Source organism: Synechococcus sp. 'PEA 65AY6A-5F PE A', assembly GCF_047462575.1.
In the GTDB taxonomy this organism is placed as follows: Bacteria; Cyanobacteriota; Cyanobacteriia; order Thermostichales; family Thermostichaceae; genus Thermostichus.
On sequence record NZ_JAOALE010000009.1, the window covers coordinates 1 to 56254 of the forward strand.

A 56254-nucleotide genomic window follows, 5' to 3' on the forward strand; every position below is an offset into this window, starting at 1 on the left:
TAAAGCTCAGTAAATTCAGCAAAGTTCAGGGTTTTGGGGGTTAGAGGCATGCTCCCTTTCCTAATTGTGAACGGCTTTTTGGCACCGGTGAACCCGGCCAATCCCCAGGTGAGCGGGATCCCAGGGGTAACGACGGGCAACTTGCGCTTTTTGGAGCTGGCGGTGCCCAACTACAACGTTATTGAAGTGTCCGGCAGCCGCTGCACCATTCAAATCAAAGGACCTACCGGCAGTGTTTTGACGGATCCCTTAGGGCGAAGGGGGGAACTGAATTTGCCGCAATGAGAAGTCGGCCAGACCGATGCGGGAGCTTCGCCGGATTTCTGGTCAGAATTGAGGGATCCCTGCTCTACTCGGGATCCCTTTTTTTGTAACTCTTTTTCGCGATTTTCAGCATGAGATTCTTAAGATCCTTAACGTGATCTGAATCATTCGGGAGAAACGGATCTGGGTGCTAGAGTGTGGGTGTTGAGGTGGATCCCTGTAGCCAAATCCATTCTTTCTCCGTTCTTCAGTAAGGAGGGCATTCCTATGGCTTCGGTGCGGGGCTGGTTGATGGCAAGCCTGATAGGGGCAGCCGCGGTTGTCGGGGGTGCTGCCGCCTGGGCTCAGAGCCGTAGTTTATGGCTTCTTAATGGACAATCGACCGTAGTTACAGGCTACTTCTACCAAGGTGAAAACATCTGGGCGCAGTGCGATCGGGATTGCTTCGATGTGGATCTGGTGCTTTACGATACCAGCGGTCGGGTGGTGGCTGCAGATGAACTGTTGGACGATTTCCCCATCGTGCAGGCGCCCTACGAGGGCAACTTTTCCGTCAAGGTGATTATGGCTAGCTGTCTCAACCCGCGTGGTTGCGCTGTGATTGTAGATTCGGACTACAGCTTCTAAAGGGGCGCCGGCTGTCCTTAACTTCGCCCCCACGGCTTGGAAAGCCAAGTCAGCAGCCTAGCCTGCTTTCTGGGTGGCTTCTTGCACTTTGGCGTGGGTAAACTTGCTTATGCCGTGGATGGTTTTTTCCCAGTAGAAGGGCTTGGTAAAAAGCTGCCACAGGGCCATATAGGCTGCGATGGAGTGGAGCTGCCAGTAGATGGGGTTGAGCAGGGCATAGAAGGCCAGATCGTAGTAGCCGCGTCGGAAGACAGCCACCAAGTTCAAGTAGATCCCGATGGCATTTCCTACCAGGAGATTGAACAAGCCTAGGTAGATCAGCCAACTCGGGAAAATGTTTTGCAGCCAATGAGCACGGGTGAGCAGCCAATAGAAAAAGAGCAGCCACATAATGGGGCTGGTGAGGAAGGTGAAGAAGCTGCCCCCGATGAAAAATTGGTAGGCCAGCCAGTTTTTGAGGCCCAGCTTGCGCAAGGAGCGCAGGGGGTTGCGGTTGTGGACCAGCCAAGTTTGCATGTAGCCTTTGATCCAGCGGGAGCGCTGCCGGATCCAGTTTTTAACGGCACAGTTGGCCTCTTCGTAGGTGGTGGAGTTGATCACGCCCACGGTATAGCCGTGCTGGCTGGCGCGGATGCCCAAGTCGGCGTCTTCAGTGACGTTGAACGGATCCCATCCCTGCAGCTCCCGCAGGCGGTCGGTGCGAAAGTGGTTGCTAGTGCCTCCCAGGGGGATCGGCATTCTGAGAGTTTCCAAACCCGGCAGCAGATAGTCGAACCAATAGGAATACTCCAGGGTGAACATGCGGGTGAGGAAGTTCTCGTTGCGGTTGAAGTAGTTAAGGGCAGCCTGGACGCAAACCAAGCTGGGATCCCCTTTTCGGAAGGCAATGACTGCTTTTTTGAGTTGGTCTGGATCTGGAATGTCTTCAGCGTCGTAGATGGTGAGGTATTCGCCACGGGCAAAAGCCAGGCCGTAGTTGCAAGCTTTGGGCTTGGTCTTGGGCTTGCTATCTGGCACGATGAGCAGGCGCACGTAGCGGGGGGGCTTGGCAGCTCGAGCTGCCTCAATGGTGTCTCGGTCGTTTTCCTCCAACAGAATAAGCACATCCAACCGCTCGTGGGGGTAATCCAGCTTGGAGAGAGACTTGATCAAAATCGGCATTACTTCCGGCTCTTTGTAGACCGGCACCAGAATGGTATAGATAGGCAAGTCGTGATCATCCAAAGCGGCTACTTCCTCATCGGTAATCTGGTGGAAGCGATCGGCGGATCCCACTAGGCTGAGCAGCAGTTTGAACAGGATCGAAGCGACGTAAAAAAGATTGATCAGCAGCACCAAAATGGTCAGAGTCGTCCAGGGAGCAGTGGCCAACCCCCAGAGCAACAGCAGCAGCAGGCCGTAGCCCACTGCAATCTGAGAGGGGGTAAACACCCGCGAGGCCGATTCCTCCGGCAGGCGGGCCATGAGCTTGTACACAGCTTCTTGGCTCAGCTTAGGTCCTTGATCCTGGCTGAGCAGTTGCGTGATATCCTGCTCGCTGCCCAGCACCTTTTCAATTCGCAAGCCTGGCCGCCAAGCGTAGAGGATCTCATCCACCGCCCAGTCCAGGGGGTCATTCACCATCACCATCAGAGCATTTTCATCTGCCCAGGCTAGGGGGTAGAACAGGTGGCGCATCATCAGCTCAGGATCAAACTGTTGGCTCAGATTCTCCTCCCGATGAAGCAGCCCCGTTCCCATCAGTTGCGAGACCGTTGGGTAGCCCAGCAAATGGGCTAGGATGCTGAGATACTCGGGGGTGGAGAGGTAGCTCAGCCGGGTCAGCACCTGCCCCAGGCTGGAGCCGGTGCGGCGGCAGATCTCCAAAGCCTGCTGCCACTGCTCTAAGGTAAGACGGCTGCCCAGCAGATCGGCGGCCAGCTTGCGCTCAAGGATGACCGTCAGGATCTGCTTTTCAGTGGCTGGGATCTCCCAGAGTTTTTCTGCTTCCGGGCACAGGCGTTTCACAGCCTGCCAAACGCCGGGGTAGCCCGGCTCTTCAGTGGCCACGACAACGGTTTGCGGGTCGAGCCAGCCACAGGGCAAAAAGCGCACCGGCACCAGATCGATAGGCTCGATCAGCCAAGGCAGCTCTAGGTCGAGGGGATGCTCGAGCAGCCAGTCTCTTAGCTTGGGCCGATCCAAGATCTGGCAGCAGAGATGAGCAAACTTGGAGGGGTGCATGGCCCGCAAGCTCCAAAGAGCCCTGGCCAAAGAGCAGCCCACTGCTTCGCGGTACTCCTCGGCTTCCGCCAGTTGCTGCCGGGTGAGGTAGCCTGTCTGCACCAGCCAGGACTTAATCGACTGCAGCATGGCCTCGAAGTTTGGGTTTGGCTTCAGTCTGGCTCAAGCAGAAGTCGATGACTAGCCTCCCTAGGAGAGGGTCGGGGATTCGGGGCGGCGGGCCAAGCGTTGGTAGGTATTCCAGGCCCCTACTGCCAGCAGGAGAGCCAGCACTAGCACCAGCCAGTAGCGGTACTGCCACAACAGGAGCTGCCAACTGAAGCGGCCTGGGTAGCGCACTCGATAGCCTTGAGGAGTGAGATCCCAGCTCTGTACTTGGGTGAGATCGGGGGCAGCGGCATAGGCGGTGAGCACGTTTCCCTGTAGCTGGTTGGCCAGGCGGGTGCGCGGATCGGCAAGGCCGCGGCTGAGGCGCTCTGCCAAAGCCGGGTCAGATCCCCACCAGGAAAGCCAAAGGGTGGGCTTGCCTTGGAGGAGAAAGTATTGCAAAAGGCCGAGATTCTCCTGGGGCTGAGCTGCCAGGGCAACCTGCTGGTTGAGGGGATTGATGATTTCAAACTGGGATCCCAGCCGGATGGGGCTATTCAGCTCCACCTGATCTGGCCCAGCCACGATTATCTGCCAGGCAAAGTTCTCTGCTTGGAGTTGGGATTTCCCCTCCGGCAAAAACTGGAGGGTGGGCAACAAGGGCTGTGCCGACAGACGACCAAGGGCACCCAAGAGATAAGCAGTAGCTGGCAGCAACTGGGGATCCCCCAGCCCAACCCGTCCGGATCCCTGCAGCACCGCCGGGATCTCCTGCAGCTCGCCAGTGGGGGCTTGGTAGCCGCTCCAGATAAAGCCAGAGCTATCCGAGCGCACTTGCAAAGTCAGCGGAGTCAGGGATCCCTGGCAATTACCGGGGCTGGCGCCATAGTCAAAGCGGAGCTCCAGTTGATTAAAGCGGCGCAGCAGGCGGGTGGGCAGGGTCACAGTTTCGTTGAGCTGGGTGCGGCCTGTCAGGTTGTAGGTGCGCAACAGAACGCCATTCAAGAACACGTAGCCGGTGAGGCGATCCCCCACTCGGCCATCCACCGGGTTCATAATGACGTCTAGTTGCGCCGCCAGATCCCGCGGCCGCCCCCCCAATTGGGACAGGCTGAAGTTGAAGACCAAAGACTGGCTGCCAAACCCCCGCAACATGGGATCCACGATCCCCAGCTCTCGCAGGCTGAGGCGGTTGGCCCTGAGCGCTCTCTCCAGATCCGCCACCCTTGTCACCTGGATGCCGCGGCTGACCAGCCCCGCCCGCTTCCATTCTTCATAGAGAGCAAGAATAGCTTCCCGGCGGGCGGCCACTCGCAGTCGGGATCCCTCTGGGGTAATTTGATGCTGCAAGTGGGGGGTGAAGTCCGCCGGCTCCAAGATCACCTGTGGCCCTTGCGCCGGACGATTGCTCCACAGGATAGGCGTTTGCGGAAACAGGTGAGAAAGGAGGCTGTACAGCCACAGAGCTGCTTCCGCCGTCTCAGAGGAAGGATTGGCCGGCACTACTAAAGTAACCTGAGGGTACAGCCGGCCCAGAAAACCGGCCACCGTGGCATCAGGAACGAGGGGCGCCAGCTCAAAGAAACTATCCCGCCCTACCGTCAGCAGTAAATTGCCGGTATTCAAGTCGGCGCAAATATCGTCGCTGATGCTCAGGAAAGGCTGCACCGACAAGGTGATAAAGCGCTCGCCAGCGGCCAAGCTGGGGATGGGCACCCGCACCACCGGCTCCTGCCGCAGGTCCCGCACCAGAAAAAGGCCCATTAGCTCCTCGTTGATCAGCACCCGCACCGTGGACGTGGGCTTGAGCACCGGCGAGGGAGTCAGGCGCAACTGCACAAAGCTGGCCTCAGGGTCAACACCGTTCAGGGGGGCAGGGATCCCGATATCTAGACGCGGGTTAGCTCCTTGCAGCAGCACCGAGCGGTCGTAGCCCAGCCTTTGCAGAGAAATGACTTCCGCTGCGTGGACAGCCGTCGGCCCGCAACACCAAAGCAAACCGGCAACCCACAAAGCCCACTGCCTTGCCTTCTGCGTCACCTTGACCCCCTCTTGCTTATCCCTCACTTGTCTAGTGCAGGCAAGCCCCTTGGCCCACCTGACCCAAGTTTGTCCGACATGCAGAAATCTGTAAGCTTTCGGGGTCTGTACGCACAAATCGTGGATTCGGATGCCCAGGGGATCCCTTTACTGGCGGGCGTAGTCGTCCTCAAAGCGCACGATGTCGTCTTCCCCAAGGTACTCCCCGTTCTGCACCTCGATCAACACCAAGGGAAGGGTGCCGGGGTTTTCCAGGCGGTGCTTGGTGCAGGGGGGAATGTAGGTGGACTCGTTGGAGCTCAGCAGCATCACCTCTTCTCCACGGGTCACTTTCGCTGTGCCCCTGACCACGATCCAGTGCTCGCTGCGGTGGTAGTGCATCTGCAGGCTGAGCCGATGGCCAGGCTTCACCTCGATGCGCTTGATCTTGTACATCGGGCCTTCATCCAAAACCCAGAAGGATCCCCAAGGACGGGTTTCTGCTTGAGAGGGTACCAGCTCAAGCGCTGGAACTGCTGCATCATTCACGTCCCGCACAGCCCGTAACATAAGATCATGTCCTCGCAAATCACCCTCATTCTTTCTCAGCGTCCGAGACCTCCTCATCGACAATATGGCTGAATTGGCCTACGCCAAAACTCGTAGATAAAGTCTCTCAGGCCAGGGAATGCTAATCTAGCCCTGTGTCCAGTTCCCAGACACGTCAGCCCATCCCCATACTTTTTCTGAAACTTGTTCTCATCAGACAACTCTTAAGGCTTGATTCGCTGTTGAATGAGTTGCCTTCTAACTTCTTGAAGTTGTTAAAGCAACCCATGTTTCTCACCAAGCTCAGGGCTTTCTTGCGGCTCTTCGGGTCTACCGGGATCCCGTTTCTGCTGCTGGCCATTCTTCTTTGGGGTCTGAAGGAGGGCTGGGGCTGGGTGAGCTTGGAGATGCAGTTTCTTGGCTATAAGGGATCCGTGGCGGCCTTGGGGCCGGATCCGCGCCTGCCCATTGTGGGCACCACTTTTCCCCCTTCGCTGGTGCTGGCCACGGCCATTCTGGGACGATCCCCACTGGTGTTGCAGACTGTCCTGGGCTGTCTGGTGCTGGGCTGGGTGTGGCGGCAGTTGCGCCGTTTGCCGGTGGAGGTGGGGTGGCGCTGGCTGTGGGGCTTGTTGATGATGGTGCAGCCGACTTTGATCTTGATGTTGCTGCGCAGCCCCGTTTGGACGGCTACGGCGGGGTTGGTGGGGGTGAACATGGCCCTGCTGCTTCCTTTAAGTAGAGTAAGTAGAGAGGAGCGGGCCAGGTCAGAGACTGCGGCGGATCCTGGCGAGCTGCCCGTTGCGCTACGGCTACTGCTCATTGGGCTGGCGCTGGGGCCCCTGATGGTGCTGCGTTGGGAAAGTGGGTGGCTGCTGCCCTGGGTGGCAGGGATGCTGCTGTTGGCTTTTCGCAAACAGTCCTGGGGTTTTCGGCTGGTTTCGCTGCTGGTGGCAGGGTTTATCAGCCTGGCCCTGATGTTGAGCTGGCTGTACGTGAACTGGCTGTCGGCAGGGGATCCCTGGGCTTTCACCTACCAGGTGGGCAGCGGTCTGCGGCTGCCGCAATTGCGGGAAGACTTGCAGCAGGCGGGTGGCTGGCGGGGGGTGCTGGAGGCTGGGAAATGGCTGGCGGTGCTGGCCCCTGCCTATCTGCTGTTGGGGCTGGGATCCCTGCTGGGCCGAGGCCCGGGTCGCTGGGTATGGGTTCTGGTCTGGGGGATGCCGCTGGTCATCCTGCTGGCTTCTCTAGGGCAGGGGCTGTTTTTGCCGGAGCTGAGCCGCTTTGGCCTTTTCTGGGTGCCGCTGCCTTTGCTGATGGGCGCCTACTTGTGTCGCGGAGCCGGCCCCGGCTGGGCTAAGCGCCTGTTGATCACTGCCCTCTTGGGGTTGAACTGCCTCACTGCCGGTTATGGGGTGAGCCAAGAGCCGGGTTTCCTCATGCCCCTGGTGGCCGAGGAGCGGGATCTCTGGGAGCGGCTGGTGGCAGGGGTAGTGCCCCTTAGTGGCGAGTTGGAAGCTGCCCAAAACCTGTATGAAGTAACCTCTGCTGGGCAAGCCCTAGAAGACTGGCGGAGGCTGCGGCAGGAAAAGCGCCAGGTTGGGCAGTATCTCTATCGCCACCTGTTGCCCGGACAAAAAGTGCTGGTGGACGACGACATCCACTTTGAGGCTATCTTTTGGGCAAGGGATCCCCGCTCTTTCCTTACTCCTCACCAGTACGAGTTTGCCCTGGCCCTTCAGCATCCCCAGGAAAGGGTGGACTACCTCTTGGTAGCGGGGCTGGCGGATCCCTTGCGGAGCGCCGATCGCATCCTGCAATTTTGGCCTGAGCTCAATTTTGAGGGGCTGCCGGGCTTCAGGGAGGTTTATAGCTCCCCCCAAGTGCGGCTGTGGGCTCGCCAACACCAAGAGGAACCGCAGGAGGAGAGGAGATGAAAAGGAGACGATCCTGGCAGCGGCGACAGGTGCTGCAGATGGGCGGAGCGCTGCTGGCTGCCTATGGGGTTGCCGGCTGTGGCCAGGAGTTTTTGAGTCAGCAGGGGAGTCGCAGCCCGGAAAATGCCGAGACGGGAAGCATGAACTTGTCAGAGCTGCTGGCCCGCTGGCAGGTGGGCATTGGCGAGGATCCCGGTCGCTTCCTCTGGGAAATCGAGTCGGATCCGCAGGTGGCGGCAGTGGCGCAGGGGTGGGATCCCCATTTCCTGAGCGGCTGGCTGAACAGCTTTGACCACCGCCAGGGGGATCTCTCCTTCTGGCGCAACTGGCACCAGGCCGGGCTTTTGCGGCAGTGGTTTGAGCGGGGCTATACCCTCCACATCATCACCTGGGAAGACGACACCCACCGCCCCTGCGGCGACTACCACATCTCCCAGCAGTTTATCCAAGACGTAGCCGAGCTGGCGGGGTATATTGCCCAAGCCAACCCCCAAGGCCGCCCTACCTATTGGAGCCTGGCCACGGAGTTTTCCTATTGGCGGATCCCTGCCGATACCTACAACGCCGACACTGCCCCCTACTACCAGGCTCTCATGCGCAGCGTCCTAGGAGCTCGCCAGGCCATCAAGGAGCGTTTGCCAGAGGCCGAAGTGGCCCTCTGTTGGGGCGGGTGGATTGCCACCTTCGACGATCCCCAGCGCGGGTCGGGGCGCAGCATGGTGGAGCCCTTTGCCGAGACGATGAGCCAGATGGACGGGATTGCCTTCCAGTCCATGCGCCAGCGGCGGCCAGGGGAGTTTAACCCAGAGCTGAACGGGCCGGATCCGGGCAACCCTGAGCAGATCCGCCTCTGTTGCCATCTCTTTGCCCCCATCCACTCCAACCTGATGTTGGCCCACTACGAGCCATCGATTAAGGACAAGCACCCCAACGGCGGTCGGGCCGACACGGTCCAGGTGGACTTTGCCATCATGAGCCGGCGGGAGTGGCTGCAGGAGGTGTCGCAACTGGGGCTGCGGCGCATGTCTCTCATGCACTACGGCCTCTACAAGGGGGATCCCTATGGAGCGCTGACGGCAGCGCGGCAATTTCGGGCCCGCGTGGGTTTGCCGGCTGTTGCCAGGAGGGTGTAGCCGTGGAGACGAGGACCCAAAACGGCCTTTGGCAGATACAATCCCCCTTGCCGGCGCTGTTGTTGGGGATCCCCAGATGAAGCCTTTTGCCATAGCAAGAAGCTGGCTGCTGGGCCTAAGCCTTGTCTTGGGTCTGGAGCTGCCAGCCTGGGCAGGCTGTGGCTTTCCTCGCGGAGAAGGGAAAACGTTTTTCTCGCTGCAGCCTGAGGTGTACCAACCCCGCACCCGCTTTGATCAGGGGGGACGCCTGCAGCCGGCCCTTTCGGAGTACGGAGAAACCCGCCTCAACCTTTTCGCCGAGACTGGCCTTAGCGATCAGCTCACTCTCAACCTCAACACCAGCTACGTTTTCATCGAAAATCGCTTTGCCAGCGGGGCTGACACCGTTACCCAGCGCAACCAGGGCCTGCGGGATCTGGAACTGGGCCTGCGCCATACTTGGGGGAACGGGGATCCCTTCCTTTCGGCCCAATTGACGGCCTTGATCCCGCCGGGATACGCCACCCGAGACATCCCCCTGCCCTTGGGGTACGGTGTTTTCGGCTACGATCTCAAAGTTGGGGTGGCGGCCAATACCCAGTTGGGATCCCTGCCTGCCTTTTTCGACTCCTGCCTCACCTTGCGGGATTACCTAGGCTATCCGGGCGACCGCCTCAAAGCCAACTTGACCTTTGGAGCGGATCTCAGCCCTGAGGTGCAGGCCATTGTGGCCCTGGATGGCGACTTTACCCTCGGCAACGGCGCCCCTTTGCTCTTTGGAGATGTGACAGTGCAGGATCCCGACTACGATAGCCTCAAGCTTTCCGGCCAGCTCAACTGGCGCCTAGAGGGGGGGCTGACCCTGGGGTTGGGCGGGTTTCAGTTTTTGACGGGCCGCAACACCAATGCCGGCGGCGGCTTCACCGGCTATGTGTGGCTAAGTTACTAAAACCCAACAAAATGTTGCGGGATATCCACCTCGGCAACAGGGATCCCCAGAGCCAGATCTAGGATGAGTCTTGGCAAACCTTGGCCTGGAGAACGGATCCCATGCCTCGCTTTGAGAACATCATTGCCGCCATCGACGGCAGCGGCCCCACCGAGCAGATGGTGCATACTCTCCTGTCCTTGCCGGCCTTTGCCCAGTGCCACGTGACGCTGCTGCATGCGGTGCCTTCCCAGACTTCTGCCGAGGAGATGCGGGCTGCCTGGCAAAAGGGGCAGGAACTGCTGGCCCAAACCCTGCAGACTTTCCCCCCCCGCCCAGGGCTAAAGATCGGCACGCAACTGGTGGAAGGGGATCCCAAGGTGGTGGTGCTGCAGGTGGCCGAGTCCCTGCCCAATCCGCTGATTGTGATGGGATCCCGGGGGCGCAACCGCATCATGGCCATTTTGCAGAACTCGGTCAGCCAATACGTGTTCCAGCTCGCCTCCTGCCCCATGCTGCTGGTCAAAGACGACGCCTACGTCAAATACCCCAGCCACGTCATGGTGGCCCTCAACAACTCCCCCGCTGCCCAGGCCGCCTTTGCCACGGCCCTGGATCTAGTGGCCGGCATCCCGGGAGCCCAGATTTTCCTAGCCTCTGTGCAACTGGATGCCGATGCCCAAGGCCGGGACGAGGCTTTGGATAAGGCCATTGCCACCCTCAAAAGCCGCCAAATCCCCCACCGGGTGTTTACGGCGGTCGGCGATCCCGGCGCCGAGATCGTGCGCCTGGCGGAAGAGAGCAAGGCCGACCTGCTGGTGATGGGATCCCCAGATCGCCGGCCCAGCATTGCCCGCAGCATCCCCGATTTGGATCGCCTGCTGGGGCGCTCCATCTCCGACTATGTGCGGGTGCACATCGGCTGCCCCGTGCTGATGGTGCGGTCTGCTCAAGACTAGAGACTGGTCACTCCCTAAGGCAGGATAGAACGGCGCTCCGTCACGCGGTCGCTTTGCTGCTGGCGATCCGGGCTGACGGCCCAAGCCTCGAAGATGAGCTCAGGGACGCCAGGGGGGATGGTCATGCGGGTGAGGGCTTGCCACCGCCCCTGCTCGTCGCGGGAGAAGTCCAACAACCACCGGGGGCCATCCACCAAAGAGCGGGTGTGACCGTGCTTGACCCAAAACTTAATCCACAAAGGAGGCTGAGCGGTGGAGCTACTGGCAGAATTGACGGAAGCCGGCAAACGCAGCACTACATCGAAGTTGTCACCTGCCCGCAGTTGCTCAGGCACCACCAGTTGCGGCGCCGGGCAAGCTCCCGGCACCTGCGGGGAAAGAGGCGAGGTTCCCGGACTGGCGGCGGCGAGCGGTGGCGGCGGAACCGCCTCCTCGCGAGGTGGCTCAGGTTGGGGTGGTGGAGAAGAGGATGAGATGGGCACTGGCCCAACCTCAGGTTGGGCGGCAGGTTCGGGCGCGGTGTCTGCTAGGGAGGCTGGGAGCTCTTCTGGCTGAAGCGGGCCCAAAACTTCTCCAGCCTCCTCTTTTTCCGCAGGGGCGCTGCGCTGCGAGATGCGCAACAACTTCTGCAGGGTGCGTTCGGGGGACAGCAAGGGTGAGGGCGGGGAAGAACTGCCGGCTGCGGCTGGCGTTTCTTCTTGCCGCTGCTGACCGGCAGGGATCCCTGGGGAGGGTGGGAGGACTTCCCCCTGGCCGCGACAGCGAACGGAAAAGGAGATCCGCAGCGGCTCTGGATCCGACCAGGAAGAGGGAGTGAGGCGCAGTTCCCCCCGCAGCGGACGGCTCCAGGTATGGCTCGGCAGGGTGATGGGAATGCTGAACACTGCCGTCCGGGCTTCAGTCGGAAATTGAATCAGCCGTTGCCCCTCGAAAACCGGGCTCTGCTCCCCTTCATCTTCTTGCCAAACTCGTACCCGCAGCTCGCCACTACAGCCAATCCGCCCCGTCACCACCAGCACTTCCCCCGGAGATCCCTCCAATTCGCTGTGCATCAGGGAAAACAGCTCTGGCGGGATGGCAACCTCTTTTTTCTGAGCCAGCTCAGGAGGTTCAGACGCGACTTCTTGGGCCGCCGGGGATAGTGCCTGTTTCCGCTGCACCGGGGCGGGCACAACCTGGAAGCGCAGGCAATTGTTCAGCTCCGCCTCGCCAAATAACTCGGCGATCAAATCGGCATCTCGGCAGTGCAACTCCCAAAAACCAGGGGCGAGGTGGGTGGCCGGCAGGATGACGCCGATCCCCTCCTCGTTGGTGCGAACAGAACGGGTTTGCATGAGCGAGGCGGCTGTCTTGGGGTTGGCTACCGCTGGGGATCCGCTATTTTCGGTCGGCAGAGGGCGCTGGCGGACTTCCACTGTGATGGTGAAGTGGGGCTGGGGAGAACGGGCAACGATGGTGTAGGTGTCCTCTTCCAGAATGGCTCCCTCGGCTGGTACCGGCTGCCAGTCTTCTCGGCCGTTGCGCCGCACCCAAAAACTCAACATCGCTCCCTCACCTCTGGGACACCAAATACTTCACCAGGTCAGCTTGCAAGAGGGTTTGCTGCTGCCCCGTGGGCAAGTGCTTGAGCTGCACCTCCCCGGCCGCAGCTTCCGCATCCCCCAGCGCGACAGCCCAGGTCGCACCGCTGCGGCTGGCCCGCTTGAACTGCTTGCTGAAAGCGCTGCCGCTCAGATCCAGCTCGGTGCAGAAGCCGGCTTGGCGCAGAGCTTGGGCAATCTGAAGGGATTGGGCCTCCGCTTTGGCGCCGCGGGAGATCACGTAAACCTCGACCGATGTTGGCGGAATCTCCTGTTGTTTCTTCTGCAGCAGCAAAACCAGCCGCTCCAGGCCGATGGCCCAGCCCACCGCCGGGGTGGGAGGCCCGCCCAGCTCCTCCACCAGACCGTCGTAGCGGCCACCCCCACAGACGGTGCTCTGGGATCCCAGCTCCGGCGAGACGATCTCAAAGGCGGTGTGGGTGTAGTAGTCCAGGCCGCGCACCAGGTAGGGATCCAGCTCATAGGGAATGTCTAGGGCTTGGAGATGGGCCTGCACTTGCTCGAAGAAGGCCCGCGAGTCAGCACTGAGGTAATCGGGCAGCTTGGGCCCTTGTTCAGCAATGGTGCGGGTATGGGGATCCTTGCTGTCGAGGATGCGCAACGGGTTGCGGACAAGGCGCTCCTGGGAGTCCGGATCCAGCTCTTCCTTCAAAGGGGTAAGGTAGTCCACCAGGGCTTGGCGATAGGCCCGCCGATCCTGCGGATCCCCGAGGGAGTTGAGCCGCAAGGTGAGGTTTTCCGCCCCCACTGCCCGCAGCAGATCCCAGGCCAAGGCGATGACCTCGGCATCGGCGCGGGGATCGCGGCTGCCCAGCAGCTCCACCCCCAACTGGTGGAATTGGCGCTGCCGCCCCGCCTGGGGACGCTCATAGCGAAACATCGGCCCACAGTACCAGAGGCGCTGCACATCGCCGGCCACCTGCAACCCATGCTGGATGTAGGCCCGCACCACGCCGGCGGTGTTCTCGGGGCGCAGGCTCACCTCCTGCTCGCCGCGGGTGCTAAAGGAGTACATCTCCTTGCCCACCACGTCGGTGGCGCTGCCAATGCTGCGGGCAAAGAGTTCTGTCAGCTCCAGAATCGGGGTGCGGATCTCCTGGTAGTTGGCTCGCCCCAAGATCTCGCGGGCGCTGGCCTCCACCTGCTGCCAAAGCCGTACCTCCTGCGGCAGGATATCTCGGGTGCCGCGCACCGCCTGGATCATCTCCATGCCTGTTCTCCCCCGCCCAGAACCACGGCTTGCTGCGCCAATGGTCGGCGTCAGTTTTTTCCTATCAACTCAATTATCGATTATCGGCTATCGGCAGCCGCGTTCCCCATTGCCGACGGGGCAAGCTGAGCCTGAGCTAAACCCCAACAGGAGTAGGTGGCGGCCACTTGGCTGCTGGCAGCCACAGCGGCGGTGGTGGAGCGCAAAATGGTGGTGCCCAGGGAAACCGGCACTCCGCCATGGGCTTCCGCCTGACGGCGCTCGGCCTCCGTCCAGCCGCCTTCTGGGCCGATGGCCACCGCCAAGACGGGATCCCTCTCCGAGAGCCTCAGCTTCGGCAGGGCTTGCAGCAGGAGGGGAGCGTTCTCCCGCGCCACAGCAATGCCCCACCAATCGGCTTTGAGCTCGGCCAGCCAACTTGTCCAAGGGGTAGGGGGATCAACCTGGGGCCAGCGCAGCCGCTCACATTGTTCGGCGGCCTCCTGCACAATTTTCTGCCAGCGTTCCCGCCGGCCCCATCCCGGCTCCACCACGGTGCGCTCCGTCAGCAGAGGGGTAATGCGCGCCGCTCCCAGCTCGGTGACCTGGCGAAACACCTCGTCAAACCCCGGCCCCTTGACCACTGCCAAGCCCAGATGCAAATAAACGGGCAGCTCCCGCGGCAGCGCCTCCACCTCGCCCATAACCTGGGATCCCTGCGGCTGCCAATGGGCCAGCCACAGCTTGCCGGAGCCATCCAAAACCAAGAACGGATCCCCCGGCTTGAGGCGGCGCACCCGCTGCAAGTAGTGCTCTTGCGGGCCGGTTAAACGGAGAACACCGCCGGCATCCCGTTGAGCCGGGTCGATGGCCAGGCGGGGCAGAGAACTCAGGTCATGCGTGCGTTCAGACAGCACCATTCTCCCCGTCGCCAGAGGGCTGCCACCGCCCATTCGTTGGCCTCCAACATCTCCGCCACCAACTTGGCCTGCTCGAGGAGGATACCGCTGAGGATCAGCCACCCCCCCTTTTTCACCACCAGGCCAAACTCTGGGATCATATCCAGGATCACGTCCGTCAGAATGTTGCACACCAGCCCGTCCACCATCTCGGGAATGTGCTCCAGGCTCCCCTGGGCCACCACAATGCGATCGGTGAGGCCGTTGAGGTCGCGGTTGTGGAGCGTGGCCTGCACCGCCAGCGGGTCGATGTCCACCGCAAACACCCGCTTTGCCCCCAAAAGAGCCGCCGCCACCGACAAAATGCCCGATCCACAGCCCACATCGGCCACTGTTACCCCCTCTGTGCCCGCCCCCAGGCGCATCTCCAAAGCCTCCAGGCAGAGCTGGGTGGTGGGGTGCGTGCCCGTGCCAAAGGCCATGCCCGGATCCAGCCGCAACAGGAGACGACCGGGATGGGGGGGGGGATCCAGCCAGGCCGGACAGATGAGCAGCTTGTCCCCAACTGGCTCGGGCTGCCAGTGCTGCTTCCAACTGTTGCTCCAATCCTCCGCTTCTATGCGTTCCCAGCGCAGTTTGGGGATGGGCTGGCCAGCCACAAGGGCGTCTTGCCGCAGGCGCAGCGCCAGAGCGGCCAAATCCAAAAGGGTGGCGCGGAACCAGGGCAAATAGGCGTGAATGCTGATTCGATCTTCGCCATGAGCCTGGCTGGCCATGCCCTGACAGCCAAAGCTCTCCAGCCGCCAAAAGATCTGATCCTCCTGGGCAGGGGAAGCGATGATGTTGAGAGCCCACCAGGCCCCACCGGGATCCGGCGCTTGGGCAGGCGAGAGCAGGCTGGGGTCGGCAACGGTTGTGCTCACGGGGATCCCTTCAACAAACCTAAGGAAAACCGAAGTTTTGGCTAACAGAATAGCGCTCCAAGTTGCCAGCAGGCTAGCACTTAATCCAGCACTCTATATCAAAAATTGCAGTTCTCCCCTCAATTCATAGTTTAGGCTTTAAGAGCCTGCCCCACTGTTCCTGGTTGGTCTGGGATTTGAAGGCGCACACCCGTCGGCTTGGCAGCGACGCAGGGATGGACTTCCCCCCAATTGGGGGATGGCCCTCAGCGGTTCCTTGGATGCCCAGCTCGGCCTTGTGAGATAGATTAAATCCAAAAGCATTGAACAAGAATTGGGTACAGCGTTGACGTGCTTTCCAGCCTCAGTGATTTTACTGATAGATGAGGTTTGGCCGGGGCATGCTGAGTAACGATGGAGAGGAAGCAATGCAGGCGGCAAAGTCGATGTCAACCGAGCAGTCAGCGCAGCAGCCGAAGGTGGCTCCTCTTGCCAGAGGGGAAAGGGCTGGCCACGAGGATCCCCAGCCGCTCGCAGTCAGCACTCGCAAGCACTCCGTCCCGCTGGCGCGAACGGCTCTCATGCAGCGCTTTAACCGCAGCTTTCCGCCTTTTTATAGCCAGTTCGTCAGCAGCGAGGTGCAGGCTCAAAATCTGCGCTTGGCCTATGCCCTCTACCAAACCCGCAAGGCCGTGGTACAGATGCGGGACGAGCGCAGCAAGACGGTGGTTTGTCTGGCCTATCGCAACCGCCCTTCTCTGCTCAGCGACCTGTTTGGGGTGCTCACCGCTTTCAATCTCTCGGTGCACGGCATCCACCTTTACGGGCAGATCTACTCACCGCACTTGGTGTTTATCCGCGTCACCGTCTCGCGCGATGGCCACAGCCTTTCTGCCCAGACCAAGCTCAACCTAGAACGGGCTATTCACGAGTGCTTGGCGGGGGTGTTTCCCGTTCACGAAACCTTGGCGCTGGAGTTTGATCTCAAGGCCGGCTTGAAAGACACCCAGGTTTCTTTTTATTTTGACCCGGTGTTTCATCTGCCCACGCTGTTGGTGGATGTGGACAACCAGCCGGGCGTGTTTTACCGGGTGATGACCGCTCTGGCGCAGGAGGAGTTGACCGTTGTTCACCTCAATCTGATGCTCCGCCGCAAGCAGACGCGCTTCATTTTCTACTTGCTGGGGCCGGATGCAACTCCAACCCTGCCGGAGTTCCTAGGGCAAAAATTGGCGTTGAGCATCCAGCAGCGGCTGCAAGGGGATCCCGTCTAATCGGCACTAGATCTGCATAGGACTGGGGGGCAAATCGAAAAGGACGGTGCTCAGGTAGCGCTCGGCCCAGGCGGGGCCAAAAGCTTTTTCCAAAACGCGGCGGGTGCGGTCGTTTTGCTGTTGTTGGCTGCAGTAGCGCTGCTGCCCTTGGTAGTGGGCCAGGATCTGGACAGGATCTGTCTGCGGGGGGATCTGTTGCGCCAGCCGGCAGTGGATTTCCAGGTAACGGCAGGCAAAATACAAAAAGCGGTCGGCTTCCGCCTCATCGCCGGGCCGGATGAACAGGCAGTAGGGAGAAAAAATCGTCCCCCACGGCGGCAACTGGCGCCGGTTTTGGAAAGGGGCGAGATGAGCTCCCAAGGCTTCCAGCTCTTGAATGTAGGGATCCGGCAAAGTGGGGGTGACCGGCGAGAGATCGACGATGGCGGCGCTCACCTGGCCGCGGCCGGCCACAATGTCACAGCCAAACAGCGGCAGCGGGTACTGCGGCTGCGGAAACATGACGCAGTGGAGGATATCCAGGCTTTGCCCGGCCTGGGCCAGCTCCAGGTGCAGCTTGCGAAAGGGATCCCCTTGGTAGCAGCGGTTTTCGATCTGCAGTTTCTCGCCTTCCAGGCGGCCCTCCACATAGCCCAGCTCCGCCGGCAGGGCATAGGGAGCCAGGCTGAGGTGGGATCCCCAAATGCTCAGAATCGCCTCCGAAAGGCGCTGGATGAGGGGATGCAGTTGCGCTTGCAGAGCAGGGGCGGTGAACATGGGAGCCAAGAAGACCGGTTAAGCGACAAGTCCTCGAAAGCCCTGCCGGGCCAATCCGCAAAGGTGCCCTCCTGAGATCCAGGTTTCAGGAAGCTGAGGTGGGACTTAATAAAGCGAGGGATCCCAGCCAGTCCAGGGCTGCCGGGGGCTTTGGCGGAGGTGGAGAGGGCCGGATGCTGACCCTAGCGGGCGTTGGCAGCGTTGAGCGCCATTGGATTGATCGAGGACGGAAGGGGTGGGATTCGAACCCACGGTGACCTTGCGGCCACAACGCTTTTCGAGAGCGTCACAATCAACCACTCTGTCACCCTTCCAGTCTGCATAGGGCTTTACCATCTTAGCGGCAAACGGGCTATCCTGCCCGGATCCCCTCTCGTGGAATGGGGCAGATGCAAGCTGGCCAAGCACCCCAGGGCCAAAGCCCTTGGGGGGTACGGCCCGACCAGCCGGAAATGGCGGGGCAAATGAGATCATAGAGGTATGGCTGCCCTTTCCATTCACCACTTTCGCCAGGCCAAACAGGCGGGTCAACCGTTGGTGGCCCTCACGGCTGCTGACTACGCCACAGCGCAGATCTTGGATCGGGCCGGGATCGACTTGATCTTAGTAGGCGACAGCCTGGCCATGACCAGCTTGGGGCACAGCAGCACCTTGCCCCTGACTCTGGAACAGATGATCCACCACGCCCAGGCAGTGCGCCGCGGCGTAGAACGAGCCTTTTTGGTGGCCGACTTGCCTTTCTTGAGCTACCAAGTCTGCAAAGAGCAGGCCCTCCTCTCGGCAGGACGTCTGATGAAGGAGGCAGGGGTGAATGGGGTGAAGCTGGAGGGGGGCTACCCAGACATGGTGGAAACAGTGGCCTTTCTGGTCCAGCGAGGGATCCCGGTCTTGGGCCACATCGGCCTCACCCCACAGGCCAAACATCAACTGGGGGGGTATCGCCAGCAGGGGAAAACCCCCTCGGAGGCGGAGCGGCTGCGCCAGGAAGCCCTGAGCCTAGAGCGAGCAGGAGCCTTTGCCCTGGTTTTGGAACACATGCCGGCGGAATTGGCTGCCCAGATCACCCAGCAAGTCGGGATCCCGACTCTGGGGATTGGGGCTGGCCCGGCCTGCGACGGCCAAATTCTCGTCACCCACGACCTGCTCGGCCTCAGCGAGCGGATCCCGCCCTTCGCCAAAGCCTACGCCAACCTGCGAGAGGTGATCCGAGAAGCGGTGGAAGCCTTTGTCGGCGATGTTCATCAGAGACTGTTTCCCCCCACTTAGGGGATCCCCTGGGAAACTCGCAAGTATCACCTTCTGGCAGCTCAGTTGTTGGTTACTGCGCTCCCCTGGCGAGGATCTCCAGAAATTGGAAGCCAGTCGGGGCAGCCGATTGCCGCCTCTGTCAGAGCTTGCTGAGGATGGACAGCGCACTTGAGGTGGGGATCGCCGCTGTAAAACCTGCACTTGTGGCAGGGGATGCGGTGCATCTGTTGAGCTTGATGCAAGAAGTCCGCGACTGCTCTGGCCACCGTCCACAACGGCAAGAGTAGCAATAGCCACGCGATGGCCCCGCTCAGAGGAGGCGGAAGAGAGCTCATACAGGACACCAGCAATACAGAAGGATAGCTTGCTAGCCCCGTACTTTAGTGCGGAGCGGAAAAGCCCGTAAGCAGCTTTAGTTGCTTGCCAATAGTGTAGACGAGGCGTACCGTTCCCAGGCGAGCCTCTAATCACGGTGAAAAACCCGACCGGTGGCAAGCGTCTGCGAGATGCCAACCTCTCGGCCAACCTGCAAGGACTCCGTCCCGCTGACGCGATCAGACAAGTAAGCAGAACCTTGGGGCTTTGACTGAAAGAACTGTCTAGAGGCGGTTTGGCAACGCCTTTACAAGTTCGTTTTTGAACTGCGTAAGAATCCCCCTCCTTAGTCGGGGAAGTGTCAAGACGGGGTCAGGCTCGGCTGTATAACGTCCCCCAGAGAGGGAAAAGTTGGCAGTGAGAGATCCCACGCTGAAACTCCAATCTAATGGATTTTGGAAGGGGAGCGCAGGGTGTGCCAGGGTGGAGATACAGGCGATAATAGCTTCAGCAACGTGCCCTAGTGGGATCCTCTGCGATGGAAGCCTTCTTCGAGTTCCTTTGGTCTGCCTCGGCCGTTTTGCTGGTGATACTGGTGTTGTTGCATAGCCCCAAAGGGGATGGGCTGGCGGGCATTGGCGGCCAGGCCCAATTGTTCTCCAGCTCCAAAAGTGCCGAGCAGAACCTCAACCGCATCACCTGGACGGTGGCCACCCTCTTCCTCTCCATCAGCGTGGTGTTGGGGGCAGGCTGGCTCTCGGCAGCCACAGGCCCCTAGGGATCCCTGTCATCGTGGCGGTCATCTACTTGCACGGATTCGGCTCTGGGCCTCAATCGGCTAAGGCTACTTTTTTCCGGCAGCGGCTGCAGCAGCTTGGGATCCCTCTGCAGGTGCCCGATCTCAACCAGGGCAACTTTGCCCAGCTTACCTTGACCCGCCAGATCCGGCAGGTTTCTGAGCAGTTGGCGCAAATGGGCCATCCTCCCGTTACCCTTATTGGTTCGAGCTTGGGGGGACTGGTGGCCGCCTGGGTGGCCGAGCAGCAACCCTGCGTGCAGCGTCTGGTGCTCTTGGCACCGGCCTTTGGCTTTCTGGGCCATTGGCTGCCGCGGCTGGGGGCAGAGGCGGTGGAGACTTGGCAGCGAACCGGACAACTCATGGTGTTTCACTACGGAGAAGGCCGCCCTCTCCCTTTGGAGTACGGCTTTGTTGCCGATGCCCAGCGCTACCCGGATGGGGCGTTGCGACGGCCTGTGCCCACCCTGATTGTGCATGGGATCCGGGACGAGATCATTCCCATCCAGTCCAGCCGTGACTACGTGGCCCGTCGCCCCTGGGCGCAACTGGTATCTGTAGAGAGCGACCACGCCCTCACCGACGTGTTGGATCCCATCTGGCAGGTTGCCAGCCGCTTTTGTGGCTGGGGGATGGAGACGGGGCAGTATGGTTGTTAAGAGGATCCCTGTCCCGTGCTTGCCCATTCGCGAAAGCGTCGCGTAGCGATAATGTCTATGCAATCCAAAGTGCTGTGCCTACAACAGGGGAAGGCTGACGTGACTGCCGGCTTGCTCTTCGATATGGACGGGGTGATTGTGGATTCGGAACCAATCCATGCCCGCGCCGGAGCCATTGCCCTGCAACGCTGCCACCTATCCCTGGATTTGGCCCCCATCTCCCTGCAGTTCAAAGGGCGCACCGACCGCGATATGTTCGAGTACCTCGTCCAACACCAGACAGACACCCCGCCTGCGGAACAGCCCCTGCTGGTGCAGCGCTTGATCGAGGAAAAGGCCAAGGCTTTTGGCGAGCTGCTGGCAGAGGTACCCCTGGTGCCGGGGGTGCTGGAGTTTTTGGCGGCCAGCCGCCAGCGCTTTTCTGCCCTGGCCGTCACCACTTCGGCCATCCGCCGGGATCAAGCGCAGATTTTCCAGCGCTTCGACCTGCACCGCTGGTTTGACGCGGTGATTACCGCCGAAGACATTCAGCGGGCCAAGCCCGACCCAGAGCCTTACCTGAAAACGGCTGCCGCTGTGGGGTTGGATCCGGCGTTGTGTTGGGTGATTGAAGATTCTACCCATGGGATCCGCGCCGCTAAGGGGGCTGGCTGTTTTGCGGTGGGCCTCACCACGGCTTTCACCGCCGAGGAACTGCGCCACGCCGGGGCAGATGTGGTGGTGGACAGCTTTGCGGAGTTGGCCGCACTCCTGTTCGCGAGAGCGTCGCGTAGCGATAACCTGCCTGTGTAGGGAGCCCAGCCCATTCGCGAGAGCGTCGCGTAGCGATATGCCAGCACCCACTCCAGCACCCACTTTTTTGCGGCAGGCCCTGGATCGCTATCCGTTTGCTTCGCGGCGACGGGTGGTGATGGGCAGACAGGGATCCGTGGCCACCAGCCAACCTTTGGCGGCAATGGCGGGCATGGAGATGTTCTGGGCGGGCGGCAATGCTGTGGATGCAGCCGTGGCAATGGCGGTGGCTTTGACGGTGGTGGAGCCAACCTCCAATGGCATTGGCGGCGATGCCTTTGCTCTGGTGTGGGAGGGGGGGGAGGAGGGTCAGCTGTACGGGTTGAATGCTTCCGGTCGCAGCCCAGCCGCCCTGACGCCGGAGCGGTACCGGGACCATGGGCGGATTCCCCCCTACGATTGGTTAGCGGTGACGGTGCCGGGGGCAGTTTCCGCTTGGCAGACCTTGCACCGGCGCTGGGGAAAGCTGCCGTTCGAGCGTCTGTTTGTGCCTGCCCTTCGTCTGGCGCAAGAGGGATTTCCGGTCTCTCCCCGGGTGGCCCAACTGTGGCAGGCGGCGGAGTCCATCTATTTGCCCCTGCCAGATCCCCGCCACGAGGCCTTCAAGGCCGTTTTCTTTCCCCAAGGGCGTGCCCCACGGGCTGGAGAGCGCTGGAGCAGCCCCCTACATGCTCAAACCCTAGAAGAGATTGCCCGTAGCGGTGGGGAGAGTTTTTACCGAGGGGAGCTGGCGGAGAAGTTGCTGGCTTTCTCGGAGGCCACGGGCGGCTTCCTGTCCCCCGCTGACTTGGCCCAGCACCAGGCCGATTGGGTGGAACCCATCCATACAGATTACCGCGGCTACACCGTCTGGGAGATCCCCCCCAACGGGCAGGGCATTGCCGCTTTGATGGCGCTCAACCTTTTGGAGGGTTTTGAGCTGGGTCGGATCTCCTACGATGCCGGCGAGCGCTATCACCTGCAGATTGAGGCAATGAAGCTGGCCTTTGCCGATGTGAGCCGACAGGTGGCGGATCCGGAGTATGTGCGGGTCAGTCCTGCCCAGATGCTGGATAAGGCTTATGCACAGCGGCGGCGGCAGTTGATCGGGAGGGAGGCGATCCCCCTGGCCCAGCCAGGGCTGCCGGAGGGGGGAACGGTTTACCTGGCTGCAGCTGATGGTGAGTTGATGGTGTCTTTGATTCAGTCGAATTTCGATGGCTTCGGCAGTGGTCTGCTGGTTCCGGGCACGGGCATTGCTCTCCACAACCGCGGCACGGGTTTCACCCTGGAGCCCGGCCATCCCAACCAGGTGGGCCCCCGCAAGCGCCCCTACCACACGATCATCCCCGCTTTTCTATCCAGAGAAGGGATCCCCCTCGGCCCTTTTGGTGTCATGGGGGGGGCAATGCAGCCCCAAGGCCATGTGCAGGTGGTGGTGAATTTGGTGGATTACGGCCTGAACCCCCAGGCGGCTCTGGATGCGCCCCGCTGGCGAGTGCTGTGGGATCAGGGGATCCCGCAGGTGGCGCTGGAGAGCACGGTGCCGCCCCAGGTGGTGCGCGAACTCTCCGCCCGCGGCCATGCAGTGCAGGTGGTGGACGCAGAAGAGGATTGCGGTCTTTTTGGCCGGGGACAGATCCTCTTGCGGGATGGGGATCACTTCATTGCGGCTTCCGAACCCCGTGCCGATGGCCTAGCCCTGGCGTGGTAGAGTGCCTAGCTCATCACCATGCCACCATCGATGGCGAAGACCTGCCCGGTGATGTAGGCCGCCGCCGGATCTGCCGCCAAAAAACGCACCAGCCCCGCCACTTCTGCCGGGGATCCCAGTCGCCCCAGGGGGATCTGCGCCAAAATCGGGCCAGGATCCAGTTTTTCGGTCATTTGGGTGGTGATGAACCCCGGTGCCACGGCGTTGACGGTGATGTTGCGGCTGGCCAGCTCGCGGGCTGCCGTCTTGGTCAGGCCCACCACCCCTGCTTTGGCGGCGCTGTAGTTGGCCTGGCCGGGATTGCCCACCAGGCCCACCACCGAGGTGATGTTGATGATGCGTCCCTGCCGCTGCTTGACCATGATCTTGGCGGCCGCCTTCAGACACAGAAAGACGCCGGTGAGATTGAGATCCAGCACCGCCTGCCAGTCTTCCGGCTTCATGCGCAGCAGCAAGGTGTCGCGGGCCATGCCGGCATTGTTCACCAGCACGTCCACCCGGCCCCAGCGCCCCATCACCTGCTCGAAGAGTTGTTCCACCGCCTGCGGCTGGGAGACATCGGCGGCCACAGCCATCCCTTCGCCCCCCAGGGCGGCGATCTCCTGCAGCAGCGACTCGGCCTCGGCGGCGGAGCGAGCGTAGTTGACGACCACCTTGGCGCCAATCGCCCCCAAGTGAAGGGCAATGGCCCGGCCAATGCCCCGGCTGGCTCCGGTGACCACCGCCACCTGGTTATGGAGCGAGGGCAAGGGGAGAAGTTCAGACATAGGCAGCAGCTTCCCGCTTATTTCTACCGCCGCAACAGTATAGGATGCTTTGGCCTTGTCTGGGGCAGGGAGACTCCCCCCTATGGCCGTTCCAACAGCGATGAGACCGCCTGTCGCCTCGATCCCAAACTCCCCTCTCCTCTTGGGAGAGGGGCTGGGGGTGAGGGCTAGCTCCTCTTGGGAGAGGGGCCGCGGCTGGTCGCATCAGCAGCGCGGAGCGTTTGAGCAACTGGCTGGGGAGACCCCCTCGCGTCAGCGGGCCGCAGGCCCCAACGGTAGGTGCTGTCGCTGCTCGCGCAAGCGGAACGGTGTTCCCTAAGCGCTGACGCCAGGAGGATCCTTGCCCTCTGGGGAGAAACCAGTAAGCTGGGCCAGATTAAGATCGATGGCTAGGCCTAGCCGAGGAACCGTCCATGCAAGTGGAGTTTCGCGAGTGCGATCCGGGAAATCTCTGGATCTGGTTTGAGTTTGCGGAGCCGCCGGTTCCAGCGGAGCTGGAGTACCTCAAGGAGGTGCTGGAATCCTGGTATGTGCTGGGCAAGCTGGGGGGATTCAACGCCGAGCGCCTGGTGGCCCAAGAGGCGGAGGTGGATCTGAGCTATTTGGAGTACCCCAGCGACTCAGCTCCCTTGACCTCCCTGATGCACAACATGGGATCCTTGGAAGAAAAGGGCAACTGGGCCCGCTGCTGGTTTGACCTGGGCACGGCCGATGCCTTGGCGCTGGATGTGCTGATCAACGCCCTGCGCACCCTCAGCCTCGAGTACATTAACCTCAGCCGCGTCATCATCGGCGGGCAGAACGAGGACTGGCCAACACCGGATCCCGAGGAGACCGATGTCTATGATGATCTCAACGGCTACCTGCGGGATCATTGGGGGGAAGAGGGAGAGCTGGAATAGCTCCTACTCCAGGTAGCCCAGCTCTTGCATCCGCCGCACCAAGTCTGTGTTGCTTTCCATGTCAACTCGGCGAGGAGCGGTGCTGGGCCGGCGCGATTCTGCCCACTCCAACCACTGCCTCAGCCCTTGCCGCAGGCGGTCTAGCCAAGCCTGGGGGGAAAGGGATCCCGGCTCAGAAGGGATCCCGGCCGCCAGCAAGTCCTGCAGTTCCGCCGGATCCTGCTCCAGGTTGTAGAGGCTGGGGCGATCTCCGGTTTGGATCAGCTTGGTCACCCCTTCGTAGAGAGCGCGGCGGGTGTCGTAACAGGCGCGCGCCTGCAGCAGGTTGTCGTTGCGGTTTTCCATGGCGCGCAGGAGAATCTGGGGCGGGAAGGCTTCGCTGAGCACCACTCCCTGCTCCGGATCCTCGCCGGCCAGGGTGCGGCTCAGGCTGAGGCGGGCGATCTCGCGGCGAAGCTGGAGGCTGACGCGGGGGGCGCCGTTGGCTAGAGAAAGGCTGGGGCGGAAGCCGGCTGCTTCCAAGAGAGTATGGAAGAGGCGGCGGGTGGAAACGGGGGTGGCCACGCGCTTTCCTGCTGGAAAGTAGCCGGGGTAGTGCAGGATCAGGGGGACGCGGATCAGCTCTTCGTAAACCACAAAGGCGTGGCCGACAAAGTCGTGTTCCCCTAAGCCTTCGCCGTGATCGGCGACGATGGCCACCAGGGTGTTCTGCTCTAGGCCGGTGTGGCGCAGGGTCTCGAAGACGGATCCCAGCAGGTGATCCTGGTAGGCCACCTCGGCATCGTAGATGTCCCTGAGCACCTGGGCCTGCAGCGGGGAAAGCGGCTGGGGCAGGGGCGCCATCCAGCGGTAGGGCTGGGCGTTATACTCCCGCAAAAAGTCGCGCGCCTCGCGGTTGGTCTTGAAGTAGGGAGCATATTTCTGCACAAAGGGCTCCGGCGGCCAGTAGGGCAGGTGGGGCTCCATCAGGTTGACAAAGCAAAAGAAGGGCGGCGCTTGCCCATCCAACTGGCGGCGGGCCATCTGCTGCAAGTAACCGTTGAGGTCAGCAATGGAGGCAGCCGTGTTGCCCTTGAAGTTCATCAGCCGGGTCCAGAGGGAGGCAAACCAGGGGTGCAGCGCCAGTTGGAAGAGAGTATCAGAGCGGGCAAAGGCGTTTTGCACCGGGTAGGAGAGGCGGCGCCAAAACTGGGTGTAGGCGGCCAGCCAGCGGTTGAGGGGGGTGGGCAAGGGATTGCCTTCGGGGGGGCGGGTGGGCAGGGCCCCGCCGTAGTTGTAGAAGGTGTCAAAGCCGCGCCGCAGTCCGTTTTTCAGGATCCCGACCAGGGGGTTGTTGCAAAAGCCCACGGTGGTGTAGCCGCCCAGTTTCAACAGCTCCGCCAGGGTGGGCAGGGCGGGGCTCAGCTCCAGGTCTGCCTGGACAGTCTGGTGGGTGCTGGGATATTCCCCCGTAAACAGGGAGGCGTGGGAGGGGATCGTCCACTGGGCGGGGGCGATGGCCCGCTCGAAGAGGGTGGATTCTGCCGCCAGCCGATCCAGGTTGGGGCTGGTGGGCACCTGGCGGGCCCGCTCTTCCTCTGACCAGTAGCAGGAAAGGCGATCCGCCCGTTGGGTATCGAGCACGATCAACAGAATGTTGGGGCGTTCCCCCAAGGCGGCCTCTGCCATTGCTGAACTCCTCACCACAACCCACCCAACACGGTTCTTAAACTATCTTGACATGCTCCTGTCGGCCCTTTGTCGCCGGCTCCTAGGGCAAAGTGAGCTGGGTTTGGCTGTTGCCCTGGATCCGGGCGGTGTTGGCCTGCCAGTCTAGGAGGCCGCTGTCGCCGCTCACGGTCAGGGCTTGTCCGGGCTGGCGGTAGCGCACATTGCCCAGGGCCTGCAGTTGGGTGGAGCCGATGCGCCAGCGGATCTCTTGGGCCTGCAACTCTTGGCCGGTTTGCAGGGACTCCGTCCCGCCAACGCGAACGGCTTTGGCTTTCACGTTGCCCAGCAGGCGCAGCTCGGTTAGGGGCAGCGGAGCCCGCAACTGCTCGCCGCTGAGGCGCACCCTTTGCTGGGGGGCATCCACCTCGACTGCTCCCAGCGCCTGCACCTCGCCGGCGCCAAATTCCCACAAGAAACGGCGGGCGGCCAGCTCCAGCTCCGGATCCCGATACTTGGCCCGCACCGGTTGGCTCGGATCCCGATTCTCCAGTTGCATCTGGGCTTGGCCAAAGTCGATGCGCAAGCGATCCCCCTCCAGAGATCCCCGGCCGTCCAACAGCTCCACCTGCACCTGGCCCTCGGCTTCGAGGAGGCGCTGTTCCGGCAACCACTGCAGCCGCTCTGCCTGCAGGCGCAGGTTGTCCCGCTCCGATTCCACCTCCACCTGGCCCGTCAGTTCCAGCCGCCGCTCGCCGGGGTAGGCGGATCCCCGCTCGGCCCGGACGCGAATGGCGCGATCCTCTGCGTCGAAAAACTCTCCCTCGATAGACTGCAAATGGGCGGATCCCAACTGCACAGGAGTGGTGCCATTTTCTGGGGGGGACTCGTATTCGGCCAGGCGAGCCTGGAGGCGCCAGAGCAGGCCACCATCGGGTTTGGCCTGGGTGAGGGTGATGTCTTCGTAGATCAACTGGGGGGTGGAGATGGGTGCGGAAGGAGCCTCGGGATCCCTGGCCGGGGGTGGCTCCGGCCCACCACAGGCAGCGCTCAGCAGGGCCAAAACCACTAGCCAACCTAGGATCCGAGAAGAACTGGGCTGCATGGCTCTCTCTCTTGCGCGCTTTCTCCTACCCTAGCTTTACCCTGCCGCTGGGCCGGATGGGATCCCGCTGTGGCATCATCAGGGCAGGGTATTGCGGGGGCAGGTGTGACCCAACTGTTGCAACTGTTCATCTACGGCCTCGTCCTGGGCAGCATCTATGCTTTGGGGGCGATTGGGGTGTCTCTCACGTTTGGCATTTTGCGCTTTGCCAACTTTGCCCACGGGGATCTGATGACCTTGGGGGCCTACTTTGCCCTGACGTTTGTCGGCTGGGGTTGGCCGCTAGAGGTGAGCTGGATCCCGGCGGCCTTGGCGACAGCACTGTGTGCGGTGGGGATCGACCAACTGGTCTATCGCCGCCTGCGCCGGGAAGCGCCGGTGATTTTGCTGATCTCTTCTTTTGGCACGGCCCTGATCTTGCGCAGCTTGGTGCAGATTCTCTGGGGGCCCAACAACCAGGTGTACCGCAGCGGCATCCAGTTGCCCTGGCAGTTTTGGGGGCTGCGCGTCAAGCCGGATTGGGTAGCGATTCTGGTGGGAACGGCGCTGTTGGTGGTGGCGCTGCACCTGTTTTTGCAGCACACGCGGGTGGGGAAAGCCATGCGGGCCATGGCCGACAATTTTGACTTGGCCAAGGTGACCGGCATCGATACGGAGCGGATCATTCTCTGGACTTGGGCCATTGGCGCCGCCTTGGCCTGTGTGGCGGGCATCTTCCTGGGCCTGGATACGCGGCTGCACCCCACCATGGGCTGGCGGCTGCTGTTGCCCGTTTTCGCTGCAGCCATCCTCGGCGGCATTGGTCGCCCTTACGGGGCCATCGCCGGGGGGCTGGTGATTGGCCTGGCGGAGGAGTTTTCTACTTTGGTGCTCAGCCCAGCCTACAAGACGGGGGTGGCCTTTGCCATTCTGGTGCTGTTGCTGATCTTGCGGCCCACAGGGCTGTTGGGAGGACGGGCCTGATGTTGAGCTACGCCATTTTCTTTTTGGTTTTGGTGGGGATCTACGGCGTGCTGGTGCTGGGCCTCAATATCCAGTGGGGCTACGCCGGCATGTTCAACATTGGGGTGGGGGCCTTTTTTGCTGTGGGGGCCTACGCCAGCGCCATTGCCACGACGCCGCCCACCCCTGAGCACCTGGGCGGGTTCGATCTGCCGTTCTGGGTGGGCTTTGCCATGGCGGTGGTCGCCGCCGGGGCGATCGCCTTTTTGATCGGCTTGATCACCCTCAAGCTGCGCTCCGACTACTTGGCCATCGCCACCATCGGCATTGCCGAGATCATCAGCCAAATCCTGAAAAACGAGGGCTGGCTGACCAACGGCGTGCGTGGCATCACCCGCATTCCGCGGCCCTTTCGCGGCTGGATCCCAAGACAGGATACGCTGCTGTACTTGGGCTTGGTGCTGCTGATCTTGGCGGTGGTTTACTGGCTGAGCGAGCGGGCCTATCGCTCTCCTTGGGGACGGGTGCTGCGGGCTATCCGCGAGGACGAGCCGGCAGCCCTAGCCGCTGGCAAAGATGTGCTCCAGTTTCGTTTGCAGGCATTTGTCCTGGGATCCATGCTCATGGGGCTGGCGGGGGCGCTCTATGCCCATTTTGTCAACTTCATCAGCCCGGAAGCCTTCCAGCCGGAGTTTGCCACCTTCATCGTCTGGGTGATGTTGATTGCCGGGGGCAGCGGCAACAACCGCGGCGCCCTGCTGGGGGCGCTGGTGATTTGGGGCGTGTGGTCGGGCAGCGAATGGTTGACCAACCGTCTGCCGCCCCAATGGGCCACCCGGGCCGGCCCCTTGCGCATTTTGTTGATCGGGATCTTGCTGCAGGTGATTCTTCTCACGCGCTCCCAAGGGCTGTTGCCAGAACGTCCGCCCAAGCCTGTTGTGGCTACTTCCGTTTCGTCTAAGCAGAACCCAGCAGGATAGGATGGGGTCGGCTGCAGCCGTTGTTGACGTGTTTGAGACAACCCAGACCTCTGCCACCATGACTCCGCGCCCCCAGGAAACGGACTCTCCCTTGTCGCCCCACAACCCCGACGCGACAGGCTGCCATCCCGATGCCGGACAGCCCGGGATCCCGACTGCGCCCATCCAGGAGGGCTATGCCTTGCCGGAGCAGTATTTCAACCGCGAGCTGAGCTGGATCGAGTTCAACGCCCGAGTGTTGCACGAGGCTCTGGACGAGCGCACTCCCCTGTTGGAGCGGCTGAAGTTTCTGGCCATCTTCGAGAGCAACCTGGACGAATTCTTCATGGTGCGAGTGGCGGTGATTCGCCGTCAGTTGGAGACGGGTGTGTTGGTGCTGACTCCAGATGGCCTCACACCGCAGCAGCAGTTGCGGCAGATCTCCAATCGCCTGCGCCCCCTGATTCAAAAGTTACACGAGTGTTTTCGGCAGGAACTGGTGCCTAAGCTGGCGGAACAGGGCATTCACATCCGCGATTTTTCCGAGCTGGCCGAACCGGAGCGGCAGGAGCTGCGGGAGTATTTCGACCGCCGCCTGTTTCCCGTGCTCACCCCCTTGGCGGTGGATCCGGGCCATCCTTTTCCCTATATCTCCAACCTCAGCCTCAGCTTGGCGGTGGTGGTGCGGGATCCGGAGACCGGCAAGGAACACTTTGCCCGCGTCAAGGTGCCCAACACCCTGCCCCGCTTTGTGCCGCTGCGGGACGGGGTGAGCTTCGTGCCGCTGGATCAGGTGATCGCCCATCACCTGGAGGCCCTGTTCGTGGGCATGGAAGTGCTGGAGTACTACCCCTTCCGCATCACTCGCGACGCCGATCTGGAGATCCAAGAGGACGAGGCCGACGATCTGCTGGCAGCCATTCAAGAAGAGCTGCGCAAACGGCGCTTTGGCTCGGTGGTGCGCATGGAGATCGCCAAGTCGATGCCCTCTGCCATTCGCCAACGGCTGTGCGAAGAGCTGCATCTGGATGCCGACTCCGTTTACGAGGTGGATGGGCTCCTCAACATGGGGGGGCTGATGGCGTTTCTCAACCTCAACCGCCCTGATTTAAAAGATCCCCCTTGGGGGCCCGTCACCCCTCCCCGCTTGCGTACTGCCTCGGTCAGCGATGAGCCGGTGGATATCTTCTCCGTCATCCGGGAAGGGGATCTGCTGGTGCACCACCCCTACGATTCCTTTGCTGCCAGTGTGGAACGGTTTTTGGAGGAGGCGGCCAACGATCCCCAGGTGCTCACCATCAAGCAAACCCTCTACCGCACCTCCGGCGACTCCTCGGTGGTGGGATCCCTCATCCAGGCTGCCGAGAACGGCAAGCAGGTGGCCGCCCTGGTGGAACTCAAAGCCCGTTTCGACGAAGAAAACAACATCCTCTGGGCCAAGAAGCTGGAAAAAGCTGGGGTGCACGTGGCCTACGGCCTGCCGGGGCTGAAGATCCACTGCAAACTGGCGCTGGTGGTGCGGGAAGAGGGGGGATCCCTGCGCCGCTATGTCCACATCGGCACCGGCAACTACAACCCCAAGACCGCCCGCATCTACACTGACTTGGGCCTGTTTACCTGCGATGAGACTCTCTGTAACGATGTAACAGAATTGTTTAACCTGCTGACGGGCTATTCGCGGCAACGGCACTTCCGCAAGCTGCTGGTGGCCCCTCGCACCCTGCGCCAGGGGATGGAAGCCTTGATCCGGAGAGAGATGCGCCATGCCCAAGCCGGCCAGCGGGGACGCATCATCGTCAAGGTCAACTCCCTCACCGACCCGCGCATGATCCAAGTGCTCTACGAGGCCAGCCAGGCAGGGGTGGAGATCGACCTCATTGTGCGTGGCATGTGCTGCCTGAAGCCAGGGATCCCGGGCCTAAGCGAACGCATCCGTGTCATCAGCATCATCGGGCGCTTCTTGGAGCACTCCCGCATCTTCTACTTCTACAACGGCGGCCAGGAAGAGTACTTCATCGGCAGCGCCGACTACATGACCCGCAACCTGGATCGCCGCGTCGAGGTGGTAACCCCTGTAGAGGATCCCCTGTTGCAGCAAGAGCTGAAGGCGATCTTGGAGATCTGTCTGACGGATAACCGGCAAGCTTGGGAATTGCGTCCCGATGGCACCTACGTACAGCGACAGCCCAAGCCGGGAGAGCCGGTACGCTCCACCCACCAACGCCTGATGGAGCGGGCCGCCAGCCGCCTTTAGCCCTCACCCCCGGTCCCCTCTCCCTCTGGGAAGTTGGCTTAGGAGCGAGGGGTTTGGGCAGCTTCGGCCTCTTGCTCGCCCAGGGCGATCACCTGCTCGGTGGCCTGCAGCGAAGACTGCAAGCTCTCCAACTTTTGTCGGCTGGAGCGGTTCAGCCCCGCCTCAATGCCGTTCACCAAGAGCTGATCCAGAGAGAACCAACCGCCGCCATTGACGGCAAAGGCCAAGAAGATGGCCGCGTAGATGGCCGATAGCTCCAGGTAAGGAATGCTGAAGCCGGCCACCTTGATGTGGTGAAACATGGCCACCGCCATCGTGGCCACCAGGCTCAATGCGGCGGGCCGCGTGAACAGGCCCAGGGCCACCAGGGGAGCTGCGATCAGTTCAGTGTAGGCGGCTACATAGGAGAAAAAGATGGGGAACGGCAAGCCAATCACTTCCACATAGGCCGCCGCAAACCCTTCGATATCGGCCAGCTTGTCGAGGCCGTTGTGAATCATGAATAGCCCCGCCACCACCCGCAAGACGGTCCACCCCAACTGGGACCACCGCGGAGGAACGCTGTCGTGACGCAAAACCGAGACGAGCAGCACGGGAAACTGCTGAGTGAGTGCCATGAGATGCAACCTGCAATGCAAAGATGCTAACTATTGTAACGATTCTAAATTTCTGTAACAAGACCAGGGCGGGATCCCCTGTCCTTCGGAGGCCGGATCGTCGGCCATTGGGTTGGGGGTGGGCGCAGCAACAGAGGGGATCCCTGCCCCCGCAGCGTCGCTTGGACAAGATGCGCCCGAGCCGTTCTCGAGTGCCTATCCTTGTGAAGTGTTGGCGCAATTCTTCTGGCAGACGATCCCTGTCTTTAGCTAATCCGCCGTTCGCGCTAGCGGGACGTAGTCCTGGAAGCCCCGCTCTGTACCCCCCTATATCCCAGCCCCCCAGCCCCCCAGTCCCCCCGTATACGGGGGGATATAGGGGGGCGAGGGGATATATGGGGCGGGCGGGTCAGAGTCGGGATGAGAGGCGGGAGCGTTCAACAGGTACAATGCATTCATCATGAGAACCGCTTACCAGTACCGCTTGCGCCCTACTGCTAGCCAAGTCGCCCTGATGGGTGAGTGGCTGGAGCTGCTGCGTAAGCAGTACAACTATCGCTTGGCAGAACGGTTCAACGGGTGGGAGCAAAATCGCTTTCCCTCAGATGAAGCAGGACTGTATCCGGGGAAAGTTTATCCATCTGCCCAAGATTGGGCCGGTCAAGCTCATCCAACACCGTCCTTTGCCGGACGGCTTCGTGATTAAAACGGCCACCATCACCCGCAAGGTGGATGGGTGGTACTTCACCTTGAGCCTGCAGGATCCGTCTGTCCCGGAATGGAGCCCTGACCCGCCAACGTGGGAAAACACGATGGGGATAGACCTGGGGCTAAGCTCTTTCTTGGTCACCGATGAGGGTGAGGTTATCGAGGTTCCTCAGTATTACCGTAAAGCGCAAAAGCCCCTCAAGCGGCTGCAACGGTCTGTATCGCGCAAGCAGAAGGGGTCAAACCGCTACCAGAAAGCGGTCAAGAGGTTGAGCAAGGCACATCAGAAAGTAGCCAACCAGCGCCGGGATTTCCACCACAAAGTTGCTCATCAGCTTTTGCAAAAAGGGAGACACATAGCCCATGAGGCATTGAACATCAAAGGTCTGGCAAGGACAAGGTTGGCCAAATCTATCCATGACGCCGGTTGGGGTGAGTTCCTGCAAATTCTGGCAGCCAAGGCTGAAAGAGCTGGGCTGTTGACGATTGCAGGGGATCCCCGCGGCAGCAGTCAAGGGTGCTCGGGGTGTGGTCGTGAGGTGCCCAAAAAGCTGCATGAGCGGTGGCACGATTGTCCGCACTGTGGGTTGAGGATTGGCAGGGATCACAGCTCGGCGAGGGTCATCAAATCCAGAGCGGTGGGGCGTCCCGTTCTTCAAGCTCAGGAAATGTCCTGCTATCGGGCAGGAGTCACTGGGAAGCCTGCACTCTATGCGTCAGCATGGGTGCGGGAGTACGTCACGGAGAAAAGCAGGCCATGATGCGCATTTCTATTCAGCCGGAGAGCGGGATCCCTGGCTCAGTCCAGCTCTTCAACTTGCTCTGTTTTGGCATTGCCTGCGGGCAATTTCCTCCCGGCTGTCGCCTGCCCAGCACCCGTCAGTTGGCCATGCAGACGGGCCTGCATCGCAACACCATCCACAAGGTTTACCACCAACTGGAGGCCATGGGCCTGGTGGAAACTCGCGCCGCCTCCGGCATTTACGTGAGCGGCACTGCTCGCCAGGCGGTTAACCGTTCTCGCGGTCTCAGCAAGAACCTGGATCGATCCAAACAGGCGCTGGAGCAGGTGCGTCAGGGCATCGATCAGCTTCAGCAGCAAGGCTTTTCTCTGGAGCAGGTGCGGGATCTGCTGCTGGCCGAGATCGACTGGCGGCTGCGCTGCAGTGCTCAGGTGCTGGTGTGCGTGCCCCGCCGAGACTTGGGCACAGGACAACTCATGGCTCAACAAATCCAACAGACTTTGGGCATCCGGGTCCAGTTGGTGCTGTTGGAAGACCTGGCCGCCGTGCTGGATCAGATCCATTCCGGCACTGTGGTGACGCTGCACTATTTTCTCAGCGCTGTCGAGGCCATTGCCCAGCCGCGGGGGGCCCGTGTGCTCCCGGTGGAGGTGTCGGATTACGCCCGCGAAATTGCCCTGATCCGCCAATTGCCTTCCCACGCTTGTCTGGGGCTGGTGAGCATCAGCACTGCCCTACTAGAAGTTGCCGAGGTGATCGTCCAAAGCTTGCGAGCAGACCTGCTGGTGCTGACAGCGGTGATTTCCGATACGGAACGGGTGGGATCCCTGATTCGCCGCGCCCACACCCTCATCTGCGACGAGGCCAGCTACTCTACCCTGCGCGCTCTGGTGCGCCAAGCCCGATCCGACCTGATCCGCACGCCCAACCTGGTCTGTGCTTCCCCTCACATCGGAGAAGCAGCCATGGCCAAGCTGCAACAGGAATTGGGCGGGATCCCATGAGCAGCAAGGGCGAGAAAACTCCTTTTGTTGCAAGCAAGCCATTTCGCGGATGACGGGCTGTGCAATGTCGTGCTTAAGTGGAAATACGGTAAAAAACCATCCTGATTTGATTCATCACTAATCAGTCTTTACACGTATGGTGATCCTCGACTACGCCTCCGCCGACCACGACCATGTAGCGGTGACAAAGGAAGGGTTTTGGGAGGCCATCCGCTTTCAGGATTATTTCTACGCTTTTAACCGCAGCTTTGCTCGGCTGCAGGACGCTATCGCCAGTTGCCGCCGCGAGATGGATCGCGGCTCCTTGATCAGCATTGTGGTGGTGCGCCCTCCTAGGTTTGAGGTGTGGTCGCGGGTGGGATCGGAAGTGCCGGTTTTGCCGAAGCAACTGTTGCAGGGGGGTTCTTCTCAGCCAGCGGCACCGTCTCCCTCCCCCCGCAGGCGAGTCTTCTGGCGCTTCTGGGAGCGAGCTGCTGAGGTCTCTAGGGTCGATGCCGAGCTGCCTTCAGCGCGATCCCTCTTCTACCGGGGCGCTCGGCCTTACAACGCTCTACAGGCCTAAGCCGGAGTAGAGTTGCGGCTCGGATTTCCCGCTGAGGGGGCAGGAGGGCTTCAAGTGCAAATTCACGTCCTCCTCTTCCAGCAGTAGGGGCACCCGCTCGGCCACTTCCAGGCCAAATCCCTTCAGGCCGCTGATGTGGCGAGAGGTATTGCTGATCAGGCGCATCTTCCGCACCCCCACATCGCGTAGGATCTGGGCGCCAATGCCGTAATCCCGCAGATCCATCGCTGCTGGCGGCGCAGTTTCAGCTAGCCCCAGATCTTGGCGAGCATAGGACTTGATTTGCTCGATAAGGCTGAGCTCTTGCCGGCGCAGGTACACCAGCACCCCCTGGCCCTGGTGGTCGATCATCTTCAGGGCGGCGGTCAATTGGCGGCGACAGTCGCAGCGCAGGGATCCCAGCGCATCCCCCAGGGGGCATTCCACATGCACCCGCACCAGGACGGGCTTGGCGGCAAATTGGGTCGGATCCCCCTTCACCAGCGCCAGGTGTTCTACCTGGTTAAGGGTGTCGCGGTAGCCGTAGACCTGAAACTGGCCAAACTCCGTCGGCAAAGTGGCGATAGCCCCCCGGTGCACCAGCCGTTCGGTGCGCAGGCGGTACTCGATCAGATGGGCGATGGTGATAATTTTCAAATTGTGCTGACGGGCAAATTCGATCAACTGGGGCAGGCGGGCCATCGAGCCATCCGGGTTTTGGATCTCGCAGATCACCCCTGCCGGGTACAGCCCGGCCAACATGGCCAGATCCACCGCCGCTTCCGTGTGGCCGGCCCGTTTGAGCACCCCGCCCTCCCGCGCCCGCAGCGGAAAGACATGCCCAGGGCGGCGCAGATCTTCCGGTCGGGTATGGGGATGGATGGCCGCCTGGATGGTGCGAGCGCGGTCGGCAGCGGAAATGCCTGTAGAAACCCCTAACTCTGGCCCGGCATCAATGCTGACGGTAAAAGCTGTCTGGTTGCTGTCGGTGTTTTGCCCCACCATCAGCGGGATCTTCAGCTCGTCGAGGCGGGATCCCTGCATGGCTAGACAGATAAGGCCCCGCCCATAGGTGGCCATGAAGTTGATCACCTCTGGCGTGGCAAACTGGGCAGCACAGATCAGATCCCCTTCATTTTCCCGGTTTTCGTCATCGACCACGATGACCATGCGACCACACTTGAGGTCCTCCAGGGCTTCGGGGATGGAGTGAAAGATGGTTTCTGTCTCTGCCGGCAAAGTGGCACTCATGGAAAAGGGGAGGCGAAAAAGGGAGAGGAACCCTCGAAGATCTATGCTAGAGCAGGACAAAGGGCAGGAGAGAAGCCGAAACAGACAGCCGCCCTTGACCGCACTGCTACTGGGCTGGCTTCCGCGCAGCGGCAGGCCGCTTGTGCCTTCAACTGCAGGGCAAGGGACAGCCAGGGCTTTGAACTAGTACTTGGGAATGGAGGGATCGTAAGCCTCAGCCCAGGCCAGGATCCCCCCGCGCAGGTTTTTCCCCTGGATCCCGGCTGCTTGCAGAATCTTCAAGGCCTTGGCCGAGCGCACCCCGCTCTTGCAGTGGACGATTAGCTCCGAGCCGTTGAGGAGTTTTCGCACCTGCTCCACCCCATCGCCGTTTTCGATTTGCGGCAACGGGATCAGGTGAGCGCCAGGGATCCGGCCGATCTCCCACTCGTTGGGGTTGCGCACATCGACCAACACAAAGTCTTGGCCAGCATCCATCCGCGCCTTCAGCTCAGCCACGCTGATCTCGGGGATCTCCGCTTGGCTGGCTTGTTCTGTGGCTTGCGGGATCCCACAGAACTGCTCGTAGTCGATGAGCTGGGTGATGGGGGGAGTGGCGGGGTTTTTGCGCAGCTTCAGCTCGCGGAAGCTCATTTTTAGAGCATCGTAAAGCAGCAGCCGCCCGCTCAGGGTCGTGCCGATGCCCAGCAGGATTTTCACCGTCTCGGTGGCCTGGATCAGGCCGATGATGCCGGGCAGGATCCCCAGCACGCCCCCCTCGGCACAGGAGGGAACCAGCCCCGGTGGCGGTGGCTCGGGGTAGAGATCGCGGTAGTTGGGCCCATCCTCGTAGTTGAAAACCGTCGCCTGCCCCTCGAAGCGGAAGATCGAGCCGTAGACATTGGGCTTGCCCGTCAGCACACAGGCATCGTTGACCAGGTAGCGGGTGGGGAAGTTGTCGGTGCCATCCACGATCACGTCGTAGTTGGCAAACAGCTCCAGGGCATTGTGGGCCTTCAGAGCGGTGTTGTAAACGTCCACCTGGCAATAGGGGTTGATCTCCAGGATGCGGTTTTTGGCCGATTCCACCTTGGGCTTGCCCACCCAGGAGGTGCCGTGGATCACCTGCCGCTGCAGGTTCGACACATCCACCACATCGAAATCGACGATGCCGATCCGCCCCACACCGGCTGCCGCCAAATACAGCAACAGGGGCGAGCCCAGCCCGCCGGTGCCAATGCACAGCACCTTGCCCGCTTTCAGCCGCTTCTGCCCTTCCAGGCCCACCTCTGGCAGGATAAGGTGGCGAGAAAAGCGCTCCATCTCCTCGCGGGAGAGGCTGACTTGGCTGGTGTCCAGGTTCAACATGGTCAACGCCCTCCGGCAATAGCAGGAACGATGCTGATGACGGCTTGTTCTCCCACCGGCGTGTTGTCGCCTTGGGCCAACGTGCGCACGTCCTCGTCATTGAGGTAAACGTTGACGAAATTGCGCAACTTGCCGTCTTCTGTGTAGAGGTGGCGCTTTAGCTCGCCATAGCGGGCGATCAGGTTGCTCATCACTTCGCCGACATTGCTGCCCTCGATCTCGACAGCTTCCAGGTTGTCGGTGTAGGGACGCAAGGGGGAGGGAATCAAGACTTTGGTTGCCATGGGAGTTCGGGGAAGGGTTCTAGCGATCTGGTTGATCTACACCTTGAGGTTCTGAGCTGAACTATTCCAAGTGTCACCTCATCAAGTTCAGAGTACCGCTTTTTCCGACAACCCTCACCCCAGTCATTGCCCACCAGGGATCCCAAAGCTTCTCAGCCATAAGCCTCATTTTTGGAAGGAAGGTTGGCGGGAAAACAGCAGTCAGCTTCTCTAGCCAGCCCGAGCCACAAGCGAGGGCAGAGATTTGTCTTCCCAAATCTGCATCGGCTCCCGTTGGGGCTGCTCCTGCTCATCCAAAACCCAACTGGCCACCTCCTCTGCTTTGCCCTCGCGCACGCTGACGATCACACAGGAAAAGCCCCAGGGAAAAGCGTGCTGGCGATCGAACTCGGAGGGAACAGCCGCGTGGTTGGGGTGGGAATGGTAGGTGCCCAGGATCCCCAGGCCTTTGCGCACGGCATGGTCGTTGGCCCGCTTGAAATCCGCCGGGTCGATCAAGAAGCGGCGGCGGCTGGATTCGCCGTCTGCCAAGGGGTTTTCGGCTTGATCCCAGGTGTTGGCCACCGCCCAGAGTTCATGGACGATTTTGTCCGCTCCCTTGAGCTCGCCGATCAAAATGCCGCAGCCCTCGTAGGGAAAGGCTTGCTCGCCATGCTGGCGGATGGCGCGGAGGTGCTCTGCCGAGAGGTGAAGGGCCATGAATCTCACCTTTGCCGATGGAGTTACCGTTCTTTCATTTTGACACAGAGGGATAGCTTGGTAGCCCCGTACTTTGGTGCGGGCAGAGCTCTGGGCTGATGAGCTGGGGAACTGCGCAGAGTCCCCAGCGCTCCGGGGAAACAGCTATGCCGTTGCCTTGGCGTTTAACCAGCCGGTCGGCAGGGGGAGTGTCGAAGGTTGACTGGGGATGGGATCCCTTCTTTCGCCGCCGGTTTTCCTTTGGCATGAGTGGGAGTCTGAACAGATTTGGATCCGGCGAACTAACCGAGCACATCAGGGTGAGGATCCGGCAGCGGAGAGGCAAGCGGGGAATAGTGGGGGCAGCCCTGGCAGGGCCCTCGCGGGTTGACGGCACAGCGCAACCAGGTCGACTGGGCGCTGAAAATACAGGAGGGATCCCCCAGCGGCTGGCCGAATTCACCGGCCCGTTGGCGGCGCAGCAGCACCACTTGTCGCCGCCAATCCTGCAAAAAGCGGCTGTAGGCGCGTTCCCGCCAGCGACGCTTGGCCGCATGTTCCGAGACGTAGGCAGTGAGGTTATCCAACATGAAGCAGTCACCCAGAGAGTAAGGCCAACAGGCTGGGGGTCGCGTTGGATCAGCCTAGATCCTCAGGATGGCACACTCTGGTAGGAGAGGGAAAAATTGCAGAAGAATTGCAAACGCTCCCTATCTTACTTGGGATGAAGAACCGCTTTGCCAACCGGAGGGCAGAGCGGCAGCATGGGCAAGGTGATTGGCTTTGAGCCGAAAAACTAGCGGAGCAAGCTGCTGGCTAGTGGGCAGGGGGATAAGCCGCCTATGATGGTATAGTAGAGGCTGGCTCCGACTTATAGCGAAGTGGCAGCGAGCCTACGGGGAAAGAAGTAAGTCGCCAGGGGATCCCTGCAGGCTTGCTTTCGAGGCAGGAGTTGAGGTTGTGATGACGGATGCCTCTGGGTCAGAACGATTGAAGCGAACCAAGGATATTTCTGAGAGTACACCGCCTTCATCTCTTCCGGATCACCTGATCCGGGCTACGGCGGCGGAGGGCAAGATTCGGGTGGTGGGCTTGGTGTCCACCCAGGCAGTCCAGGAAGCGCGGGAGCGGCACAAGCTCTCCTATGTGGCGACAGTGGCGCTGGGGCGGGCTATGAGTGCAGCCCTGTTGCTGGCGGCCAACCTGAAGCGACGCCAGGCGCGGATCAACCTGCAACTGAAGGGAAATGGCCCCTTGGGCGGCATCTACGTAGATGCCGGCATGGACGGCACGGTACGCGGCTATGTGAGCAACCCTGCCATTGAACTTCCTCTCACCCCTGAGAGCAAGTTGGATGTGGGTCAGGCCGTTGGGCGTTACGGCTACCTCCATGTGCTGCGGGACTTGGGCTACGGCCAGCCTTACACCAGTGCTGTGGAACTGGTTTCGGGAGAGGTGGGAGATGATATCAGCTACTACCTCTCCTCCTCGGAGCAGATCCCTTCGGCAGTTCTTTTGGGGGTGAACCTCGATTCCCAGCGGGTGCGCGCCGCCGGTGGAGTGCTGATGCAGCTCATGCCGGGAGCGCCAGCCAGTCTGATCCCGGAGATGGAGGCCCGTTTGGCCAAAGTAGAGGAATTCAGCCCAATGCTGGCCTACGGCGGCGGTTTGCGGGAGCTGTTGCAAATTTGCCTGGGCGACTTGGATCTCAAGATCGCGCCGGAGGTGCGCACCATCCGCTTCTATTGCCAGTGCAATTCCGACCGGGTGAAGGGGGCGCTGCGCATGTTGGGGCGGGACGAGCTCATCGACATGATCCGCACCGATAAGGGAGCAGAGGCGGTTTGCCAGTTCTGCAACGAGGTCTACCGCATCTCAGAGGATGAGCTGCGCTCGATTGTGGCGGAGATGTCGGCAAACCCATAGCACCCCGTGATGGCAGAATAATCGCCAGGTACGGGATCCCTGCTCTCCTATGTCCTCTGAGCCTGCTGCCCCTGAGCTCTCGGTTGTCATCCCCTGCAAAAATGAGGCGGACAACCTGGAACATTTGTTCGAGCGCCTGCGCCTAACCTTGGATCCGTTGGGGATCCCCTACGAGATCATCTGTGTCAACGACGGCAGCGAGGACGACACGCTGGAAAAGCTGATCGCTTTCCATCGTCAGGATCCCCGCATCAAGGTGGTGAACCTCTCCCGCGGTTTTGGCAAGGAAATTGCCCTCACCGCCGGCTTGGACTACGCTGCGGGCAGAGCCGTTGTGCCCATCGACGCCGACCTGCAGGATCCCCCGGAGTTGATCCCGGAGATGCTGCAGCAGTGGCGGCAGGGGTATCAGGTGGTGTATGCGGTGCGCCGCAGCCGCCGGGGAGAGAGCTGGCTCAAGCGCTTGACGGCCAACGGGTTTTATTGGGTCATCGACCAGCTCAGCCAGGTGCGGATCCCGCGCAATACCGGGGACTTTCGGCTATTGGATCGGCAGGTGGTGGACGCCATCAGGCAACTGCGGGAGCGCACCCGCTTTATGAAAGGGATCTTTGCCTGGGTGGGCTATCGTCAGGTGGCCATTTTTTACGACCGCGCCCCCCGTTTTCGCGGCAAAAGCCAGTGGAACTACTGGCGGTTGTGGAACCTGGCCATAGAAGGCATTACCTCTTTTAGCTCTTGGCCGTTGCGGGTGTGGAGCTATCTGGGCTTGGGGATTTCCGTGCTGGCTTTGCTGTACGGCCTTTTTCTGATCATCCGCACTTTGCTGTTTGGCTCTGATGTGCCCGGCTACGCCTCTTTGGCGGTGATGACCTTGTTTTTGGGCGGGATCCAGTTGATCAGCCTGGGCGTAATTGGAGAGTATCTGGGCCGCGTTTTTGAAGAGGTGAAAGGCCGGCCACTGTACCTAGTCCAAGGCGCCTTTGGGTTCGAGACCTCAGGACATTTGCCTTCTCCAGGATCCTATCCTGTTTGCAGCTCGGGCTCGCTGCCCACTCAAAAGCCGGGATGAAAAGCTCTTATGCTCTTATTCCCACCTCATTTTTCTGGGTTCTGCGTCCGGCATATTCTTGGTACTCGCGCACAAAGATCTCCTGCATCTCTTTCTGGGAAAGCTGGATTCCTTGGATTTCGGCGCGGGCGATGGCCTTCATCAGCTCAATATAGGCCAGGCCAAGGGAAAGGGTCAGGGTAGCGGCTGTGGTGGATTGGATGATGCCGCCTGCCAGGGATCCCACGCCGGGGATCAGCTTCAGCAGGTTCGAGACAATGGCCCGCCCGGTCACCACTGCGCCCCCAACGCCTGCCAAAGCCGCCATCAAAGAGTAATAAAAAGAAGGGGAAGCTTTGTAGCCGAAGATAAAGCTGATATTGGCAATCATGCCAATCTGAGCAGCCACCAACAGAGGGGCATCGGCAAAAGGAAGGGGGGTTGCCCCAATAAAGGCCGCGCTGGCCACATAGCCCGATACATACTTATTAAAAGCAGCATCGGCTTTGAGATCTACCCGCAGCAATTGCTGGCGGATAAAGGCAAGGCGAGCCACTTCCGGCAGCAGCTCCAAGGTGCAGCCGATCAGATGCTCCAGCCCGTGGGCGGGGATGGTGAGTTGCCGGTTAATGACCTTGTCCTTAGCCAAAAGAGGAACAATGTAGCGAACAGGGAGATTTTGGCGCTGCAAATACTGGAAAAACTCGCTCTCTTCCGGATTGGGGTATTCCAGGCATTGAGTTAAAACCAAGATGACCGGCACATCTTTGAGTTCCAGTTCCCTCAGCCACCTGCGCTCGGTTTCCTCCAGCCGCTTCAGCTCGTGGTGGATGCAATACCAAACAATGTGAATGTGATGTTCAGGATCCTTGAGGCGCAGCTCGTCGATTAGTTGGGCCACCTCGAGGCGGATCTGAGTATTCTGCTCGCCGGCCAACTCCATGCCAGGCGTATCGTAGATGGTGATCGGGCAACCTTGCTTGGAATATTGGCGAATGTGGCGGGTGACGGGGCTGCCGACGCCGGTGCGGGCCAGCTCATCTTTAAACACCGCGTTGACCAAAGTGCTCTTGCCCACCCCGCTTTTGCCGATCACCAGGACGTTGCAATGGCCCATTTCGGCCTCCGCTTCCAGCAGGCTCTGTTTGAACAGGTGGCGTTTGAACAGGTGGCCGGCCGAATCTTCTAGATCTCCCTGTTGCCCCCGAGCTCGCGCAACCGTTTGATGGGTTAGGCGAATCAGTTTTTCTATCCAGGAGCGGCTTTCCGGCTCCGTTTGAGACATGCTCCATCCCCAAGTACGGGATCAACTGGGCTAACGCTCCCAGTCTAGTGTAAATCGCGAAGGGATGCGACTCCTCCCTGACCGGCCCACCGGTTCTGCTACAACCAGCACTTTATTGAGAGCTGTTCACAAGAAGCGCCGAGTTGGACTATGCTGGGGTGGGGACAGCCCCAAGATCTCCTGGATCGACTCAATCAAGTAGACTGGGTAGATAGCTGTGTCCTCTTTACCTTGGAGAACCTTGCCCTATGTCTGAAACCGCAACCTTGCGCCAGGCCTTCAACAGCGTGCGCAACAACCCTGTCTCCCTCGGCCTGGAGGTGACCCAGCCGATCTGCGAGGGGATGAACGCCCTTCTGGCCAGCTTCCAAGGGTTGTACTTGCAATACCAGAAGCATCACTTCGTAGTGGAGGGCACCGAGTTCTACCCGCTGCACCAGTTATTCAAGGATCACTACGAGCAGGTGAGGGAACATGTTCACGACCTGGGAGAACGCCTTGAAGGTCTAGGGGGTGTGCCGGTAGCCACCTTTGCCACCTTGGCTCGCCTCTGCTGCTTTACCCCTGAGCCGGATGGCGCTTTTGAGGCGCGGCAAATGCTGAAGAACGATCTGGCCGCGGAGCAGGCCATCATTGATCTGCTGCGGCGTCAGGCCGCTCAAGCGGAAAGCCTAGGGGATCGCGCCACCCGCTACCTCTACGAGCAGATCTTGCTGAAGACGGAAGACCGGGCCTTCCACCTCAGCCACTTCCTGGCCAACGACAGCCTGGTGTTTGGCTTGATGGACGGCAGAGCCTAGTCGGGATCCAGGGTAGGCCCGTCAGGTCGGCGAGCCTGCTACCCTCTCTGCGCTGGCTTTTGTTTTTCTTGTAAGCATTTATTGAGAATTACTCTCCCTAGTAGCTTTCCAGGTCTACTCTTATTGATGAGGCGTTGCTTCTGGCCATGAACTTTGTATCTTCTGGGAGCGGCTATTGTTTGCAGATCCCCTTGGGGGAGCGCTGGCGCATTGGGCGGCGGCTGGTGGAGTTGGGGATCCCAGCGGTTTGTACGGGAGAGGGTCATTTGCAGGTGCAGGTGGACACGCCTTTGGCTCTGGTGCAGGTGCGCAGCGTGATCCGCCAATACACGGCGCGGCGGCGGGAGTTATTGGACAGCCTAGAGATATGTTGGCAGCTCAACGCTGGGGGACAAGATGAGCAAGTTGGCTAAGCAAAGGATCCCGTTTGAGGCAGAGGGCCAGTTCCTGGGATTTCTTCCCGATAAGGATGGCAAGCTCAAGTACTTGCGCTGGCAGGCCGGGGCAGAAGTGTTTGCCGGCAAGATCCCCAAGCCGCTGCGTTCTGAGCTCTACCGCAGCCTCAAACCCGGAGATAGGCTTCAGATCGCCGGGGAGCGGGAGGTGGATCCATTCAAGGGGCGAGAGAAATGGGTGCTCTGCCGCGTGGTTCCTGTCCAGGCTTCCCCCAAGGCCGCTCCCGGAGCGGAGGAAGGGAGGAAAGGCGTTGTCTTGGTCTGTCAGAAGTCTGATTGCTGTCGGCGGGGGGCGATGGCGGTGATGCAGGCTCTGCAGGCCCACTTGGCGGCCTACCCGGAGACCATCCGGGTGCAGGGAGTGGGCTGCATGAAAGATTGCAAACGGGGGCCCAACGTGGTGTTCCTGCCCGACAAGGCTCGCTACAGCGGCGTTTCTCCGCAAGGGATCCCGGCTTTGTTGCAGCGGCACTTTCCGCTGGCAGACCCAGTTCCTTCTCCTTGAGCGGCAACGTCGCCTGCTGCTAAGGGATCTAATCCTGGACGCAGACAACCTGCTGGGTTTGGGCAGACCGCTCAGCGGCCTCGGCCACAGCTAGGGCGTGGAGCATCTTCTCCGGATCCACGTAGAGAGGGCTGCCGCAGCGCAGGTGAGCCAGCACCATGCGGGTATCTTGCTCAAACAGGCCGTGGCGAGATCCGGTCTCCAGGGGATGGGCGCTGCCAGGGCGCAACAGGGTCGCCTCTTCGCCGTTGATCAGCAGGCCCCCCCGCTGGCCATGGAACTCCAATAGGCGCTGGGAGCACCACAGGGAGTCCCCTTTGCCATAGGTCAACACCGCCAGCAGCCCACTGGCAAAACTTAGGTGGGCTGTGCAGTAGCAACTGCTGTAGCGGTGGGGCAAGTCTGGACCGTCGTAGCGCAGTTGACAGCTCACCCGCTCTACCTTTCCCAACAAGTCCACCAGGCGGTGGATGCGGGAGACAGCCCCTGTGAGGGGGAAGCCAAACTGGTCGGGCCGATAAGTCCAGCGGTCGGGGGCAGGGTGGGCGGCAGTGAGGGTAATGTAGCGAACGGCAAACAACTTGCCCAGCCCTGCCAGCTCCCGTCTCAGCAACTGGTGAACGCCGCTGAGGAGCTCTATGTGCTCTACGTGCAACAGCAACTGCCGTTCCGCTGCCAATTGCACCAGGGAGCGAGCTTCGGCAACGCTCAGGGCCAGGGGATATTCCACAACGGTGTGGATCCCGGCCTCCAGGGCGGCACGGGCGATGGCCGCATGATCCCGATTGATGGTGCTAACAAACACCAAATCCAGCGGCTGCTCGCAGAACAGGGAAGACCAGTCGGAATAGGCCGCCGCCCCAAACTCGGCGGCAAAAGCAGCACTTCGCTCAGGGGTTCGGCCAGCAACTGCCACAATCTGCACCTGCCCATCTTTGCGCAAGGCTTCTGCCCGTGAGCGAGCTGCGTAGCCAGTGCCGATGATCCCCACCCGCAAGGTCTGTCTCCTCTCGTAGCCTGTTCTGTCTGTAGCATCCCATGGAGCCCCACACCAGGGATCTTTCCCTCTCCAGCTTGTCCGGGAAGATCCCTGCTCCCCCGCCAAAGCTCTAGCCCCTTAGCTTCCAAACACGCTGACAATGCGGCGCATCGCCTCCTCCACGTTGGCGCGGCTGTTAAAAGCCGACAGGCGCAGATAGCCCTCGCCGGCGCTGCCAAAGCCCGATCCGGGAGTTCCCACCACATGGCAGGTGTGCAGCAGCTTGTCGAAAAACTCCCAACTGCTCAGTCCTTCCGGGGCTTTTACCCAAACATAGGGAGCGTTGACGCCGCCGTAGGCTTGGATCCCCGCTGTGGCGAGCTGCTCGCGGATGATGCGGGCATTCTCCAGGTAAAACTGCACCAGAGCCCGCACCTGGACCTGCCCCGCCTCGGAATAGACGGCTTCTGCTCCCCGCTGCACAATGTAGGCCACGCCATTGAACTTGGTGGACTGGCGGCGATACCACAGGCTCCACAGATCCACCCAGGAGCCGTCGGCAGCCTGGCCCCGCAGCGACTTGGGCACCACGGTAAAGGCGCAGCGGGTGCCGGTAAAGCCAGCCGTTTTGGAAAAGGAGCGGAACTCGATGGCGCATTCCCTTGCCCCTGGGATCTCGTAGATGGAGTGCGGGATCCCGGGCTCGGTAATGTAGGCCTCGTAGGCGGCATCGAAGAGGATGAGCGAGTTGTGGGCGCGGGCATAGTCCACCCAGGCCTGCAAATGCTCCCGCGTGGCCACTGCGCCGGTGGGGTTGTTGGGAAAGCAGAGGTAGATGACATCCACCTTTTGCTGGGGCAAGCTGGCGGTGAAGTGGTTTTCTGCCGTCAGCGGCAGATAGACCAGGCCCTTGTATTCGCCCCGCTCGTTGGCCGGCCCCGTATGGCCGGCCATCACATTGGTGTCTACATAAACCGGGTAGACGGGATCCGTGATGGCAATGGTGTTGTCGTGGCCGAGAATATCCAGGATGTTGCCGCAGTCGCACTTGGAGCCGTCGGAGATGAAGATCTCAGAGGCGTCGATGTCGCAGCCGCGGGCCTGAAAGTCGTGCTGGGCAATGGCCTGGCGCAGCCACTCGTAGCCCTGTTCCGGCCCATAGCCGCGGAAGGTGGCCCGCTCCCCCATCTCCTCCACGGCCCGGATCATGGCTGTTCGGCAGGCTTCCGGCAGCGGCTCGGTGACATCGCCAATGCCCATCTTGATGATCTGAGCTTCGGGATGGGCGGCGGCAAAGGCCTGCACCCGCCGGGCAATCTCGGGAAAGAGATAGCCAGCCTTCAGCTTGAGGAAGTGGTCGTTGATCCTGGCCATAGGAGTTCAGCGCTGCTGAGCAAAAAGGAGCGTCGGCCCTTTAGTGTAGCCGAAGCCGGCCCCAACCCGCCCTCCCGACTGCAGGGCAGAGCCAGCCCTAGCGCCCCAGGCTATCCAGGCTGAAGGCGCCCACCGGCGAGGTTAGGTGAAACTCTCCCCGCTCTTGGGTCAGGCCCACCGGGCGGCTGGGAAAGGCCACCAGGATCCCTTCCAGGCGCAGGGACTCTGCCAGCGGATCGTAGGCCAGGCGCAGCTCGAAATCCCGCAGGTCGCGGCGCACCTCAATGCGGCGGATCCCTGCCTCCGTCAGGCCCAGGCGGAGCCGCCAGTGGTTTTGCCACTGCGTGCCAAGGGTGGCATCCAGGTCAAGGCCGTAGGTGGAAATTCCTCCCGACCGGGGATCGTAAACTGCCTGCAGCGCGTAGCTAATCCCCGGCTCATAGCTGTCTAGACCCGAGCGTTGATCCCGGTTGAAGGTGGTGCTGCTGCGCCCCCGGTACTCCAGCCGAATGGGTTGCCATTGCCCCTTGTTGAGGTCGTAGGAAGTTTGCACCTGGACGTTGAACAGCTCGGGCACGGTGTTCCAGGTAAAGTTGGCGTTGAGGGTATCCCACCTTTGGGCGACGAAGTCATAGCCAAGGGTGGTGTCAAAGCGCAGCAGGTTCCTCACTTGCGCCTGCAGCTCCTGCAGGTTACGGGAGGCGATTGCTTCCAAGTCCTCCGGCGTGTCGTCGGGAAAAGTCAGGGCTATGGGCAGCTCGCCGGGCAGGTCATCTTCAAAGGCAAGGTAGCCGGGAGGCACGTTGGGCAGGAAGTCGCGCGGCGTAAAGAAGCTGATGCTGGCGTTGAGGCGATCCACATCCTTGGGGCTGGCGGAAAGGGTTTGAAAGGGCACAGAGTTGTTGCCGTAGAAGGTGCGGCTGTAGCGCAGGTCGATGGTGTTCCAGTCGGCAGGCTTGAGGCTGAGGCGGGGGTTGAGGCTGACGGTGGATTCCTGGTCGGGGGTTGAGTACAGGACTTGGGTGTAGTCGATCGAGCCGGGCATGAAGGTGATCCAGGGAGCCGGTTGAATGTCGTTGAATTGAAGGCTGGAGCGCAGCTCGTAACGATTGAAAAAGTTAAGGCCGGATCCCACTTCTCGATCCGGCTGTTGCTCTTGGGTCAGGGTGAGGGCGCTGCTGAGGGAGATATCGGGAGTGATGCGGAGGAGATCGGGATTGAAGGCCAGCTCGAAGTTGCGACGCGGCTCGTTGTCGCCGTTGGAGCTGCTGTAGGCGCGGTAGGCCAGGCGATAGGTGCCGCCCCAGCCGGGTGGGGTGAGTTGGGCACCCAGCGTCAGCCGCGCGTCGGCAAAGTCTGGCCCGTCTTTGACGCTGACCCGCTGGTTGTAGTCCAAGCGCAGATCCGACTGCAGCCAAGGCACGCCCCCATAGCGCTGCACGTGACTAAGAGTGAGGGGAAAGGTGTAGGTGCCGTTCTCCTGGGATCCGCTGCGGCTGATGTTGAGGGTGGTGGTGGAGAGATCCCCCTGAAAGGTGGTGTTGAGGCGGAGATCGGCGTTGTCGTTGCGCCCGCCGGCAGGGCGGTAGGTGTTGTCCAGGTTGAGGTTAAGCTGGCCCCGCAGTTGGCCTTCTTGGCCGAGGAGGTTGGCGGCGTAGAAGTCGAAATTGTGGTCGAGGCGGAGGCGGCTGGAAAAGCGCCGCTGGTCGGCCTCGGTTACCAGGTAAAACTGGGCCCGCCCGTAGTTGACGCTGTCGGGGATGGGGAGGATGTAGTCGTGCAGAAAGCCGATGCCCAGGCCTTTCTTCTGCAGGACATCTAGCCGCAGGCCGCCGAAGTTGTACTCGTCGAAGCGGTAGGCCCAACTGGACTTGACAAACACCCCTTCCGCCTCGCTGCGCCCCGGCAGCACCCATTGGTGATCTCGCAGGCTGTAGATGAACAGGGGGAAATAGGCGATCTGAAGGCCCGCCCGCAGATCCCCTGCTTCTGTGAGTTCGCCGCCGGCAAACACGCGGGCGTCGTAGACGATCACCCGGTCATCGGGAAACACCTCCACCCGATCCCCTTGCACGTAGTGGGTGATGGGTGGCTCTGGCGAGGTGGTGACGGTGGCTTTCTCGAAAAAGATCTGATCCCCCAACAGGGCGGTGGTCTCTTGGCTGCGCACAAAGACCTTGGTGCCCGGCTCCTCCCCCGGCAAGATCACCAGCGAGCTTTCAAATTGAGCGCTGCGACCGGGGATGTCCAGATCCAGGTTGCGCCCCTCAATTTGCCGGATGCCGCGCCCCTGGGGTCCAGGGGGCTGTTCCATCCGGAAGGGGCCGTCGCTGCGCAGGCGCCGTTCCCGTCGGTAAAACAACAGCCGCTCGCCGCTGATGCGGGTGCCGTCGGCCAACTGGATCTGGGCGTTCCCCTCGGCAATGCCCAGGTCTTGCTCGGCAAGGTAGCTGAGCACATCCCCACTGACGTTGATCTGAGCCGGGTCGAGGGGGATCTGGGCGGTGGCGGTGGCCGCCAGCTGCTGGCGAATCTGGGATCCCTGGCTGGCAGGCGGAGCGGCTTCTGGGCCGGTGGCGGGATCGCCCAGATCTCGCAACAGGGGGAACCGCTCCAACAACTGAGGAGCAAGGAGGGATCCGGCAGTGGGGGTGAATGCCTCAGTTCCGGTTTGAGCTGCCCTCTGAGTGCCGGTGGAAGAAGGGGCGCCGCCCCAATTCCAGTTCCCGCCGGCTTGCGGGATCCAGGTCGGGACTTGCTGCGCCACCGCTTCCGAACCAGGCCTCTCTTGCCCTTGAGCAGCGGCCAGGCTCTCGACGGTGGACCCTGGGGGGGGAACAGGCAAGCGCCTCGCTTCGTTGGGGTGCTGCCCAGGTTGCTCTTCTACCTGCAAGTCAGCAGCTTGGGAAGTTGCAGGCTGGGAGGAGCGAAGGGAGTCCAGAGTAGGAACAGCTGCCGTGGGCGTTGTCGATGAAGCAGACCGGGAGGACGGTGTTGCCTGAGCTTGGGCCTGCTGCGCCTGCCGCCGTGCATGGGCCGCCGCCCCTTCGGCCAAGAGCGGCTGCAGCCGCTGCCGGTTTAGCTCTTCCGGTGTGAGCGCTTTTTCGGGAGGGGATCCTTCAACAGGGGCCGAGGCGGGAAGAGGGGGAACGGAGGGAGCCGCTGTTGCTGCCAGGCGCGAGGAGGATTGGGCCTCGGCCAAGGTGATGGGATCCCCCAACAGGCTGGCGCCGGTGGGAGCAACCGGCTCTGAGCCAGGATCGCGGCTCCGCTGGGCCGCCCAAAAGCGCTGATAGCCCTCCAGATTGGTGGGCAGGGGATCCAACTGGGCAAAGACGGCCTCCCCCATCCCCAACCACAAGGAGCTGCCCCAGCACAGGGCCAACCATTTTGCCCAAGGGCTGAAGCCCTGCGGGAAGTTGCCGGATCTCACCGTAAAAACCGCCACAGTAGAGAGAAGCCCACCCCACCGAAAATCATATTCGGCAACCAGGCGGCCAGCCAGGGATCGATATGCTCAACTCGGCCCATGGCGCGTCCCAGGCTCATCAGTACATAGTAAATAAACACCAGGACAATCGCCAGCGCCACACTGCCGTAGCGGCCGGTCTGGCGCACCGTCTGCAGGCCCAAGGGCGCAGCCACCAAAATGGCAAAAAAGCTGGCCAAGGGAATGGCGAACTTGAGGTGGTACTCCGTCAGGCAGCAGGCCACATCAGCAGAAGGACGTTGCTCCGCTCGATATCGCTGGCACTGCTCCCACAGCTCTGCCGCCCGTTGCTCCTGGGGCACCTTCTCGGCGTACACCAGGCCCACCAACTTGTTGACGATGTTCAGCTCCATCTCCGCCACCTGGCCCTCGTAGTAGGTGCGCCCCCGCTCGTCGTAGCGACGGATCACCACGTCTTGCAGGTGCCAGGCTTGGCCCACCTGCTGCGCCGTTTGGGCCGAGATCACCTGTGGGTAGCGCAGGTGGCCGGTCTCGGCCTTGCGATCCAAAATCAGCAGATCGTGCATCCAGCCGGTCTTCGGGTCGATGGATCCCACATGAAACCAGAGGTCGTCGTCCACCCGCACAATTTCCTCCGAGTCAAACGGAAGGGCATCCTGGGCCAGGATGAGGTTGGTGTTCAGGGTTTTCACCTTTTGGTTGGTCTCTGGCACGATCACCTCGTTGGTCAACAGCGCCAGGCCGCTGACCAGCAGGCCGATGCAGAGCACCGGAATCAACACCTTGCGGTAGGGGATCCCGGCGGCCCGCAGGGCGGTGATCTCGCTGTCAGCTCCCATCCTGCCCAGAGTAAGTAGGGTGGCAAAGAGGCCGGCAATGGGGAAGGTGACCACCAAAATGGCGGGCAAGTTGAGGAGGAGAATGTGCAAAATTGTCAGGGGAGGGGCGCCTTTTTTCACCAGCAAATCGGCGTAGATAAAAAGCTGGTTGCCCAGCATCATCACCGTGCCCCCCGCCACCCCCAAAAAGAAGGGGCGGATCATCTCTTTGCAGAGATAAAACTCCAAAAAAAAGCCCCCCAACTTCAGGGATCCCCAAAAGCTCCCCGTCTGGGCAGAAGTTCGGCGCCGTTGACCCTTGGCCAGTGGGATGGTCATGTGGCTCTGTTACCTCAGGTGCACAAGCTCAGCCAGCTCTAGAGATCCAGACGACCCCCAGCTCCGCTGGGATCCCGTCAGAGGGCGTCGGTGATGCGGAATTGAAACATCCCCTGCTGCTGCTCGTCCCCTTCCACGGTGTACTCATCCCGCTCCAAGTTCAGGGTGACCAGCCTGCCGCTGAGGCGGTTGGCGCCCCGGCACATCTGATCCAGAGCATCGCGACCGGGCAGCGGTGCAGTGCTCTCGCGGGGAATCGGATTGAGCTCGCCGCGATCGCAGAGGAGGACGGGAGCCTGGTCGGCGGTGATCCTGAAAATCTGCCCTTGGTCGGAGTACTCGGCGCGATCCCCTTCGATGGCGCGGTTGGCCTGCACGATAACCACATTGCCGAAGAAGCGGGCATCGCCGCTGGCCTGATCGATCTCCACCCGGTCGGCGTAGATCACCGTCGGCTGGTCCACATCGGCCTGGGTCTGGGGGTTTTGCAGACGCCGCGCCAGCCAGTCCCCCTCGATCTGCTCGATCACCACCTCTCCCCGCAGCTCCACCTTCTCAGGGGTAATGGTGGCCTGGTTGGCCTTGGCCTTGCGCCCCCGCTGGATGAACTCGACGGCCTCGCTAAACTCCGAGGTGCCGGTACGAGAGTTGTAAACCAGGCGGGCGGCCCGCACTTCCGTTTCGGCTTGGCGCAGCTCCTCCGTCAGGGATCCGCCGCCAGGAGCTGGGGTAGAGGTGGCCATTTGCCGGTAGAGGACGTTTTCTTCAAAAAAGAAGATCTTGTCGCGGTGGTTGCCCTCCAAGCGGGCGGAGGTGAGCACCCGCCCAGGCTCGCGCAGGGTAACCCCCCCCGTCAGCAGGCTTTGGGATTCGCGGCGGCGGTAGGTGCCCTGGGCCGACTGGATGATGGTTTCCCCCTGGCGGATTTCCAGGTTGCCTTCCCCGCGAGCAATTTGCGTGTTGCGGTCGTAGGTGAGGCGGTCGGCGACGATGGTGACCTCCTGATCCTGCTGGGCTGGGGTCGCCTGGGGATCAGCCTGGGCCAAGCGCAGATCCGCCAAGAGGGGATCCCGGCTGCCGACATCGGCCACCTCCTGCAACACCACGCCGCCGGAGAGAATGCTCTGGGCCTGTCGGCGCAGGTAGGTGCCCTGAGGGGCGCGAATCTCGAGGCCGCCTTCGCGAATGCGCAGGTTCCCTTTCCCTTCGGCCACCTGGTTGGCCCGGTCGTAGGTGAGCTGGTCAGCGGTGATGATGGTAGAAGTGGGATCCGCCCCAGCGCTGGTCGGGTCGCTCATGGGCGCGGCTGCTGGGCGTGAGGACTCCGAATCCAAGGGCAACACCGTTAGCTTGCCCTGCTGGGCGCTGAGGAGGGCAAATTGGAAGTTAAACGAGCCGGAGCGGCCCTCTAGGATCATTTCTTGCCCTTTGAGGGTGAAGGCCTCCGGCACCTCGATGCGCTCTTCGGGGGTGATTCGCAGAGCACGGGTCAGAAGCAGGCTGCCATCCTCGCTTCTCACCTCCACCCCCTCATCCAGATACAACGCGTCGGCGGTGGCGTCGTAGCGGGCACGCTTGGCCTGCCAAATCATCCGCTCGCTGCTGGCAAAAAAGGGATCCGGCACCTCTTCTTGGCGGTCGGCGCCATCTCCGTAGAAGTAGCCGTGCGCCCCCTGCTCAAACACCTGTTGCCCAGCTCTTAGCTCCACCTGGTCGGCGATGAGACGCCAACGCCGCTGGCCCCCTCGACGACCCAAGATATCTACCCTGCGGCTGACGGAAAGGGGCTGATCCGGGGGAAGGGGCTCCACCTTTACCTCTTCGATGTCGATGGACAAGGCCCAGGCAACCAGAGCAGCCAAGAGGCCGGTTCCCAAGAGCGCCACCCCCAGGTTGGAATTGAAAAATCGCCGCATCCTGTTCTCGCCGCTGCCTTACGTTGATCCCTAACCCATGAGCCCCAGCGGGGCCAACACCCAAGCCGGCACACTAGGCTGTAGCTTATCGCAATTTGCGGGCCGCCTCGGCGGGATCCCGATCACCTCTAGGGTTCTGGCTTATCCCAGACGGCTGAGGATAAAGCCCAGCCCCAGAAACAGCCCCAGCCAAAAGTGGAGGCCGACGGCGATGAACTTAGAATGGCTGATCCGCTGCGGCTGGTCGTGATAGGCCCCCAGCAGGCGGGATAGCCGCACCGCAAAGGGGATCCCGGCAAAACCCAGCAACGTCCAAGCCGGAAAAGCCCCCAGCCCGACAAACAGCAGCAGCAGGCCAAAAATGCTGCCGCAGATCCAGGGGATGAGACGGGCGGAGCGCCGAGTGCCCAGGCGGGCCACCGGCGAGCGCTTGCCGGCAGCCAGATCGTCCTCCACCTGATGGAAATGGGAGCAAAACAAAATTAAGCTGGTGACCATCCCCACCACCAGTGAGGCCGCCAGGGCTGGCAGCGACCAGCTTTGGCTTTGGCTGTAGTGGGCGGCCAAAACCGCCAGCGGCCCGAAGCTCAAAAAACAGAGGAGCTCCCCCAGGCCGTAGTAGCCCAGGCGCAGGGGCGGCCCCTGGTAGGCGTAGCCCAGCCCGCAGGCCAGCAGCACCAATAGCAGCACCGTCGGATCCGATTGCCGCCAGCTCAGCCACAGGATCCCCGCCAGCCCCAAAGCCAAAAAGGCGTTGCCCACCCAAAACACCTGAACCGGCCTGCCCGTCAAGCTGACCAGCGAGTGGAGCTTGTTTTTGTCCACCCCCGTCTGGGCATCAAACACGTCGTTGCTGATGTTGACCCAAGCCAAAAGACAGATGGCGGCCCCCAGAAACACCGCCAAAACCCCCACATCCATCGCCCCTGACTGGGCGTAGGCGATGGCGGATCCCACCCAGATGGGCATGATCGCCACGCTGTACATGGGGGGCTTAAGGGCGGCCATCCACAACTGTCGCCGAGAGCGGCCCTCCCAAGTGCCCTTTTCCGCAAGCTGTACTGGGCTGGCCTTTGGACTCCTGCGCGTTCTCTTTGACGGTTCCGGCTGTGCGAGCATGTTGGATCTAGCTCTCTCTGGGTTCTGTGTTTGCTCTGTATTTGTTAGGTTAGGGGGCTTCTGTTCCCATCCCCAAGGATGCTAAGAAACCTTGCAATCCGTAAAGAAACGCCTGGGATCCGGCGCTGGCGAGCCTGAGCTGCCGGCTGCCCCCCTAATCTCATATCCTGAAACGCCTTTCTGCAGCTTCCCTTGCCGGTTGAGATGACGGTTGTCCTGTTTTCGGCCAAGGTAGGATCGTTCTCTTTTGCTTGCGCATGACTTCTTCTCTTTTCCCCTGGAAGGGTGGGTCCGGACGCACGAAATGGCCCAGAGCCTGGCCGCCCATTCACGCCTCTGCTGGGCCAGCAGAGGTGGAACACGCCTGGGATCCCCTGCTAGCGACCTGCCAAGAGATGGCGCGAGCGCGGGGGATCCCCCAGATTCTCAGCCTATCGCAGCCCATCTCAGGGCTAGATCCGCTGGCAGTGCTGACCCGGCAGTTGGGCTCGCTCCCCCCCAACCGCTCCTCTAGCTATTGCTATCTCTCCCACCAGGCGCAAGGGGAAAGGGTGCGGGTGCTGGGGTGGGGATCCCTGCGGCAGCTCGACCTTTCAGGAGAGGGGAGATTTCAGGCGGCACGGGCCTTTGTGCAAGCCCTACAGCCCCATGTCCACACCGCTCCTGGCAACCTAGAGTCCCCAAGCAGCCGTCAGGAGCGCCCTTTGTGCTTCTGCCGTTTTGGCTTTGCCCCCAGGAGCGGCGGGGGGGCAGCACTGGTCCTGCCGCGCTGGCAACTGTTGCAGGTGGGGGGGGAGCTGACGGTGGCGCGGCTTAACCTAGAAGTCGGCCCCGAAAGCGACCCGGCGGCCTTGGCTGGCCAGATTGCCGCTTTTTTTGCCCGCATGCAGCGTCTTTCCCAGGCTCCCTTGCCCGGTTGGGAGCTGCAGCCCCCTCTACCGGTAGCGGTAGCGGAAACACCTCTCTTGGCTCGCATTCAAAAAGCCCTGCAAGCGATTCAGGCGGGATCCCTGGAAAAAGTGGTGCTGGCAGAGGCTGTGGATCTGGCGTTGCCCTCCCCTCCCCCGATCCCTTCGCTGCTGGCCTATCTGGAGGCCCATCACCCCGATTGCAGCGTCTTCGCCTTTGCCCTGGAAAGCCAGAGGGATTTTCCTCCCCAGATCTTCTTGGGAGCCAGCCCAGAACGGCTACTGTCGGTGTGGCAGGGCCGGGTGCAGATCGATGCGCTGGCCGGCTCCGTCGCCCGCGGCGCCAACGGCCACCAGGATCGCATGTTGGCCGAGCAACTGCTCCGCAGCCCCAAAGACCGCCGCGAACACCAGTGGGTGGTGCGCTCGATCCAAGAGGCTCTGGGCCGGCTGGGGATGGAGCCCCGGATCTCCCCTCAGCCACGGCTGCGCCGTTTGGCCAACATCCAGCATCTGCAAACGGTGATCGAGGCCGAACTCCCTACGGAGGTGCATCTGTTCGACCTGTTGGCCCAGCTCCACCCCACCGCAGCGGTGGGAGGCTATCCGCAGCAGGCGGCGCTGCAGTGGCTGGAGCAGTGGGAGCCCTTTGACCGCTCGAGCTATGCCGCCCCGCTGGGCTGGGTGGACTTGCAGGGCAATGGCGAGTTGGTGGTTGGGATCCGCTCGGCTTTGATCGCGGGGAAGCGGGCCCGCCTGTATGCCGGCGCC

The 56254-nt window shown here is 61.4% G+C and carries 50 protein-coding genes, 1 tRNA gene and 1 pseudogene (1 of these 52 cut by a window edge); 27 read left to right on the forward strand and 25 right to left on the reverse strand.

From position 1 onward, the window contains the following. Positions 1-48: 48 nt before the first annotated feature. Entirely contained in the window at positions 49-285 is a 237-nt protein-coding gene (locus tag GG26_RS04495; protein ID WP_414389094.1) for a hypothetical protein, read from the forward strand. A gap of 246 nt (positions 286-531) precedes the next feature. Next, positions 532-891, forward strand: coding sequence for a hypothetical protein (locus GG26_RS04500; RefSeq protein WP_414389096.1), 360 nt, complete (start codon positions 532-534; stop codon positions 889-891). 57 nt (positions 892-948) lie between these two features. On the opposite strand, the gene GG26_RS04505 is transcribed toward GG26_RS04500, so the two are convergent. The 3 genes from GG26_RS04505 to GG26_RS04515 all read right to left on the reverse strand — a co-directional run bounded on the left by GG26_RS04505 (position 949) and on the right by GG26_RS04515 (position 5790). Beyond that, the gene (locus GG26_RS04505) at positions 949-3243 is read right to left on the reverse strand and encodes a glycosyltransferase family 2 protein (RefSeq protein ID WP_414389098.1); all 2295 of its coding nucleotides are present in this window, start codon (positions 3241-3243) and stop codon (positions 949-951) included. Between the two features lie 60 nt (positions 3244-3303). Next, on the reverse strand, positions 3304-5199 hold the full coding sequence (locus GG26_RS04510; RefSeq protein ID WP_414389100.1) for a cellulose biosynthesis cyclic di-GMP-binding regulatory protein BcsB: 1896 nt from the start codon (positions 5197-5199) through the stop codon (positions 3304-3306). 189 nt (positions 5200-5388) lie between these two features. After that, complete coding sequence (locus GG26_RS04515; RefSeq protein WP_414389102.1) at positions 5389-5790, reverse strand: cupin domain-containing protein; 402 nt, start codon at positions 5788-5790, stop codon at positions 5389-5391. A gap of 266 nt (positions 5791-6056) precedes the next feature. Between GG26_RS04515 and GG26_RS04520 the strand changes: the two genes are divergently transcribed. The 4 genes from GG26_RS04520 to GG26_RS04535 all read left to right on the forward strand — a co-directional run bounded on the left by GG26_RS04520 (position 6057) and on the right by GG26_RS04535 (position 10705). Then, positions 6057-7706: a hypothetical protein gene (locus tag GG26_RS04520; protein WP_414389104.1), complete on the forward strand. Its 1650-nt coding sequence runs from the start codon at positions 6057-6059 to the stop codon at positions 7704-7706. After that, positions 7703-8839: a hypothetical protein gene (locus GG26_RS04525; RefSeq protein WP_414389106.1), complete on the forward strand. Its 1137-nt coding sequence runs from the start codon at positions 7703-7705 to the stop codon at positions 8837-8839. Before GG26_RS04520 ends, GG26_RS04525 begins: the two co-directional genes overlap by 4 nt. A gap of 76 nt (positions 8840-8915) precedes the next feature. Further along, positions 8916-9767: a hypothetical protein gene (locus tag GG26_RS04530; protein ID WP_414389108.1), complete on the forward strand. Its 852-nt coding sequence runs from the start codon at positions 8916-8918 to the stop codon at positions 9765-9767. A 101-nt stretch (positions 9768-9868) separates the two neighbouring features. Beyond that, a complete protein-coding gene (locus GG26_RS04535; RefSeq protein ID WP_414389110.1) occupies positions 9869-10705 on the forward strand; it encodes a universal stress protein in 837 nt (278 codons plus the stop codon). Positions 10706-10719: 14 nt separating this feature from the next. On the opposite strand, the gene GG26_RS04540 is transcribed toward GG26_RS04535, so the two are convergent. From GG26_RS04540 to prmA, 4 genes are all read right to left on the reverse strand, one after another. After that, the gene (locus tag GG26_RS04540; RefSeq protein WP_011431289.1) at positions 10720-12249 is read right to left on the reverse strand and encodes a hypothetical protein; all 1530 of its coding nucleotides are present in this window, start codon (positions 12247-12249) and stop codon (positions 10720-10722) included. A gap of 7 nt (positions 12250-12256) precedes the next feature. Beyond that, complete coding sequence (hisS, locus tag GG26_RS04545; protein WP_099812814.1) at positions 12257-13516, reverse strand: histidine--tRNA ligase; 1260 nt, start codon at positions 13514-13516, stop codon at positions 12257-12259. An 80-nt stretch (positions 13517-13596) separates the two neighbouring features. Beyond that, positions 13597-14415 carry a 16S rRNA (uracil(1498)-N(3))-methyltransferase gene (locus tag GG26_RS04550; protein WP_011431287.1) on the reverse strand — a complete coding sequence of 273 codons (819 nt, stop codon included), beginning with the start codon at positions 14413-14415 and terminating at the stop codon, positions 13597-13599. Next, on the reverse strand, positions 14385-15290 hold the full coding sequence (prmA, locus tag GG26_RS04555) for a 50S ribosomal protein L11 methyltransferase (RefSeq protein WP_049749840.1): 906 nt from the start codon (positions 15288-15290) through the stop codon (positions 14385-14387). The genes GG26_RS04550 and prmA overlap by 31 nt, the downstream gene beginning before the upstream one ends. Before the next feature lie 407 nt (positions 15291-15697). Between prmA and GG26_RS04560 the strand changes: the two genes are divergently transcribed. Further along, entirely contained in the window at positions 15698-16570 is an 873-nt protein-coding gene (locus GG26_RS04560; protein ID WP_228375328.1) for a hypothetical protein, read from the forward strand. 6 nt (positions 16571-16576) lie between these two features. Here GG26_RS04560 and GG26_RS04565 read toward each other — a convergent pair whose 3' ends face one another. Together GG26_RS04565 and GG26_RS04570 are read right to left on the reverse strand one after the other, a co-directional pair. Next, positions 16577-17326 carry a phycocyanobilin:ferredoxin oxidoreductase gene (locus GG26_RS04565; protein WP_099812816.1) on the reverse strand — a complete coding sequence of 250 codons (750 nt, stop codon included), beginning with the start codon at positions 17324-17326 and terminating at the stop codon, positions 16577-16579. Positions 17327-17553: 227 nt separating this feature from the next. Next, a tRNA-Ser gene (locus tag GG26_RS04570) sits at positions 17554-17640 on the reverse strand. Positions 17641-17806: 166 nt separating this feature from the next. Here GG26_RS04570 and panB point away from each other — a divergent pair. The 6 genes from panB (at position 17807) to GG26_RS04600 (ending at position 22829) form a co-directional block, all read left to right on the forward strand. Further along, positions 17807-18592, forward strand: coding sequence for a 3-methyl-2-oxobutanoate hydroxymethyltransferase (gene panB / locus GG26_RS04575; RefSeq protein ID WP_011431283.1), 786 nt, complete (start codon positions 17807-17809; stop codon positions 18590-18592). Positions 18593-18729: 137 nt separating this feature from the next. Then, positions 18730-18861, forward strand: a complete 132-nt coding sequence (locus GG26_RS04580; RefSeq protein ID WP_255322492.1) for a hypothetical protein — start codon at positions 18730-18732, stop codon at positions 18859-18861. A gap of 566 nt (positions 18862-19427) precedes the next feature. After that, positions 19428-19667 (forward strand): preprotein translocase subunit SecG, encoded by a 240-nt coding sequence (secG, locus tag GG26_RS04585; RefSeq protein ID WP_011431281.1) that lies wholly within the window; start codon positions 19428-19430, stop codon positions 19665-19667. Between the two features lie 14 nt (positions 19668-19681). Beyond that, positions 19682-20344 (forward strand): YqiA/YcfP family alpha/beta fold hydrolase, encoded by a 663-nt coding sequence (locus GG26_RS04590; RefSeq protein WP_414389114.1) that lies wholly within the window; start codon positions 19682-19684, stop codon positions 20342-20344. A gap of 99 nt (positions 20345-20443) precedes the next feature. Next, entirely contained in the window at positions 20444-21136 is a 693-nt protein-coding gene (locus tag GG26_RS04595) for an HAD family hydrolase (RefSeq protein WP_011431279.1), read from the forward strand. A gap of 37 nt (positions 21137-21173) precedes the next feature. After that, complete coding sequence (locus GG26_RS04600; protein WP_099812819.1) at positions 21174-22829, forward strand: gamma-glutamyltransferase family protein; 1656 nt, start codon at positions 21174-21176, stop codon at positions 22827-22829. A 5-nt stretch (positions 22830-22834) separates the two neighbouring features. Here the strand turns inward: GG26_RS04600 and fabG are convergent, their stop codons facing one another. Beyond that, positions 22835-23578 (reverse strand): 3-oxoacyl-[acyl-carrier-protein] reductase, encoded by a 744-nt coding sequence (fabG, locus tag GG26_RS04605; RefSeq protein ID WP_228375524.1) that lies wholly within the window; start codon positions 23576-23578, stop codon positions 22835-22837. Between the two features lie 431 nt (positions 23579-24009). Between fabG and GG26_RS04610 the strand changes: the two genes are divergently transcribed. Further along, entirely contained in the window at positions 24010-24498 is a 489-nt protein-coding gene (locus tag GG26_RS04610; protein WP_011431276.1) for a DUF3531 family protein, read from the forward strand. 3 nt (positions 24499-24501) lie between these two features. Here GG26_RS04610 and GG26_RS04615 read toward each other — a convergent pair whose 3' ends face one another. After that, on the reverse strand, positions 24502-26166 hold the full coding sequence (locus GG26_RS04615) for a sulfatase (protein ID WP_099835766.1): 1665 nt from the start codon (positions 26164-26166) through the stop codon (positions 24502-24504). 82 nt (positions 26167-26248) lie between these two features. Beyond that, complete coding sequence (gene lptC, locus GG26_RS04620) at positions 26249-27250, reverse strand: LPS export ABC transporter periplasmic protein LptC (RefSeq protein ID WP_414389117.1); 1002 nt, start codon at positions 27248-27250, stop codon at positions 26249-26251. A 105-nt stretch (positions 27251-27355) separates the two neighbouring features. Here lptC and GG26_RS04625 point away from each other — a divergent pair, with 105 nt between their 5' ends. From GG26_RS04625 to GG26_RS04635, 3 genes are read left to right on the forward strand one after another with little or no spacing between them, the layout of a single operon-like run. Beyond that, positions 27356-28213 (forward strand): branched-chain amino acid ABC transporter permease, encoded by an 858-nt coding sequence (locus GG26_RS04625; RefSeq protein ID WP_011431273.1) that lies wholly within the window; start codon positions 27356-27358, stop codon positions 28211-28213. Further along, entirely contained in the window at positions 28213-29172 is a 960-nt protein-coding gene (locus GG26_RS04630) for a branched-chain amino acid ABC transporter permease (RefSeq protein WP_414389120.1), read from the forward strand. The genes GG26_RS04625 and GG26_RS04630 overlap by 1 nt, the downstream gene beginning before the upstream one ends. 58 nt (positions 29173-29230) lie before the next feature. Further along, positions 29231-31405 (forward strand): RNA degradosome polyphosphate kinase, encoded by a 2175-nt coding sequence (locus GG26_RS04635; protein ID WP_083759194.1) that lies wholly within the window; start codon positions 29231-29233, stop codon positions 31403-31405. Between the two features lie 38 nt (positions 31406-31443). Here GG26_RS04635 and GG26_RS04640 read toward each other — a convergent pair whose 3' ends face one another. Beyond that, positions 31444-32022: a DoxX family protein gene (locus tag GG26_RS04640; protein ID WP_041438584.1), complete on the reverse strand. Its 579-nt coding sequence runs from the start codon at positions 32020-32022 to the stop codon at positions 31444-31446. 439 nt (positions 32023-32461) lie between these two features. Between GG26_RS04640 and GG26_RS04645 the strand changes: the two genes are divergently transcribed. The 4 genes from GG26_RS04645 (at position 32462) to GG26_RS04660 (ending at position 35018) form a co-directional block, all read left to right on the forward strand. Continuing rightward, on the forward strand, positions 32462-32707 hold the full coding sequence (locus tag GG26_RS04645) for a helix-turn-helix domain-containing protein (protein WP_228375326.1): 246 nt from the start codon (positions 32462-32464) through the stop codon (positions 32705-32707). Further along, positions 32607-33470: an RNA-guided endonuclease InsQ/TnpB family protein gene (locus GG26_RS04650; RefSeq protein WP_414389123.1), complete on the forward strand. Its 864-nt coding sequence runs from the start codon at positions 32607-32609 to the stop codon at positions 33468-33470. The genes GG26_RS04645 and GG26_RS04650 overlap by 101 nt, the downstream gene beginning before the upstream one ends. After that, on the forward strand, positions 33467-34456 hold the full coding sequence (locus GG26_RS04655) for a GntR family transcriptional regulator (protein WP_041438581.1): 990 nt from the start codon (positions 33467-33469) through the stop codon (positions 34454-34456). The genes GG26_RS04650 and GG26_RS04655 overlap by 4 nt, the downstream gene beginning before the upstream one ends. 136 nt (positions 34457-34592) lie before the next feature. Next, positions 34593-35018 (forward strand): hypothetical protein, encoded by a 426-nt coding sequence (locus GG26_RS04660; protein ID WP_011431268.1) that lies wholly within the window; start codon positions 34593-34595, stop codon positions 35016-35018. Positions 35019-35078: 60 nt separating this feature from the next. Here the strand turns inward: GG26_RS04660 and ribB are convergent. The 5 genes and pseudogenes from ribB to GG26_RS04685 all read right to left on the reverse strand — a co-directional run. Beyond that, positions 35079-36215 (reverse strand): annotated as a pseudogene (ribB, locus tag GG26_RS04665) (3,4-dihydroxy-2-butanone-4-phosphate synthase); the annotation flags it as partial. Between the two features lie 216 nt (positions 36216-36431). After that, entirely contained in the window at positions 36432-37595 is a 1164-nt protein-coding gene (moeB, locus tag GG26_RS04670; protein WP_011431266.1) for a molybdopterin-synthase adenylyltransferase MoeB, read from the reverse strand. A gap of 2 nt (positions 37596-37597) precedes the next feature. Beyond that, the gene (locus GG26_RS04675; RefSeq protein ID WP_011431265.1) at positions 37598-37879 is read right to left on the reverse strand and encodes a MoaD/ThiS family protein; all 282 of its coding nucleotides are present in this window, start codon (positions 37877-37879) and stop codon (positions 37598-37600) included. 210 nt (positions 37880-38089) lie between these two features. Next, positions 38090-38578 (reverse strand): M67 family metallopeptidase, encoded by a 489-nt coding sequence (locus tag GG26_RS04680; RefSeq protein WP_011431264.1) that lies wholly within the window; start codon positions 38576-38578, stop codon positions 38090-38092. A 281-nt stretch (positions 38579-38859) separates the two neighbouring features. After that, positions 38860-39147: a DUF6464 family protein gene (locus GG26_RS04685; RefSeq protein ID WP_011431263.1), complete on the reverse strand. Its 288-nt coding sequence runs from the start codon at positions 39145-39147 to the stop codon at positions 38860-38862. A gap of 373 nt (positions 39148-39520) precedes the next feature. Between GG26_RS04685 and hslO the strand changes: the two genes are divergently transcribed. Both hslO and GG26_RS04695 read left to right on the forward strand, forming a co-directional pair. Continuing rightward, a complete protein-coding gene (gene hslO / locus GG26_RS04690; RefSeq protein WP_011431262.1) occupies positions 39521-40483 on the forward strand; it encodes an Hsp33 family molecular chaperone HslO in 963 nt (320 codons plus the stop codon). A 49-nt stretch (positions 40484-40532) separates the two neighbouring features. Further along, the gene (locus GG26_RS04695) at positions 40533-41555 is read left to right on the forward strand and encodes a glycosyltransferase family 2 protein (protein WP_414389127.1); all 1023 of its coding nucleotides are present in this window, start codon (positions 40533-40535) and stop codon (positions 41553-41555) included. Between the two features lie 7 nt (positions 41556-41562). On the opposite strand, the gene GG26_RS04700 is transcribed toward GG26_RS04695, so the two are convergent. Next, a complete protein-coding gene (locus GG26_RS04700; RefSeq protein WP_414389129.1) occupies positions 41563-42819 on the reverse strand; it encodes a YcjF family protein in 1257 nt (418 codons plus the stop codon). Between the two features lie 248 nt (positions 42820-43067). On the opposite strand from GG26_RS04700, the gene GG26_RS04705 reads away from it, so the two are divergent. The 3 genes from GG26_RS04705 (at position 43068) to GG26_RS04715 (ending at position 44579) form a co-directional block, all read left to right on the forward strand. Next, positions 43068-43619 carry a Dps family protein gene (locus GG26_RS04705; protein WP_011431259.1) on the forward strand — a complete coding sequence of 184 codons (552 nt, stop codon included), beginning with the start codon at positions 43068-43070 and terminating at the stop codon, positions 43617-43619. A gap of 146 nt (positions 43620-43765) precedes the next feature. Continuing rightward, positions 43766-44032 (forward strand): Asr1405/Asl0597 family protein, encoded by a 267-nt coding sequence (locus GG26_RS04710; RefSeq protein WP_041438578.1) that lies wholly within the window; start codon positions 43766-43768, stop codon positions 44030-44032. After that, entirely contained in the window at positions 44016-44579 is a 564-nt protein-coding gene (locus GG26_RS04715; RefSeq protein WP_041438576.1) for a (2Fe-2S) ferredoxin domain-containing protein, read from the forward strand. Before GG26_RS04710 ends, GG26_RS04715 begins: the two co-directional genes overlap by 17 nt. A 28-nt stretch (positions 44580-44607) precedes the next feature. Here the strand turns inward: GG26_RS04715 and GG26_RS04720 are convergent, their stop codons facing one another. The 6 genes from GG26_RS04720 to menA all read right to left on the reverse strand — a co-directional run bounded on the left by GG26_RS04720 (position 44608) and on the right by menA (position 54464). Beyond that, positions 44608-45570 (reverse strand): Gfo/Idh/MocA family protein, encoded by a 963-nt coding sequence (locus tag GG26_RS04720; RefSeq protein WP_240527890.1) that lies wholly within the window; start codon positions 45568-45570, stop codon positions 44608-44610. Positions 45571-45696: 126 nt separating this feature from the next. Next, on the reverse strand, positions 45697-46932 hold the full coding sequence (locus tag GG26_RS04725; RefSeq protein WP_414389132.1) for an LL-diaminopimelate aminotransferase: 1236 nt from the start codon (positions 46930-46932) through the stop codon (positions 45697-45699). A gap of 97 nt (positions 46933-47029) precedes the next feature. Next, positions 47030-50281 (reverse strand): hypothetical protein, encoded by a 3252-nt coding sequence (locus GG26_RS04730; RefSeq protein ID WP_414389134.1) that lies wholly within the window; start codon positions 50279-50281, stop codon positions 47030-47032. An 80-nt stretch (positions 50282-50361) separates the two neighbouring features. Then, positions 50362-51540, reverse strand: coding sequence for an LptF/LptG family permease (locus GG26_RS04735; protein ID WP_414389136.1), 1179 nt, complete (start codon positions 51538-51540; stop codon positions 50362-50364). A 77-nt stretch (positions 51541-51617) separates the two neighbouring features. Beyond that, positions 51618-53456 carry an LptA/OstA family protein gene (locus GG26_RS04740; RefSeq protein ID WP_099812827.1) on the reverse strand — a complete coding sequence of 613 codons (1839 nt, stop codon included), beginning with the start codon at positions 53454-53456 and terminating at the stop codon, positions 51618-51620. Positions 53457-53597: 141 nt separating this feature from the next. Then, positions 53598-54464, reverse strand: coding sequence for a 2-carboxy-1,4-naphthoquinone phytyltransferase (gene menA / locus GG26_RS04745; RefSeq protein WP_041438574.1), 867 nt, complete (start codon positions 54462-54464; stop codon positions 53598-53600). A 368-nt stretch (positions 54465-54832) separates the two neighbouring features. On the opposite strand from menA, the gene GG26_RS04750 reads away from it, so the two are divergent. Further along, a protein-coding gene (locus GG26_RS04750; protein WP_041438572.1) for an isochorismate synthase MenF crosses the window boundary here: on the forward strand, positions 54833-56254 show its 5' portion. 102 nt of this gene lie beyond the right edge of the window; only the first 1422 of its 1524 coding nucleotides appear in the window; its start codon is at positions 54833-54835; its stop codon lies off the right edge, out of view.

Bases quoted from the DNA above. Each gene is read 5' to 3' on its own strand.
- GG26_RS04715 (WP_041438576.1), top strand. From the start codon at position 44,016: ATGAGCAAGTTGGCTAAGCAAAGGATCCCGTTTGAGGCAGAGGGCCAG.
- lptC (WP_414389117.1), bottom strand. From the start codon at position 27,250: ATGCAGCCCAGTTCTTCTCGGATCCTAGGTTGGCTAGTGGTTTTGGCC.
- GG26_RS04650 (WP_414389123.1), top strand. From the start codon at position 32,607: ATGAAGCAGGACTGTATCCGGGGAAAGTTTATCCATCTGCCCAAGATT.
- GG26_RS04695 (WP_414389127.1), top strand. From the start codon at position 40,533: ATGTCCTCTGAGCCTGCTGCCCCTGAGCTCTCGGTTGTCATCCCCTGC.
- GG26_RS04530 (WP_414389108.1), top strand. From the start codon at position 8,916: ATGAAGCCTTTTGCCATAGCAAGAAGCTGGCTGCTGGGCCTAAGCCTT.
- GG26_RS04535 (WP_414389110.1), top strand. From the start codon at position 9,869: ATGCCTCGCTTTGAGAACATCATTGCCGCCATCGACGGCAGCGGCCCC.
- GG26_RS04615 (WP_099835766.1), bottom strand. From the start codon at position 26,166: ATGGCAGAGGCCGCCTTGGGGGAACGCCCCAACATTCTGTTGATCGTG.
- GG26_RS04505 (WP_414389098.1), bottom strand. From the start codon at position 3,243: ATGCTGCAGTCGATTAAGTCCTGGCTGGTGCAGACAGGCTACCTCACC.
- GG26_RS04540 (WP_011431289.1), bottom strand. From the start codon at position 12,249: ATGTTGAGTTTTTGGGTGCGGCGCAACGGCCGAGAAGACTGGCAGCCG.
- GG26_RS04640 (WP_041438584.1), bottom strand. From the start codon at position 32,022: ATGGCACTCACTCAGCAGTTTCCCGTGCTGCTCGTCTCGGTTTTGCGT.
- GG26_RS04515 (WP_414389102.1), bottom strand. From the start codon at position 5,790: ATGTTACGGGCTGTGCGGGACGTGAATGATGCAGCAGTTCCAGCGCTT.
- GG26_RS04685 (WP_011431263.1), bottom strand. From the start codon at position 39,147: ATGTTGGATAACCTCACTGCCTACGTCTCGGAACATGCGGCCAAGCGT.
- GG26_RS04635 (WP_083759194.1), top strand. From the start codon at position 29,231: ATGACTCCGCGCCCCCAGGAAACGGACTCTCCCTTGTCGCCCCACAAC.
- GG26_RS04730 (WP_414389134.1), bottom strand. From the start codon at position 50,281: ATGGGGGAGGCCGTCTTTGCCCAGTTGGATCCCCTGCCCACCAATCTG.
- GG26_RS04645 (WP_228375326.1), top strand. From the start codon at position 32,462: ATGAGAACCGCTTACCAGTACCGCTTGCGCCCTACTGCTAGCCAAGTC.
- GG26_RS04735 (WP_414389136.1), bottom strand. From the start codon at position 51,540: ATGACCATCCCACTGGCCAAGGGTCAACGGCGCCGAACTTCTGCCCAG.
- GG26_RS04600 (WP_099812819.1), top strand. From the start codon at position 21,174: ATGCCAGCACCCACTCCAGCACCCACTTTTTTGCGGCAGGCCCTGGAT.
- GG26_RS04725 (WP_414389132.1), bottom strand. From the start codon at position 46,932: ATGGCCAGGATCAACGACCACTTCCTCAAGCTGAAGGCTGGCTATCTC.
- panB (WP_011431283.1), top strand. From the start codon at position 17,807: ATGGCTGCCCTTTCCATTCACCACTTTCGCCAGGCCAAACAGGCGGGT.
- GG26_RS04660 (WP_011431268.1), top strand. From the start codon at position 34,593: ATGGTGATCCTCGACTACGCCTCCGCCGACCACGACCATGTAGCGGTG.
- moeB (WP_011431266.1), bottom strand. From the start codon at position 37,595: ATGTTGAACCTGGACACCAGCCAAGTCAGCCTCTCCCGCGAGGAGATG.
- GG26_RS04565 (WP_099812816.1), bottom strand. From the start codon at position 17,326: ATGTTCACCGCCCCTGCTCTGCAAGCGCAACTGCATCCCCTCATCCAG.
- menA (WP_041438574.1), bottom strand. From the start codon at position 54,464: ATGGCCGCCCTTAAGCCCCCCATGTACAGCGTGGCGATCATGCCCATC.
- GG26_RS04560 (WP_228375328.1), top strand. From the start codon at position 15,698: ATGCTGAGTAACGATGGAGAGGAAGCAATGCAGGCGGCAAAGTCGATG.
- GG26_RS04550 (WP_011431287.1), bottom strand. From the start codon at position 14,415: ATGGTGCTGTCTGAACGCACGCATGACCTGAGTTCTCTGCCCCGCCTG.
- GG26_RS04580 (WP_255322492.1), top strand. From the start codon at position 18,730: ATGGACAGCGCACTTGAGGTGGGGATCGCCGCTGTAAAACCTGCACTT.
- GG26_RS04525 (WP_414389106.1), top strand. From the start codon at position 7,703: ATGAAAAGGAGACGATCCTGGCAGCGGCGACAGGTGCTGCAGATGGGC.
- GG26_RS04495 (WP_414389094.1), top strand. From the start codon at position 49: ATGCTCCCTTTCCTAATTGTGAACGGCTTTTTGGCACCGGTGAACCCG.
- GG26_RS04705 (WP_011431259.1), top strand. From the start codon at position 43,068: ATGTCTGAAACCGCAACCTTGCGCCAGGCCTTCAACAGCGTGCGCAAC.
- GG26_RS04610 (WP_011431276.1), top strand. From the start codon at position 24,010: ATGCAAGTGGAGTTTCGCGAGTGCGATCCGGGAAATCTCTGGATCTGG.
- GG26_RS04710 (WP_041438578.1), top strand. From the start codon at position 43,766: ATGAACTTTGTATCTTCTGGGAGCGGCTATTGTTTGCAGATCCCCTTG.
- hisS (WP_099812814.1), bottom strand. From the start codon at position 13,516: ATGGAGATGATCCAGGCGGTGCGCGGCACCCGAGATATCCTGCCGCAG.
- GG26_RS04630 (WP_414389120.1), top strand. From the start codon at position 28,213: ATGTTGAGCTACGCCATTTTCTTTTTGGTTTTGGTGGGGATCTACGGC.
- GG26_RS04680 (WP_011431264.1), bottom strand. From the start codon at position 38,578: ATGGCCCTTCACCTCTCGGCAGAGCACCTCCGCGCCATCCGCCAGCAT.
- GG26_RS04700 (WP_414389129.1), bottom strand. From the start codon at position 42,819: ATGTCTCAAACGGAGCCGGAAAGCCGCTCCTGGATAGAAAAACTGATT.
- GG26_RS04740 (WP_099812827.1), bottom strand. From the start codon at position 53,456: ATGCGGCGATTTTTCAATTCCAACCTGGGGGTGGCGCTCTTGGGAACC.
- hslO (WP_011431262.1), top strand. From the start codon at position 39,521: ATGACGGATGCCTCTGGGTCAGAACGATTGAAGCGAACCAAGGATATT.
- secG (WP_011431281.1), top strand. From the start codon at position 19,428: ATGGAAGCCTTCTTCGAGTTCCTTTGGTCTGCCTCGGCCGTTTTGCTG.
- GG26_RS04500 (WP_414389096.1), top strand. From the start codon at position 532: ATGGCTTCGGTGCGGGGCTGGTTGATGGCAAGCCTGATAGGGGCAGCC.
- GG26_RS04520 (WP_414389104.1), top strand. From the start codon at position 6,057: ATGTTTCTCACCAAGCTCAGGGCTTTCTTGCGGCTCTTCGGGTCTACC.
- GG26_RS04675 (WP_011431265.1), bottom strand. From the start codon at position 37,879: ATGGCAACCAAAGTCTTGATTCCCTCCCCCTTGCGTCCCTACACCGAC.
- GG26_RS04655 (WP_041438581.1), top strand. From the start codon at position 33,467: ATGATGCGCATTTCTATTCAGCCGGAGAGCGGGATCCCTGGCTCAGTC.